This window comes from Micromonospora sp. MW-13, assembly GCF_003434305.1.
In the GTDB taxonomy this organism is placed as follows: domain Bacteria; phylum Actinomycetota; class Actinomycetes; order Mycobacteriales; family Micromonosporaceae; genus Micromonospora.
Map to the genome: position 1 here is coordinate 55,023 of NZ_QKKX01000035.1, position 55,457 is coordinate 110,479.

Here is a 55,457-nt window from a genome sequence, read left to right on the forward strand (position 1 = left end):
GGGGAGGGGGCCCGCGCGGACCCCCTCCCCCCGTGCTCCTCCCGTCAGCTACCCGGGCGGCCGAACTGCTGGGTCTCGTCGCCCGGCATACCGCCGGAGCGGTACGTGCCCTGCCCGCCGCGGGCGCCGGTCATCGATCCCTCGGGCTGGGGCATGGCCTGGGTGCGCTCGGCGCCCGACCGGTCGGCCATCCGCCGCTCGACGTCGCCCTTGCCGGCGGCCTGGGCCTGGCGGTGCTCCCGCAGCGCCCGGGACTCCTCGGCGGCCCGGTCGAGCCAGCCCTCCCAGCGGTTCTGCATCGGCCGCACCAGACCGCCGCCGACACCGATGATCAGGATGCCGGCCACCGTGGCGAGCACCGCGATCAGCACCGGCGTGGTGACGGTGGTGGCGATGCCCACCTGGTTCAGCGCGGCGATCACGCCCAGCGCCAGGATGAAGATCGCCGTCAGGTCGGCCAGCACCCGGCCGTACGACAGCCCGCCCAGGAAGCCGGTGACCAGGTCGCGCACCGCGTTGGCGATCGCGGCGGCCACCACCACGATGATGATCGCGATGAACGCCCGCGGCAGCCAGGCGACCACCCCCCGGATCAGGTCGCTGATCGCGTTCGGCCCCCACACCCCGAAGGCGAACTGCAGGGTGAACAGCAGGACCGCGTAGTACGCCAGTCTCGCCAGGATGTCGCTGGCGTCGTACTTGGTGCGTTCCAGTGCGCGCTTCACGCCGCCCCGTTCGACCGCGCGGTCGAACCCCACCCGTTCCAGTACCGTGTCCACGATCTTCAGCACTGCTCTGGCGATGAGCCACCCCACCACGAGGATCACGATGAACGCGATCGCCCTCGGGATGAAGAGCAACACCGACCTCCACAAATCAGTCAGGGCGGCCCCGATGTCTACCTGCCCGACCGCGAGGGTTTTCTGCATGGTGTCCCTCCTGTCGCATGGACTTCGGCGCGGGCATACCCGTCCCGCCGGGCAGCACGCCGCCAGACCGGCAGAGAATTTCCCGACATCTCCGTCCAGAACGGCCCTGACCTGCATTGATGACCACCAGGGCCGGGCGGCGGCGGGGCGCGCGCCGCCACCCGGGCACGCGATCCGGCCTCCGGCCGGGCGCTCCGGCTAGGCTGCGGACATGCCAGGCACGGTCGGGCGAGTGCCCACGCCAGCAACGCGCGCCGCGGCGGAGACGGGTGTCTCCGGAGCGGTGGGTGTCGTTCTCGGCCATCCCTGGGCCGACACGGCGCTCGGCCCGCCCCAGGGCTGGGATCCGGGGGTGCGCGGGGTGGTGGATCTGATCCTCGCCTCGCCGGTGCCGATGGCGCTCGCGTACGGCGACGACCTCCTGCTGCTCTACAACGACGGGTACGCGGCGCTGATCGGCGACCGCCACCCCGGCGCGGTCGGCCGGCCGGCGGCCGAGGTGTTCGCCGACGTGTGGGCCGAGCCGGGCGTCGGCGACGTGATCGACCGCGCCTACCGGCACGGCGAGTCGTTCCTGGAGAAGGAGGCGGTGCTCCCCTTCGACCGGCTCCGCCCCGGCGCCCGCGAGCGGGCCGTGTTCACCCGGGGCTGCTCCCCGGTGCGGGACAGCGCGGGGCGGATCGTCGGGGCGCTGACCGTCGCCGCCGAGACCAGCCAGGTCACCGAGCAGTTGCAGAGCCTCAGCGACGTGGCCGCCGCGCTGGCCGGCACCCTCACCCTGGACGACGTCGCCCGGGTCGCCCTGCGCTACCTGCTGACCGCGTTCGACGCCGACCGGGTCACCTTCGGCGTGGACGACGGCGCGGGGTGGCGCACGGTCCGGCGGGTGCGCGGTGAACTGCTGGACGAGGCCGACGAGCGGCTGCCCCCGCTGTGGCGGCGTTCACCCGCCGACTCCCCCGGGCCGCTGGTCGTCGCCGCCCGCAGCGGCGTGCCCCAGTTCGTCGGCGACGGCCAGCCGCTGCGGGACATCGCGGTGGACCGACACGACCAGAAGGTGCGGGCGCTGGCCGCCCAGCCGCTGCGGACGTCGGTCCTGCGCGGCGGCCTGACCGTCGGCTACCACGCGGCCCACCTGTGGCCGGCCGCCGAACGGGCCCTGCTGGCCGCCTCGGCCGAGCTGGTCGGCCAGGCCGCCGAGCGCGCCCGCCGGTTCGAGACCCAGCACGGCACCGCCCAGCTCCTGCAACGCAGCATGCTGCCCGAGCGCCTGCCGGACCTGCCCCGGCTGCGGATCGCCGCCCGGTACGACCCCGGCGTCGACGGCAACGCCGCCGGTGGGGACTTCTACGACGCGTTCCTGCTGCCCACCGGCGAGCTGGGCATCGTGCTCGGCGACGTGGCCGGGCACGACGTGCAGGCGGCGGCGCGGATGGGCCAGGTCCGGGCGGCGCTGCGCGCGCTGGCCCTGGCCGACTCCCGGCCGGACGCCGTGCTCGCCGGGCTGGACCGCCTGGTGGGCAGCCTCGGCACCGAGACCGGCACGCACGAGTTGTTCGTGACCGTGGTGTTCGGGGTGGTCGACGCGCAGCGGGAGCGGCTCACCCTGGCCAGCGCCGGGCACCCCGCGCCGCTGGTGCGCCGCGCCGCACCCGACGGCGAGCCGGTGGCCCGGTACCTGGACGTGCCGCCCGGGGCCCCGCTCGGGCTGGGCTGCGCTCCGCGCACCACCACGGTCCCGTTCGCCCCGGGGGACACCCTGCTGCTGTTCAGCGACGGGGTCGTGGAGCGGCGGTGGCAGAGCCTCACCGCCGGGCTGGACGACCTGGCCAGCGCCGTGGCCGGCGCGGCCAGCGGCGACCCACGGGCGCTGTGCGCGGTCGCCACCGCCGCCGTCGGCGGCGCCACCGAGGACGACGTCGCCGTGCTGGCGGTCGAACACGCGCTGATCCCGAGCCGCTCGGCGAGCATGGAGGTGCCGGCGGAGCCGACCGCGCCGAGCCGGGTGCGGCACTGGATGACCGCCCAGCTCACCGACTGGCAGGTGCCCGAGGCGGTGGTCGGTGCGGCGGTGCTGTGCACCAGCGAGCTGACCACCAACGCGCTGCTGCACGCCGGCACCGCCGCCCGGGTCGAGATCGACCTCAGCCCGGAGCGGCTGCTGGTGTCGGTGGCCGACTCCGGCACCCGGGGGACGGTGACCCGGGCCCGCACCGACACGTTGAGCAGCCGGGGCCGCGGGCTCGGCCTGATCGAGCAGCTCAGCGACGCCTGGGGCACCGACCCGACGGTGCGCGGCTCGACGGTCTGGTTCGAGATCCTCATCCCGTCCGGTTAGCCGGACGCCGACGACACGATCGACTCCAGGTCACGCACATCGCGCTGTCCGAAGCACGGGAGCCCCCGGGTCAGTGACCTGGAGTGGACCAGGTCGACGCCGCGCCGGGGCCGGCAGCTCCCTGGGCTGCGAGACTTGCCGACGCCCTCGGATCAGTGCCGTCTGGTGAACTCCCCGAGTGCCTGCCACGATCCCGGGTCGCACCGCCATCGGGCCTCGGTCACGTCCATGCCTGCGCCGCCTCCCTGATCAGGTCGAGTGACGGCCGCCCGGGAGCGCCTCGCCCCGGACGACCTCGCACGTGCGCTGGAGCGTAACAAGATCGTCGGTGTGGGGTCACCACCTGCGCACGGGGCTGACCGCCGCGAAGTCCGCGGGCAGGCGGCGGATCGGTTGCGGGCGGCACGCATACCGCGAACGTCGACGGGGCAAGGTCCGTCACCACCTGCCCGCGGCCGTGGGCGAGGTCGAGGGGTGGTGCGGTGGAACCGGTAGACGTCGCGTTCGCGGTGGTGGGGCTGGGCGCCCTGCTCGCCGGAATTCTCCCCCGGCTGCTGGAGCGCCGGCCGTTGTCGATGCCGATCGCGTTCCTCGGCCTGGGCATGCTGATCTTCGTCCTGCCCACCGGGCTGCCCAGCCCGGACCCGCTGGAGTATCCCGAGATCGCCACCCACCTCACCGAGATCGGCGTGATCGTCGCGCTGATGGGCGCGGGCCTCAAGATCGACCGGCCGTTGAGCTGGGCCAGGTGGTCGTCCACCTGGCGGCTGCTGGCGGTCGCGATGCCGATCTGCATCGCGGCCGTGGCGCTGCTCGGCTGGTGGTGGGCGGGCCTGGTGCCCGCCGCCGCGCTGCTGCTGGGCGCGGCGCTGGCCCCGACCGATCCGGTGCTCGCCGCCGACGTGCAGGTCGGCGAGCCGACCGACGTGGAGGACTCCGAGGACGAGGTGCGCTTCGCGCTGACCTCGGAGGCCGGTCTCAACGACGGCCTGGCCTTCCCCTTCGTGTACGCGGCCATCGCGATCGCCGGCACGAGCCTCGCCCCGGCGGACTGGTTCGCCGACTGGTTCACCGTCGACGTGCTGTACAAGCTGGCCGTCGGCGTCGGCGGCGGGCTGCTGGTCGGCTGGCTGCTCGGCAAGCTGTTCTTCCGCGCCCCGAGCACGCTGCGGCTCGCCCGGCACGCCGAGGGCTTCCTCGCGCTGGCCGCCACGTTCCTGACGTACGGGCTGGTCGAGGTGGTCGGCGGCTACGGCTTCCTGGCCGTCTTCGTGGCCGCCCGGGCGATCCGGTCGGCCGAGCGGACCCACGAGTTCCACTCGGTGCTGCACGCCTTCGCCGAGCAGATCGAGCGGCTGCTGACCGTCCTGCTGCTGCTGCTCTTCGGCGGCGCGGTGGTCGGCGGGCTGCTCGCCCCGCTGACCTGGCCGGCCGCGCTGGTCGGGCTGGCGCTGGTCTTCGTGGTCCGGCCGCTGGCCGGGTGGCTGTCGCTGCGCGGCGCGCCGGGCCGGCCGGCGGAGCACTGGGTGATCTCGCTGTTCGGCATCCGCGGCGTCGGCTCGCTCTACTACCTGGCGTACGCCACGACGAAGGCGGACTTCCCGCAGGCCGATCTGGTCTGGGCCACGGTCGGGCTGGTGGTGATCGTCTCGGTGGTGGTGCACGGGGTGGCCGCCACCCCGGTGATGCAGCTCCTCGACCGCGCGGGCGAACGCACCGAGGAGACACCCGAGCCCACCCCCACCCCGTCCCCAGCCTGACCCCACCTCCCCCCAGGGTGAGGGGGGTGGGTCAGGGGTGCAGGCGGGCGGCCAGGGCGCGGCCGAGGTCGTGGCCCGAACGCCAGGCGGTCTGCACCCGGGGCTTGCCGAAGGCGTCGCCGGCCAGCCCGATGCCGTCGGCGTCCAGGTGGTACGTCCCGCCCCCGCCGGGCACGGTCGGCGTGGCGTACGTCCAGCGGTGCACGTGCACGAACGCGGCGGGCTCGGGCAGGCCGAGCAGGTCGCGGACGGCCTGCTCGATGGCCGGGCGGGCCCCGGTCGGCTGGGCGAGGTGACCGGCGGCGAACGTGGGCGTGGTGTGCGCGACCAGCACCGGTGCGCCGTCGCCGCGCCGGTCGCCGTCGTCGCAGACGAGCGTGAGCAGGGGATGCTCGTTGACGAACGCGCCGGCGAAGTCGGGCCAGGACCGGGCCGGGAAGCGCAGCACCGCGCTCAGCGTCGGCGACCACCACTGCGCCTGCACGGCGGCGGTGGCCGCCGCGAGCGCCGGATCGAGCAGCAGGGCCGCCTGCGGGCCGGGCACGGCCAGCACCACGGCGGCGCAGGGCGACCCGTCCACGGCCGGCCCGGGCTCGACGCCGAGCACCAGCCGGTCGACCACCACCGGCAGGTCGGCGGCCAGGTGCTCGACCAGCGACCGCAGCCCCCGCGGGGCCGCCCAGCGCACCGGCCCGGGGACCTCACGCCGGCCCTGCGCGGAGTACGCGACGAAGGTGTCGGTCCACTCCCGGGCCAGCCCGTCGGCCGCCCAGCCGCGCACCACCTCGGCGAAGTCCGGGTCGCTGACGGTGAAGTACGCCGCGCCGATGTCCGCCGGGCGCCCGTCGAACCGCCTGCTGGCCATCCGGCCACCCGCCACCCGGGCACGCTCACGGATCTGCACCGGTACGCCCGCCCGGAGCAACTCGGTGGCGCACGCCACCCCGGCGATTCCCGCCCCGACCACCACGACCCGCGTCCGGTCCGCATCCATCCGGTGATGGTAGGAGGTTCCCGGCCGGGCCAAGCACCGACACACGCGACCGGGCGGGCGGCTGGCTGGCGGGCACGCCGTGCCCGCCCGGCCGCGAGAACTGCAAAGATCGTTGCCGTTCTGGCAAGCTGGTGGCATGGACGACGACCTCGACCACGCGCTCGCCGGGGTGGGCCCCCGGCTCCGCGCGCTGCGCCGGCAGCGCGAGACCACGCTGGCCGACCTGTCGGCGGCGACCGGGATCTCGGTCAGCACCCTGTCCCGGCTGGAGTCCGGCACCCGCCGGCCCGCCCTGGAGCAACTGCTCCCGCTGGCCCGGGCGCACGGCGTGACGCTCGACGACCTGGTGGGCGCCCCGCCCACCGGGGACCCGCGCGTTCACCTGCGCCCGGTCAGCCGGCACGGCATGACCATGCTGCCGCTGACCCGTCGGGCCGGCGGCATCCAGGCGTACAAGCTGGTGATCCCGGCCGGCAGCCACCGGCGGGAACCGGACCCGCAGACCCACGAGGGCTACGAGTGGCTCTACGTACTGAACGGCCAACTGCGGCTGGTCCTCGGCGAGCGGGACCTGGAGCTCTCCCCCGGCGAGGCGGCCGAGTTCGACACCCGGGTGCCGCACTGGTTCGGGGCCGCCGACAGCGAGCCGGTCGAGTTCCTCAGCCTGTTCGGCCGGCAGGGCGAGCGCGCCCACCTGCGCGCCCGGCCGAGGGCGCAGCACCCGCCCGAGCGGCCCGACGAGCCCTGACGCCCGGGACCGACGGGACAGCGAGGACGGCGGGGACGGCGACAGCAACGAGGAAACGGAGACAACGGCGGTCAACGCGGTGGCAGGCGGTGCAGCTCGACCCGGTCGAGCCGTCCCGCCGCCACCCGCGCCGTGAGGTAGGTGGCGTACGGCTGGCGGCGCCGGTCGGTCGGCGAGCCGGGGTTGAGCAGCCGCAGCCCGCCCGGGGCGACGGTGTCCCACGGAATGTGCGAGTGACCGAAGACGAGCAGGTCCGCGTCGCCGTACGCGGCGGCGCAGCGCTGCTCCCGGCCGGCGCGCGGGCCGGTCTCGTGCACCACGGCGACCCGCAGGCCGCCCAGCTCGACCCGGGCCACCTCGGGCAGCCGGGCGCGCAGTTCGGGCCCGTCGTTGTTGCCGGACACGCCGACGAGGCGGCGCGTCCGGGCCTCGACGGCGTCGAGCAGCGCGACGTCCACCCAGTCCCCGGCGTGCAGCACCACGTCGGCGGCGTCGATCGCCGCCCAGAGCGGCGCCGGCAGGTCGCGGGCCCGCTTCGGCACGTGGGTGTCGGCCGTGATCACCAGGCGCATGCCGCCATTCTCGCCCCCGGGAACCGACGGACAGCGTCACAGGTCTTCACACGCCGGCAATGGGCGCGTACCTTGACGGGGAACGCGTGGGAGCGCTTCCACGCATACTCGTCAATTCGTGGAGGACGCCCCATGCGAAGCAGACCAGCGCTCGCGGCCCTGGCCGCCGGCGCGACCACGCTCACCGCCGCCGCCACCGTCGCGGTCGGCCTCGTCGGCTCCGCGCCGGCCGTGGCCGCCGATTCCGCCTTCTACGTCGACCCGCAGACCAACGCCGCCCAGTGGGTGGCCGCCAATCCGGGCGACCCGCGCGCCGCCGTCATCCGGGACCGGGTCGCCGCCGTCCCGCAGGCCCGCTGGTACACCCGCACCAACACCTCCACCGTCCGGGCCGAGGTGGACCAGTTCGTCGGGGCCGCCGCCGCGGCGGGGAAGATCCCGATCCTGGTGGTCTACAACATCCCGAACCGGGACTGTAGCGGCGCCAGCGGCGGCGGCGCGCCGGACCACGCCAGCTACCGGCAGTGGGTCGACCAGGTGGCCGCCGGGCTGGCCGGCCGGCCCGCCTCGATCGTGCTGGAGCCGGACGTGCTCCCGCTGATGACGAACTGCCAGAGCGCCGCCCAGCAGGCCGAGACGAAGGCGTCCATGGCGTACGCCGGCAAGAAGCTCAAGGCCGACTCGGCGCAGGCGAAGGTCTACTTCGACGCCGGGCACTCGGCGTGGCTCTCCCCCGCCGACATCGCCGCCCGGCTGACCGGCGCGGACGTCGCCAACAGCGCCGACGGCATCTCCCTCAACGTTTCCAACTACCGCACCACCGCCGAGTCCGTCGGGTACGCCAGGCAGGTCATCGCCGCCACCGGCGTGTCCCGGCTGAAGGCCGTGATCGACACCAGCCGCAACGGCAACGGCCCTGCCGGCTCGGAGTGGTGCGACCCGCCGGGGCGGGCGATCGGCACCCCGAGCACCACCGCCACCGGGGACGGCGCGATCGACGCGTACCTCTGGGTGAAGCTGCCCGGCGAGGCCGACGGCTGCATCGCCGGGGCCGGCCAGTTCGTCCCGCAACGGGCGTACGACCTGGCGGTCGCCGCGGGGCCGGTCCCGACCACCGCTCCGCCGACCACCGCCCCGCCCACCACCGCGCCCCCGACCACGACCCCGCCGACCCACGGCTGCGCGGTCACCTTCACCCCGAACACCTGGACCGGCGGGTTCACCGCCGAGCTGCGGGTGACCAACCGGGGCGGCGCGCTCAGCTCGTGGACGGTGGCCTTCACCGCCGGCCCCGGGGTGCGGCTGACCAGCGGCTGGAACGGTGAGTGGAGCCAGAGCGGCGAGCGGATCACCGTGCGCAACTCGGCCTGGAACGGCGGCCTGCCGGCCGGTGGCACGCTGAGCGTCGGCTTCCAGGGCACCTACTCCGGCGGCACGCTGCCCGCCCCGACCGGCTTCACCCTCAACGGCGCACCCTGCTCCTGAGCCCGAGCCGTCGACGTGGTCCTGCCGCGCCGACGAGCCGGCCGCCGCGCGGTTGCGCGTGGCGGCCGGCGGGGCCGGGCCGGCCGACCGGGGACCCGCGCTCAGGCGCCCTGGCCCTGGTTCTGCATCAGCCCGCCGTCCATGAAGTACGTCGAACCGGTCACGTAGTCAGCGTCGTCGCTGGCCAGGAAGACGGCGAGCCGGCCGATCTCCTCGGGCATGGCGGCCCGCTTCCACGGGATGCTCTGCACCTGTTCCTCCAGGTACGCCGGATCGTCGATGGCCTTCTGGTTGAACGGGGTGAGCACCATCCCCGGGCCGATGTTGTTGACGTTGAGGTGCATCGGCGCCACCTCCAGGGCCAGGCTCTTGGCGAACTCCAGCAGCGCGCCCTTGCTGGCGTCGTAGTCGGAGCCGCCGGCCCGGGCCACCTCCTGGTGGACCGAGGTGATGTTGATGATCTTCCCGTGGCCGCCCTGGTCCCGACGGTGCCGGACGAACCGGCGGGACGCGAAGAACGCCCCGTAGACGTTGGTCCGGATGGCCCGGTCCCAGGTCTCGGTGTCCAGGTCCGCCACCGGGATCCCGGAGGCGTCCACCCCGGCGTCGTTCATCAGCACGTCGAGCGTGCCGAACTCCGCCAGGGCCTCGTCGAACATCGCCTCCACCTGCTGTTCGTCGGAGATGTCGCACTGCACCACCACCGCCCGCCGGCCGTTCTCGGCCACCTTGTCCCGGGTGTGGTTGGCCCCGGCGTGGTCGTGCAGGTAGTGCACCACGACGTCGGCCCCCTCACGGGCGAACTCGATCGCCGTGGCCTGACCGATGCCCGAGTCCGAGCCGGTGATCAGGGCGGTCCTTCCGTCGAGCCGTCCGGTCATCAGCGTGCTCCCTCCGTTCGACCCGCACCTGTCGGCACGGTGGGGCGCGGGCGGTCCGCGCCCTGGCGTCGCCGCTCGTCGGCCTCGGTCAACGAGCCGGCGGCGTTGATCAGGCCGATGTGCGAGAAGGCCTGCGGGAAGTTACCGAGCTGCTCCCCGGTGGCCTGGTCGATCTGCTCGGCGAACAGGCCCAGGTCGTTCACCCGGCCGGCGAGGGACGCGAACATCCGCTCGGCCCGGTCCAGCTCGCCGGCCAGGGCCAGACAGCTCGCCAGCCAGAACGAGCAGATGACGAAGCCGGCCGGGTCGCCGTCCCAGCGGCGCAGCAGACCGTCGCGCGACAACCGTGCCTCGACGACGTCCATCGTGGAGCGCATCCGGGCGTCGTCGGCCGGCAGGAACCCCACCAGCGGCATGATCAGCACCGAGGCGTCCAGCTCGTCCGAACCGAAGGCCCCGGTGTACGCGCCGAGCCGGTCGTTCCAGCCCCGGTCCAGCACCGCCGCGCGGACTTCGTCCCGGGCGGCGGCCCAGCGGGCCAGGTCGGCGGGATCACCGAGGCGGGGTCCGAACCGCACCGCCCGGTCCAGCGCGGTCCAGCACTGCACCTTCGACGAGACGTAGTGCCGCTCCGCGTCCCGGGCCTCCCACATGCCGGCGTCGGGGAGGTGCCAGTCGGCGACCGCCTGGTCGGCGAGGGCGCGCAGGAGCTGGTGCACCTCGGGGTCCATCGGATCGAGGTAGTGCCGCATCAGCCACGCCGCGTCGAGGACCTCCCCGAGCACGTCGGTCTGCCGCTGTCTCCAGGCGTCGTTGCCGACGAAGACCGGCTGGCTGTCGGCGTACCCGGCGAGGCGGTCGAGGGGGTGCTCGGTCAGGTCCCGCTCACCCTCCACGCCGTACATGATGGGCACCGGCTGGTTCCCGATCCGGCCCATCGCGCGGGCCACCCACGCGAACTGCCGGTTGGCCTCGTCGGGACAGGCCGCCAGCCAGAGGGCCTTCAGGGTGAGGCTGAAGTCGCGGACCCAGACGAAGCGGTAGTCGTAGTTGCGGTCGCCACCCAGTTGTTCGGGCAGCGAGGTGGTCGCCGCAGCCACGATCGCGCCGCTGGGCTGGTAGGTCATGCCCTGCACGACCAACGCGCTGCGGCGCACCTGGTCCGCGAACCGGCCGTGGTACGGGTGCAGGCCGGCCCAGGACCGCCAGCCCGCCGCCGTCTCGGCGACCGTCGGGGCGGCGTCCGGCGTCACGGGCGGGCCGGCGTCGTAGGTCGGGCCGTACCCCAGCGTGAAGCCGTACGACTCGCCGGGCCGGACGGTGAACGTCGCGGCGGCCTCGCCCTCGCCGCACTCCAGGGGCACGTCGCCACGCAGTCGCAGGCGGGCCGCGCCGACGGTCGCCTGCACCCCGTCGCCGGTGGGCACCAGATACGGGACGACCCGGCCGTACTCGAACCGGGGGCGGTAGCGCAGCCGCACCGGCACGGCACCGGAGACGCCCTCCACCAGCCGGGCCAGCACCCGGGGCGAACGCAGCCCGATGTCGTGCCCGCGCGCGCCGGGCTCCAGCGCCAGCGCGTCGGTCACCGCCACCGACCCGTCCCGGGTGGTGAAGACGGTCCGCAGCACCAGCGTGTCCGCCAGGTAGGAGCGTTCGGTGGTGAAGTCCCCTTCGGGCCGGATCGACCAGTGGCCCGCGTCGTCGTCGAGCAGCCGCCCGAAGACCGACGGGCCGTCGAACCGTGCCGGGCACCACCAGTTGACCGAGCCGGCCCGGTCGACCAGAACCGCGCTGCGGCCGTCGGCCAGGAAGCCGTGCTCGCTGATCCGTCCGGTGTCCACGGCCGTGCCTACCCGGCGGCGCCGACCAGCATTCGTCGGGGCACCGCCGGATGCGAGCGAACCGGTCCCGTGCGTCGCTCCTCCCGGCCGGGGCGGGGCGACCGGAGACCGCTCCGGCGCGTCGGGGCATCCGGATCGTGGCGGGCCTGCCGATCCGGGGGAGCCGGCGCGTTACCGGCCGGTGCCCGGGGGAACGCGGGAGGTCGACGAAGGAGGATGCTCATGATCAGACCCTCGACTCCGACCGCGGCCTGGCAACCCGGGATGCCGGGCGGAAACAACCTCCCGTCCGGTCCGGCGGGCCGCCCCGTTCCGCCCGGCGGCGACGGCCACGGCCCGCCGGCCGAGGCCCCGACCGTGACGATCGGGTCGTACCCGGACTATCCATCCGCCCAGCGAGTGGTGGACTACCTGGCCGACAACCGGTTCCCGGTGCAGCGCACCGCGATCGTGGGGACGAACCTCACCCTGGTCGAGACGGTGCTCGGCCGGATGACCACGGGCCGGGCGGCCCTGGTCGGCGCGGGCACGGGCGCCTGGTTCGGCCTGTTCATCGGGCTGCTCTTCGGGATCTTCACCGCTGGTAGCTGGGTGGCGGTGATCCTGGTCGGCCTGGTGATCGGGGCGATCTGGGGTGCGGTGTTCGGCGCGGTCGCGCACGCGATGACCGGCGGGCAGCGGGACTTCACGTCCGCCAGCTCCCTGCGCGCCAGCCAGTACGCGGTCACCGTCGACGCCGACCAGGCCGAGCAGGCCCAACAGCTACTGGCCCGGATGCACCTGACGCCCGCGGGCGCGACGGCCCGCTGACGCCGCGCGGACGCGCCACCGGTGTCGCCGCGCCCCGGCGGGTGGACGGCCCGACGACCGCAGCGCCGGACGGCCCCGGGGGATGTCCCCGGGGCCGTCCGCCGTGCCGGTCAGCCGTCTGTCGCGAGGCGGGCGTGCAGGTGTTCGTCATGCCGGCGGCCGTCGCCGTAGCGGTACGACTCGCGCAGCGTGCCCTCGGCGAGATACCCCGCCCGCAGGGCCACCCGGCAGGACACCACGTTCGGCACGGCGTGGCACAGCTCGATGCGGTGCAGGCCCAGCGCCGCGAAGGCCCACGTGGTGAGCCGCCGGACCGCGCCCGTGGCGACGCCCCGCCCCCGGGCAGCGGGCACGGTCCAGTACCCGATGCTGGCGTTGCCGCCGCCGATCCCGTGCAGCGACACCGCCCCGAGCAGCCCGCCGTCGCCGGGGTCGGTCACCGCGAGGGACAGCGCGTCGCCGCCGGACCAGTCCGCCCGGCGGCGCACCCAGTCGGCGGCGCGTGCCTCGTCCATCTCGCCCTGCGGGTTCCAGGTGGCCACGGCCGGATCGCGCAGGGCGGCCAGCACGTCGGGGGCGTCGGCCGCCTGCCAGGGGCGCAGCAGCAGGCCGGGGGCAGCGAGTACGACGTGGTCCACGGGGCAGTCTCGCACGCCGCCGGGCCCGCCCGCCCGGGTTTTTCCGGCCCCTTCCTTCAAATCGAAAGCAGAAAAGACCAATCCGGCCGCTTGCAGCGCGCAGCCAGGTCCGAAGCAACTTGTTAAATTTTGAAAGAGTGCTATGGTTGCGGCATGACGGAGAGCCTGGACAGCGAGCGGATGGCCTGCTGGCGCGCCTACATCGAGTCGAGCCAGCGGCTGTTCACCCAGCTTGAGGACGACCTGCGGGCCGACAGCGAGCTGAGTTTCGCCGACTACCACGTGCTCGTGCTGCTCTCCGAGGCGCCGGGGCAACGGCTGCGGATGGGTGAGCTGGCCGGCCGGCTGGTCTTCTCGCCCAGCCGGCTGACGTACCAGATCACCTCGATGTGCAAGCGCGGCCTGGTGGCCAAGCAGTCCTGCGCCGAGGACGGGCGGGGCAGCGAGGCGGTGCTCACCGCCGCCGGGCTGCTGGCGCTGCGCGAGGCCGCGCCGCACCACCTGCGCTCCGTGCGCAGCCACCTCATGGACGACCTCGACGACGCCGAGGTCGCCTGCCTGACCCGGGTCTTCGACCGCCTCGGCCGGCGCCTGCGCGCCGACCGCGACGCCTCGCCCACCCGCAACGAATAAGGAGTTCGAGATGCCCGCGATCACCGTCGACGACGTCCTCGTCCTGCCCCGCCTGCCCCGGCTCGACGAGACCACCAGCTACCGGCCGGTCCGCCGGCTGACCACCGCCCCCAGCGGGTACGAGGGCGAGGGCTTCCCGGTCCGCCGGGCCTTCGCCGGGGTGCCGACGCACGAGCTGGACCCGTTCATCCACCTCGACCAGATGGGCGAGGTGGACTACGCGCCGGGCGAGCCCAAGGGCACCCCGTGGCACCCGCACCGCGGCTTCGAGACGGTGACCTACATGATCGACGGGATCATGGACCACCAGGACTCGCAGGGCGGCGGCGGCACCATCACCGACGGCGACACCCAGTGGATGACGGCCGGCAGCGGCCTGCTGCACATCGAGGCGCCGCCCGAGCACCTGGTGGCCAGCGGCGGCCTGTTCCACGGCCTCCAACTCTGGGTGAACCTGCCGAGGGTGGCGAAGATGATGCCGCCGCGCTACCAGGACATCCGCGGCAAGGAGTCGGCGCTGCTCACCACGCCGGACGGCGGCGCGCTGATCCGGGTCATCGCCGGCGAGGTGGCCGGGCACCGCGGGCCGGGCTCGACCCACACCCCGATCAGCATCGCCCACGTCACGGTGCAGCCCGGCGCCGAGCTGAGCCTGCCCTGGCAGCCGGACTTCAACGCGCTGGTCTACGTGCTCGCCGGGCGCGGCACGGTCGGCACCGACCGCCGCCCGGTGCACACCGGCCAACTCGCCACCCACGGTCCGGGCGACGCGCTGCGGGTCACCGCGGACGCGAAGCAGGACTCGAACGCCCCCGCCCTGGAGCTCTACGTGATGGGCGGGCAGCCGATCCGGGAGCCCGTGGCGCACTACGGCCCGTTCGTGATGAACACCCGGGACGAGCTGATCCAGGCGGTCGAGGACTTCCAGGCCGGCCGGCTCGGGGTGATCCCGGCCGAGCGGGTGCCGCACACCGGCGGCCAGGGCGACCGGCCCTGACCGCTCTGACCGCCCGGACGGGACGGGGCGTCACCGGGCAGCCCCCGGTGGCGCCCGCCGGGCGGGATCAGGAGACCGCGAAGATCCCCGCCACCCCCAGCAGCACCATCACCAACACGGCCACCAGCGCACCGCGCTCGCTCTCCACCGGCTGTTCGCGGTACTCGGTCACGGCGTCGGTCGTCTCGACGGGCATCGGATGGCCTCCTCGGTGTTCGGTCAGGGTCGTCGGGCGTCGCGCGGGAACGTTGCCAGGTCACCGGGGGTGCCGGTCGGCGTGCGGGCCCGGCGCGAGGGCCCTACCGTGAGGACGTTGTCGACCTCGGGAGGCTGGAGCGTGCCGATGCGGGACTGGTTCCTCACCGCGCAGGAACGCGCCAACCCGGGCTCTGAGTTACCCGTCTGGACGACGGGAAACCTCGCCGAGCCGCTGATTCACGGCGCGGCGTACTTCGACCGGCTGGTCAGCGAGGTGGAGGCGCTCGGCGAGGGCGACCACCTGTTCTTCACCGACTGGCGCGGCGACCCCGACGAGCGGATGCGCCCGGACGGGCCGACCGTGGCCCAGCTCTTCAGCCGCGCCGCCCAGCGCGGCGTGGTGGTCAAGGGCCTGCTCTGGCGCTCACACCTCGACTCGCTGTCGTTCAGCGAGGCGGAGAACCGCAGCCTCAGCGAGGCGGTCTGCGCGGCCGGCGGCGAGGTGCTGCTCGACCAGCGGGTCCGCCGCGGCGGCTCGCACCACCAGAAGCTGGTGGTGCTGCGCCACCCCGCCGCCGGGGAGCGGGACGTCGCCTTCACCGGCGGGATCGACCTGTGCCACAGCCGCCGGGACGACGCCGAGCACCACGGCGACCCGCAGGCGGTCGGGATGTCCCCCCGGTACGGCGACACCCCGCCCTGGCACGACGTGCAGCTCGCCCTGCGCGGGCCGGTGGTCGGCGCGCTGGACTCCGTGTTCCGCGAGCGGTGGACCGACCCGATGCCGCTGGACTCGGAGAATCCGCTGGCGTACCTGCGGGACCGGCTGCGCGCCGCGGACCTGCGCCCGGACCCGCTGCCCGACCAGCCGGCCGACCCCCCGCCGTGCGGCCCGCACCGGATCCAGGTGCTGCGCACCTACCCGGCGGTGCGCCCGTGCTACTCCTTCGCCCCGGACGGCGAGCGCACGGTGGCCCGCGGCTACACCAAGGCCGTCCGCCGGGCCCGCCGGCTGATCTACCTGGAGGACCAGTACCTCTGGTCGACCGAGGTGGCCGACCTGTTCGCCCGGGCGCTGCGCGACAATCCCGACCTGCACCTGGTGGCCGTCGTCCCCCGGCACCCGGACGTGGACGGCCGGTTCGCCCTGCCGCCGAACCTGGTCGGCCGGGAGCAGGCGCTGGCGCTGTGCGGCAGGGCCGCCCCGGACCGGGTGCACGTCTTCGACGTGGAGAACCACGCGGGCGACCCGGTGTACGTGCACGCCAAGGTGTGCGTGGTCGACGACGTGTGGGCCAGTGTGGGCAGCGACAACTTCAACCGCCGCTCGTGGACCCACGACAGCGAGCTGTCCTGCGCGGTGCTCGACGACACCCGGGACGAGCGGGCCCCGCTGGACCCGGGCGGCCTGGGCGACGGGGCCCGGCTGTTCGCCCGGGAACTGCGGCTGCGGCTGTGGCGCGAGCACCTGGACCGGGACCCGGGCGGCGGCGCGGACCACGACCTGCTGGGCCCGGCGTCGGCGGTCGAGACGATCACCGCGGCGGCGCACGCGCTGCAACGCTGGCACGACTCGGGTCGGGTCGGGCCCCGGCCGCCGGGCCGGCTGCGCCCACACCGGCCGGAGCGGCTGCCCTGGTACACCCGGGCGTGGGCGCTGCCCGCGTACCGGCTGGTCTACGACCCGGACGGCAGGCCGCTGCGGGCCCGGCTGGCCGGCACCTGGTGACCGGCCCGGCCGACCGCCGCCGGGCTGCGGGCGAGCACGCTCTCCCCGCCCGGGTACGCGAACGACGCGCGCGGGGAGTAGAAGCCGGTGGCGATGACCAGCGGGTTGGCCGGACGTAGCGGGTAGACCGGGTGGTCCGGGTCGAGGAAGTCCACCGACTCGACCTCGAACGGTGCCACCGGCTCGGCCAGGTACGGGTAGACGCCGCTGACCAGGGCCCCGTCGCGACCGGTGAGGTAGCGGTGATGGCCGCTGCGGATGACGTGCCCGGTGTCGCCGACGCGTACCCGGGCGCGGATCAGGGGCGCCCCGTCGACCTCGGTCTGCGCCACCAGCGTGTCGCCCCGCTGCTCCAGCCAGGTGCGGCCGGCCGCGACCGGGGCGCCGCGGGCGGCGGCGTACCCGCGCACCCGGGGGCTGGAGCAGAGGTAGTGCGTCCACCAGCCGCCCGGCAGGGGCCGGTCCGGGACGTCGAGGCCGGCCAGCGACACGCCGAGATAGGTCAGCGAGTACGCGCCGAACCCGGAGCTCTGGGTCTCGTCGTCGACCACGTACTGGTTCATGAAGACCCGGCGGTCGTCCCCGGCGCGCAGGCCCGCCGGCAGCAGGGCGGCGGCTGCGGCCGGGTCCGCCGGCAGCCAGCTCAGATAGATCATCCGGCTGTGCACGACGAGGTGCGGATCGGCGGGGTCGAGCACGCTGCCTCCGGGCCAGGGGGAATTCCCCAGCGACGCTACGGCCGGTCCCGTGGGTGGGACAAGGACGCAAACCCGACAGTTGGGCCGGTCTGTCGGGTTTCACGTTGACGCCGCGCCGCGCGCATCGGCCGGTCGGGCACTCCGTCCCGACGGGCGGCCCGACCACCGCCCCCGACCAGACCCGGGGCACCGCCGGACGGCGGGTCGGGTCGACCGTCCGGCCCGGCCGGGACCGACCAACCGGCCAACGAACCGGTAATCGCGATCGAATCTTCCGGTATCTACGCACCTTTCGGGGGGTTCTGTTCCTGAAAGTACCTTAAGCACATCGTACTTTCGGCTAGATTTCCTGGAGCCGTTCCGGCTAAGGTGAGTCCCGAACGGACGAACCGAAGCTAAACCACAGCGTCACGTCTTTATCCGCGGACGAGGTGCAGGGAGGACCACCAATGACCGCGCCAACGATCAGCGAGCAGACGAAGGCAGAGCCGGCCGCCGTCACCAGGAAGCTGGACCCGCGAGCGCTCACCGACAGCGCGGCCGACCTCCTCAACGCGATGGCAGCGCTGCCCGCCAACCACCCGTCGCGCGCCGCACTGCGGGACAGGGCGATCGAAGCCTGGCTGCCGCTCGCCAACCACCTCGCCCACCGCTACAGCGGCCGGGGAGAGCCCACCGACGACCTGGCACAGACGGCCGCCGTCGGCCTGATCAAGGCCATCGACAAGTTCGACCCGTCCCGCGGCGTCGACTTCGCCGGCTACGCCATCCCCACCATCATCGGCGAGCTCAAGCGCCACTTCCGCGACCGCACCTGGGACATCCGGGTGCCGCGCCGCCTCCAGGAGCTGCGGCTGGCCATCTCCGACGCCAACAGCACGCTGCTGCAGACGCTGGGCCGCTCCCCGACGGTCGCCGACATCGCCGCCCACCTCAGGCTCACCGAGGAAGAGGTCCTGGAGGGCCTGGAGGGCGCCCGCGCGTACAACGCGGTGTCGCTGTCCACCCCGACCGGCGACGGCGACCGGGCCACGGAGCTGGGCGACATGCTCGGCGGCGAGGACAGCGAGTTCGAGCTGGCCGAGCTGCGGGTGGCCCTGGGCCCGGCGCTCGCCACGCTCGACGAGCGCGAGCAGAAGATCCTCACCCTGCGCTTCTACGGCAACCTGACCCAGTCGCAGATCGCCGAGCAGATCGGCGTCTCGCAGATGCACGTGTCCCGGCTGCTGGCCCGGGCGCTGACCAGGCTGCGGGGTCAGCTCGACGGCACGTACTAGGGGCGCCGCCGGTGGTCGGGGCGGCGGGCCCGACCACCGGTACGCCGGAAGGGGCCCGATCGGCGATCCGCCGGCCGGGCCCTTCCCCGCCGGGCCGCCTGCCGGTCCGGAGCCTCCCCCGCGCCGCGTCAGGCCCCGGCCGGCTCCCGCCACATCGGGTAGAACGGGGTGCCGTCGGGCAGCCGGAAGACCTCCCGCGCCCGGTAGCCGTGCCGGGCGTACAGGTCCCGGCCGATCTCGCTGCTCGCCTCCAGGTAGCCGGGCATTCCGTCGGCGTCCAGCCCGGCGTGGTGGTGCCGCAGCAGCGCGGAGCCGAGCCCCTGCCCCTGCCGGTCCGGCGCGACGGCGAGGAAGGCCAGGTGGTGGTGGTCGGGGTACGGGTGGTTGGCGGCGAACAGCCCGTCGAGGTGCCGGAACCGTCCGGTCCACTCCCCGCAGGCGGCGGCCAGCCGGGCGTCGTAGTCCGCCGGCGGCGGGACCTCCTCGCCGACCTGCGGGAACCACACGGCCACCGCCGCCCGGTCCGCGGTGGCGTGCACGTGGCCGTGCGCCATCGCGTGCCCGACCAGGATCTCGAAGTTGTCGGCCAGCACGGCCTCCCGCTTGGAGGCGTCCGGCACCAGCCAGTGGGTCGCCGGGAGCACCAGGAACGCCCGGGCGATCCGCTCGGCCACCAGCCGGGTCTCGGCCGCGCCGAGGCGCTCGACGCGCACGTCGTTCATCGCCGGGCCTCCGCCCGGGCCGGGGCCGGCTCGCCGGCGGGGCCCGGCGCGGCCAGCAGGGCCGCGCTCTCCGCGCCCAGCCCGATCCGGGCGTAGACGTCCGGCCGGCTGCCGCGCAGCACCAGCGCCCAGAGCACGCCGATCAGCGCCGCCACCGGGTACGCCGCCGGCACCGCCCAGCGCAGCGCGGAGTCGGGCGACACCCCGAGCAGGATGGCGAAGTTGTCCACCGCCACCGTGATGATGGCGACCAGCGCCACGGCGGCCAGCCCGGGGGCGACCGCCCGCCGCCACAGGCTCTCCTCGACCCGGGTGCGGGCGAAGTACGCCATCACCGCGATCGAGGTGGTGGCGATCAGCAGCAGCACCCCGAACCCGCCACCGGCGCCGGCGTAGTAGAAGAGCTGGAGCACCGGGTCCCACCCGTTGACCGTGTACAGCAGGATCACCAGCAGGCCCAGCAGGCTCTGCGCGAGCGAGCCGGTCCGGGGCGAACCGGTGCGCGGCGAGGTCTTCCCGAACGCCGCCGGCAGCACCCGCTCCCGGCCGAGCGCGAACGCGTACCGGGCGGTGGTGTTGTGGAACGAGATCATCGCGGCCAGCACGGAGGTCATGAAGAGCGCCTGGCCGACGGTGACGGCGGTTTCGCCGAGCTGCGCCGCGGCCAGGTTGAAGATCAGCTCGACGCTCTGCTCGCCGGCCTGGGTGGCGATCTGGTCCGGGCCGGTGGCCACGGTCAACGTCCAGGACGACAGGGCGTAGAGCCCGGCGATGATCGCCACCGAGAGGTAGGTGGCCAGCGGGACGGTGCGCTTCGGGTCCCGGCTCTCCTCGCTGAACACCACCGCGGACTCGAAGCCGACGAAGCCGGTCGCGGCGAGCACCAGCAGCGCGCCCGCGCCCGGGACGAGCAGGCTGTCCGCGGTCAGGGCGGTGAAGCTGACCGAGCCGCCGGCCGGGTTGCCGAGCTGCCCCAGGTCGAACACGAGGATCACCACGAGCTCGGCGACCAGCAGCACCGCGAGCACCCGGCCGTTGACGTCGACCCGGAGCAGGCCGAGCACGGCGACCAGCGCCCAGGCGGCCAGCGCCACCACCCACCAGGCCGGGTCGGCGCCGAAGAGCCGGTGCAGCACCGGGGAGGCCGCCGCCCCGATCGCGCCGTACAGCCCGATCTGGAGAGCGTTGTACGCCAGCAGGGCGACCCAGGCGGCGCCGACCCCGGCCGGCCGGCCCAGCCCCCGGGAGACGTACGCGTAGAACGCGCCGGCGTTCTCCACCCGGCGGGCCATCGCCACGTAGCCGACGGAGAACAGGGCGAGCACCGCCCCGACCACCAGGAAGGCCAGCGGCATGCCGGTGACGCCGGTGACGGCGTACCCGGTGGTGACCACGCCGGCCACCACGGTCAGCGGCGCCGCCGCGGACAGCACGAAGAAGATCACCGACGGCACGCCGAGCCGGCCGCGGGCCAGCGCGTCGGAGACGTTGCTCGGTCGTTGGATGGTCTCTGTGGGGGGCATGGCGGTGCTCCGGTTCCAGGGAGGGGTGGGGGCGTCGGCCGGTCAGGGCTTGCCGCGCAGCACCGCCGCGCCGACGGCGGCCTCGGCGTGCGCGACCAGCTCCTTCAGCGGCGGAGGCAACGCCGGGATGAGGACGCCGAGCCGGTGGTGGGCACGAGGGCCGGCGCTCCACAACACCTCGCGGGTGAGCCCGGCGGCGGAGACCAGGCCGAACAGCAGCGCGTCCGGCACTGCCGGCGGCTCCGGCCGGTCCAGCAGGGCGCGCAGCCGGGTGGCCGGCCAGGCCACCGCGTTCAGGTCGATCGGTACGTAGCCGACGGTGGTGCGCAGCAGCCGACGGCTCTCCTGCCGGCGCAGCACCCCGGCCCGGGCCAGCCGCTCCGCGACCGACGTCGCCGCGGTCTGCCCGAGGAAGCTCAGCCAGGTGCGGACCGACTGGTGCTGGGACTCGCCGACCAACTGGTCGAGCACGGTGTGCGCCAGGGCGTCGGCCGGCGGGCGGCGGTCCACCACCGTCACGTTGCCGGCGCTGACGGTGATCTGTCCGAACAGGACCAGCTCGCCGAGGAGCCCGGCCGCCAGCCCGATGCCCACCGCGCTGGAGTGCAGCTTCGCCCTGCCCCGGCTGTCGTTGTGGGCGACCAGATAGAACTCGTCGGCGGTGAGCAAACGAGCCTCCCGAACGGATTGTCCACAACTGATCGACACCGGGTGAAAGGATGCACGCCCTCTGTTTGCAACGCAACTCCCAGTTTCGACGGTTGCACTCCGTGCACATGCGACCTGCGGATCTTGTCGTGACAGACTCGGAGGGTGACCGCCAGCCCGACCGTCCGCCGCCGCCGCATCGCCCGGGAACTTCGCCAGTTGCGCGAACGTTCAGGGATGACCCTCGATGTCGCCGCCCGCCAGCTCGACATGTCCAAGAGCAACCTGTCCCGGATCGAGACCGCGCAGATCGGGATCAAGCCCCGGGACGTCCGCGCCGCGCTGGCGCTCTACCGGGTCACCGGGGACGACGCCGAGGCGTTGATCGAGATCGCCCGGGGCGCGCAGCAGCGCGGCTGGTGGCAGAACTACAGCGACGTACTCCCGGAGTGGTTCGAGTTCTACGTCGGGCTGGAGGCCGAGGCGGCGTCGCTGCGCACGTACGAGGCCGAGGCCGTGCCCGGGCTGCTCCAGACCGAGGCGTACGCCCGGGGGATCTACCGGCTCACCGCCGGGGAGGAACGCATCGAGCGCAAGGTCGCCGCCCGGCTACACCGGCAGAACGTGCTGCACCAGGAGAAGCCGGTCGAGTTGTCGGTGGTGCTCAACGAGGCGGTGCTGCTGCGGCCGGTCGGCGCACCGGCCGCGATGGCCGAGCAACTGGCCCACATCGGCCGGGTGGCCCGACTACCCAACGTCACGGTCCAGGTACTTCCGTTCTCGGCCGGCGGGCATCCCGCGATGACCACCCCGTACGTCATCCTGGGCTTTTCCGACGCCGCCGACGCGTCCGTGGTTTACCTGGATAACCTCACGATGGGACTGGCTCTGGAGGACGCCGACCATGTGCTCCGGTATAGCCTGTTGCACGAGGAGCTGCGCCGGATGGCGCTCAGCCCGGCGGATTCGTTGACCCGCCTGGAGGACGCTTCTCGTAACTTTGCGTGACCGCATCGCGGCACGCCGGCAAAAGACGAGAGGTACGGGGATGACCGCGCTCGACCTGTCCCGGGCCGCCTGGCGGACCAGCAGCCGAAGCAGTGGCAACGGCAACTGCGTCGAGGTGGCCACAGCCGGCGGGCGGGTCGCGGTGCGGGACTCCAAGGACCGGCCCGGTCCGGTGCTGGTCTTCGGGCCGGACGCCTGGGGCGCGTTCGTCGCCGGCCTCGACGCGGTACGCCCCGGCTGACGCCCGCGCCGCCGGTGCGACAGTAGGAGACGTGCTCGCCGACGTACCCCTCGACCTGCCGGTCCGGCCCGCCCTGCCGGCGCTTCTCGACGCGCTGCGCGCGGCCGGCGGCGCGGTCCTCGTGGCGCCCCCGGGCACCGGGAAGACCACCCTCGCCCCGCTGGCCGTGGCCGGGGCGGTCACCGGCCGGGTGGTGATCGCCCAGCCCCGCCGGGTGGCCGCCCGGGCGGCGGCGCACCGGATGGCCGCCCTGCTCGGCGAGCGGGTCGGCGACCGGATCGGGTACGCGGTGCGCGGCGAGCGGCGGGGCGGCCCCACGACCCGGGTCGAGGTGGTCACCACCGGCCTGCTGGTGCGCCGGCTGCACCACGACCCGGAGTTGCCCGGCGTCGGCGCGGTCCTGCTGGACGAGTGCCACGAGCGGCAGCTCGACGCCGACCTGGCGCTGGCGTTCACCGTCCAGGCCCGGGCGACGCTACGCCCCGACCTGTGGCTGGCCGCCATGTCGGCCACCCCGGACGCGGGCCGGTTCGCCGCGCTGCTCGGCGCCGACGGCGTGCCCGCGCCGGTGGTCCGGGCCGCCTCGGCCCTGCACCCGGTGACCCGGGTCTGGGCCCCGCCGCCCCGGCCGGTCACCCCCTCCGGGGCCGGCCGCGTCGACCCGGCGCTGCTGGACCACGTCGCGGCCACGGTCCGGCGGGCCCTCACCGAGCGGGACGGGGACCTGCTGGTCTTCCTGCCCGGGGTGGGCGAGATCGCGGCCGTGACCGGCCGGCTGGCCGACCTGCGGGACTCCGTCGCCCTGCTGCCGCTGCACGGGCGGCTGCGCGGGGCGGAGCAGGACGCCGCGCTGCGTCCCGCCGACCGGCGGCGGGTGGTGCTGGCCACCGCCGTGGCGGAGAGCAGCCTCACCGTGCCCGGGGTCCGGGTGGTGGTCGACGCCGGGCTCGCCCGGGTGCCCCGGGTGGACCTGGCCCGGGGGCTGGGCGCGCTGGTCACGGTGCCGGTGTCCCGGGCCGCGGCCACCCAGCGGGCCGGCCGGGCCGGCCGGGAGACACCCGGGCACGTGTACCGGTGCTGGTCGCAGGCCACCCACGCCCGGCTCGCCGCGCAGCCGGAACCGGAGATCGCCACCGCCGACCTGACCGGGTTCGCCCTGGAGCTGGCCGCCTGGGGCGAGCCGGACGGCAGCGGGCTGGCCCTGCCCGACCCGCCGCCGGCCGCCGCGATGACGGTCGCCCGGGAGACCCTGACCACCCTCGGCGCGCTGGACGCCGCTGGCCGGATCACCGCCCGGGGGCGGGCGATCGCCGGCGCGGGGGCCCATCCCCGGCTGGCCCGGGCCCTGCTGGACGGCGCGCCGGTGGTCGGCGCCGACCGGGCCGCCGAGGTGGTGGCGCTGCTCGCCGAGGACGCCGTCGCCGGGCCGGGCGACGACCTGACCGCCGGGTGGCGCCGGCTGCGCGCGGGCGTCGACCCCGCCGCCACGGCCCGCTGGCGCGCCGAGGTACGCCGGCTCCGCGCCGCCCTGCCCGCCGGGACGGACGGCCACCGGCCCACGGACGACGCGAGCCCGCCGGAGTCCTCCGGCCCGGCCCGGGCACCCGGGGGCGGCCCGGCCCGCCCGCCCCGCGACCCGGACGGCCGCGCGCCGGCCCGGGACCGCCGGCTGGGCCGGCTGCCCGACGACCTCGCCGCCGGGCTGCTGGTCGGGTTGGCGTACCCGGAACGGCTGGCCCGGGTCCGCCGGGCCGGCGGGTCGGCGTACCTGATGGCGGGCGGGACCGAGGCGGAGGTGGCGCCGGGCTCCGGGCTGGCCGGGGCCGCGTGGCTGGCCGTCGCGGTGGCCGACCGCTCCCCCGGCGCGCCGGCCGCCCGGGTCCGGCTGGCCACCCCGCTGGACGAGGCGACCGCGCGGGAGGCCGGCGGGCCGCTGCTGCGCCCGGAGCGGGAGGTGGCCTGGTCCGGCGGTGACGTGGTGGCCCGGGAGGTGGTCCGGCTCGGCGCGATCGAGTTGGTCGCCCGGGCGTTGGCCCGGCCGGAGCCGGCGCTGGTGGCCGCGGCGCTGCGCGACGGGCTGCGCCACGCGGGCCTGACGCTGCTGACCTGGACCCCGGCCGCGCGGGCGCTGCGCGAGCGGATGGCGTTCTGCCGGCACGCCCTCGGCCCCGACTGGCCGGACGTGGGCGACGAGGCGCTGCTCGCCGGGGCGGACGCCTGGCTCGGCCCGGAGCTGGCCGCCGCCCGCCGGCGGGCCGACCTGGCCCGGATCGACGTCGCCGCCGCGCTGCGCCGGCTGCTGCCCTGGCAGCAGGCCGCCCGGCTCGACGAGCTGGCCCCGGAGCGGCTCGCCGTGCCCAGCGGCTCCCGCGTCCGGGTGGACTACGCCGACCCGGCGGCCCCGGTCCTGGCGGTGAAGCTCCAGGAGACCTTCGGTTGGGCCGAGGCCCCCCGGATCGCCGACGGGCGGGTGCCGGTGCTGCTGCACCTGCTCTCCCCCGCCGGCCGCCCGGTGGCGGTCACCGCCGACCTGGCCTCGTTCTGGCGCACCGGCTACCCGCAGGTCCGCGCCGAGCTGCGCGGGCGCTACCCCCGGCACCCCTGGCCGCAGGACCCGACCACGGCAGAGCCGACCCGCCGGGCCGCCCCGCGCCGCCGCTGACCCGGGCCGACGGCCGGCCGGTGGGCACCGGTCCGCGTCGACCACCCTGGCCCGGGGCCTGGCCCTGGCCGGGCCGACGGGCCGGGGCCCGGGCCGACTCGGGCCGGGCGCGTCCGCAGGGGCCGGGTCAGTCCTCGGCGACCACGTCGGCGATGACGACGGTGACGTTGTCGGGGCCGCCGGCGCGCAGCGCCAGGTCGATCAGCCGCCGGGCGCACTCGTCCCGGTCCGGGTGGGCGCCGAGCACCTCGGCGAGGGTGTCCGGACGGACCACGTTGGACAGGCCGTCGCTGCACAGCAGCCACCGGTCGCCGGCCCAGGGCACCATCGTCGCGTACGACGGGGAGACCTCCTCGCCCTGCAACGCCTGGGTGACCACGGCCCGGCGCGGGTGGCTCGCGGCCTGGTCGGCGGTGATCACGCCCTGGTCGACGAGCATCTGCACGAAGGTGTCGTCCCGGGTGATCTGCTTGAGCACCCCCTCCCGGAAGAGGTACGCGCGGGAGTCGCCGACGTGGGCCAGGGCGAGACAGCTCCCGGTCCGGGCGAAGAGCAGGGCGGTCAGGGTGGTGCCCATGCCCTGCCGCTCCGGGTCCTCCCGCACCGCCTCGCGGATCCCCGCGGTCGCCAGCTCGATCCCGCTCTGCAGGGCGGCGACCAGGGCGTCCTCCGGTGTCGCCAGGTCCAGCGGCCCGACCGCGTCGATCGCGATCCGGCTGGCCAGGTCGCCGGCGGCCATCCCGCCCATGCCGTCGGCGACGGCGACGAGCCAGGTGCCGGAGTGCAGGGCGTCCTGGTTGCCGCTGCGGATCAGCCCGCGGTCACTCGCCCCCACGGAACGCAGCTTCAGGGTCATGGGACGCAGCCTGCCAGTTGGAGGCCGCAGTTGTCTCTAGGAGATCGCGACGACGTCGCGTGGCGCGGCGAATCTCACGCGGCGGACCGGGCCAGGGGGTGAACCGGGCCGGTTTTATTCAGCGTCCTCAATTGACACGACGGACACCCGCTGGAAATATCGGAGCGACGCTGGGAGCGCTCCCAGATCAGCCCGTCCCCCGGAAGGAAACCCCCGTGACGCCATCCCGACGCCGTCGACGCCGCCTCGCGGTGCTCGCCACGGCGACCGCCCTGGCCCTCACCGGCACCACTGCCGGCGCGGCCCACGCCGAGGTCCCGCCGGACGCCCCCGAGCAGCTGAAGAACGGCGACTTCAGCGCGGGCGTCGCCCCCTGGTTCTCGTACGGCACCGGGCCGCTCGGGGCCACCGACGGCCGGCTCTGCGCCACCGTCCCCGGCGGGCTGGCCAACCCCTGGGACGCCGGCATCGGCCAGGACGCCGTGCCGCTGACCTCCGGCGCCGAGTACGAGCTGGCCTTCGACCTCGCCGCCACCCCCGGGGTGACCGTCAAGGCGGTGCTCCAGCTCGGCGCCGCCCCGTACACGCAGTACGCCAGCCTGGACGCCGCCGCCACCAGCGGCAGCCAGCACTTCGCCAAGACCTTCACCGTCAGCGAGGACAACCCGGGCGCGCAGCTCGTCTTCCAGGTCGGCGGGGCCGCCGCCGAGCAGACCGTGTGCCTGGACAACGTCTCGCTGCGCGGCGGCGAGCCGCCCGAGCCGTACGAGCCGGACACCGGCCCCCGGGTCCGGGTGAACCAGGTCGGCTACCTGCCCGGCGGCCCCAAGAACGCCACCGTCGTCACCGAGGCCGCCGACCCGCTCGACTGGCAGCTCACGTCGGCCGCCGGGGCGGTGGTGGCCAGCGGGCGGAGCACCCCGCGCGGGGTCAACGAGGCGTCCGGCCAGAACGTGCAGACCGTCGACTTCTCCGCCTACCGCACCCCGGGCACCGGCTACACCCTGGTCGCCGACGGCGAGACCAGCCACCCGTTCGACATCTCCGGCACGCTCTACGACAGGCTGCGCGCCGACGCCCTCCAGTTCTTCTACCTCCAACGCAGCGGCATCGCCATCGACGACGACCTGGTCGGCGACGAGTACGCCCGCCCCGCCGGCCACCTCGGCGTCGCCCCCAACCAGGGCGACACCAGCGTGCCCTGCCAGCCGGGGGTCTGCGACTACTCCCTCAACGTGCGCGGCGGCTGGTACGACGCGGGCGACCACGGCAAGTACGTGGTCAACGGCGGCATCGCCACCTACCAGCTCCTGAACGCCTTCGAGCGGACCAAGACGGCGGCCACCGCCGACGGCGGCGCGGGCCTGGCCGACGGCTCGCTGCGGGTGCCCGAGCGCGGCAACGGCGTGCCGGACGTCCTCGACGAGGCGCGCTGGGAGCTGGAGTTCCTGCTGCGCATGCAGGTGCCGGCCGGCAAGCCGCTGGCCGGGATGGCCCACCACAAGATCCACGACAGGAATTGGACCGGCCTGCCGCTCGACCCGGCCGCCGACCCGCAGCCGCGCGAGCTGCACCCGCCGTCCACCGCCGCCACCCTCAACCTGGCCGCCGTCGCCGCCCAGTGCGCCCGGCTGTTCGCCCCGTACGACGCGGCGTTCGCCACCCGCTGCGGCACCGCCGCGAAGACCGCGTACGCGGCGGCCAAGGCCCACCCGGCGCGCTACGCCAGCCCGGCCGACGCCACCGGCGGCGGCGCGTACGACGACACCGACGTCAGCGACGAGTTCTACTGGGCCGCCGCCGAGCTGTACCTGACCACCGGCCAGCCGGCGTACCTGACCGACCTGACCGCCTCGAGGCACCACACCGGCGCGGTCTTCGGCGACCAGGGCTTCGGCTGGCAGGGCGTCGCCGCGCTGGGCCGACTCGACCTGGCCACCGTGCCCAGCGGCCTGCCGACCGCCGACCGCGACCGGGTGCGCGCCTCGGTGACCGCCGCCGCCGACCGCTATCTGGAGATCCTGCGCGGCCAGGCGTACGGGCTGCCGATGCCCGGCGATCCGGGCAGCTACTTCTGGGGTGCCAACGGCAACATCGCCAACAACGCGGCCGTGCTGGGCACCGCCTTCGACCTGACCCGGGACGAGAGGTACCGGGACGGGGCGGTGCAGGCGGCGGACTACCTGTTCGGCCGCAACGCGCTCAACATCTCGTACGTGACCGGCTGGGGCGAGCACGCCGCGCAGAACCAGCACAGCCGGATGTACGGCCACCAGTTCGACCCGACGCTGCCGAACCCGCCGGCCGGCTCGCTGGCCGGTGGCGCGAACGCCGCCCTCCAGGACCCGTTCTCGGCGAACCTGCTGGCCGGCTGCGAGCCGCAGTTCTGCTACGTCGACGACATCAACTCGTACTCGACGAACGAGGTGGCGATCAACTGGAACTCGGCGCTGGCCTGGCTGGCCTCGTTCCTCGCCGACCAGGACGACGCGGCGGCCGTCGCGGCACCGACCTGCGCCGTGTCGTACACCAACTACGGCACCTGGCAGGGCGGGACCGGGTTCACCGCCCAGGTGACCATCCGCAACACGGGCACCGCCGCGGTGAACGGCTGGACCGCCCGGTTCGCCTTCACCGGCGACCAGCGGGTGCGGGAGGCGTGGATGGCGAGGGTGACCCAGTCCGGGGCCACGGTGACCGCGAAGAACGAGTCGTACAACGCCCGGATCGACCCGGGCGCCACCGCGACCTTCGGCTTCAACGCGACCACCGCCGGCAACGCCAACCCCGCCCCCGACCTGATCACGGTCAACGGCGCCCCCTGCGCCCTGTCCTGACCCACCCCGGTCCCGGGCAGCACGGGATGGGGCGTCCGCTCCCGTTGCGGGAGGAGCGGACGCCCCGGTGTCGGATGCCGCGCTGGTGCGCCAGGATCAGGCGGGCAGGCCGCCGACCTGGGTGTCGATCCAGGAGCGGATCGACGGCAGGTCCTCGTAGATGGACGGGCCGGTGGCGCAGGTGGAGTTGTTGTTGCCGGCCCGGCTGGTCGCGCCGATCAGGTTCCACACCCCGTTGACCTTGCGCACCTGGGGCCCGCCGGAGTCGCCGTAGCAGGCGCCGGCGACGCCGCCGGTGTTGTCGGTGCAGATCTCGTACGGGCCGTTGATGCCGCTGCACCGGCTGTCGGCCACGATCGAGGTGTCCAGCTCCCGGGCGACCGTGGGGGCGGAGCCGCAGCCGGGCGTCGGGCAGGTCTGGCCCCAGCCGATGATCCGGGTCGCGGTGCCGACCGCGCCCGACGTGGTCGGGATCGGAGCCGGCGCGTAGCTGACCGAGCCGGCGAGCTGGAACAGCTTGACGTCGATCGACGGGTGGTTGACCGCCCGGCTCACCCCGACGACCGTGCCGCCGCTGGTGCGGTTGATGCTGCCCACCCGCACCGAGGACGGCGTCGGGCAGTGCTTCGCCGTGACCGCCCAGTTGGCCTTGATCAGCGAACCGGTGCAGCCGGAGACGTACACCATGAAGGGGTAGTTCTCCGAGGCGGTGACGCCGCCGACGACGTTCGGCGTGATGTCGCCGGCGTCGTCACCGTTCCAGACGTACGTCCGGCCGGTGGTCGGCGCGGCGAGGCTGCCGGCGAACAGCGAGTTGACCCGGGACGCCTCGGCGGCGCTGGGGTTCGCGTTGGCGCAGGAGACCGGCGCGCTGCTGCCGGACATCAGGTCGGTGCAGAGCCCGGTGCGCTTGTCCGGCAGGCCGAGGATGTGGCCGATCTCGTGGGTGGCGATCCGGGTCCGGTTGTAGCCCTGGTTCACCGCCTCCCAGCCCATCCACACCCGGCCACTGCCGAGCGAGGTCGGCTGCGCCCGGGGCCAGCCGGCGTCGACGTAGATGGTGATGTTGCCCGGGGTGGCGGGCAGCAGCCGGACGGTGCTGACATTGCTGTTCCAGATCTGGGCGGCCTGGTCGAAGTTGGTGCGGAACTCGCCGGCCCGGCTCGCGTCGTAGTAGACGGTCCGGACGGCGGACGCGCTGGTGCCGGTGGCGGCCAGCACCCCGGCGGCGGCCAGGACCGCCGCGGCCACGGCTCCCGCCGTACGCAGCAGATGTCGTCGGAACACACGCACTCCTCTGGATCACGGCGGCAAGGCCGCCTCCCATTGATGTGGGTCGATCCTAGATCGAGTACGGTCAGTCCGCCGCATAGCGCTTGCGTCATACGAGCCACGTCGGCGGCCACGATCGTCAGACCTCGGGCGGAGGCGACGCGCCGGGCGCAGGAGCCGTGGACAGCAGCCGATCACCGGGCGCGGCGGGTCAGCCGATCTCCTCGTCGACGAAGCACCAGCGCCACGCCTCCCCCGGCTGGACCGAGCGCATCACCGGATGCCCGGTGGCCTCGAAGTGCCTCGACGCGTGCTGGTACGGCGAGGAGTCGCAGCAGCCGACGTGCCCGCAGTCCAGGCAGGCCCGCAGGTGCACCCAGTCGTCGTTGCCGACGGCGACGCAGTCGGGGCACTCCGCCGTGGTCAGCGGCTCGACGGCACCCGCCTCGGTGAGGTGCTGGCAGCTCATCAGTCGGTCTCCTGTCGCAGTAACGACTCCTCCAGGTCCAGGTCACGGTAGGCCCGCACCAGCACCTCCTCGGGAATCCGGCCGGCGTCGCGGGCGGCCCGGAACACCTCCCGCTCCGCGTCGATCATCTCCTGCCGCAGCCGACCGTACGCCTGGGACGGGGTTTCCCGCTCGGTGCCTCCCAGCCGTTCCCAGGCCAGGTTGGTGCGCTCCGTCAGCCCCCGGCGCAGCCGGTCCACGACCGCCGTCGGGGCGGTGTCGGCCAGCGCGTCGAGTCGATCCCGGGCGGCCCGGCTGGCCTGCTGCTGGACGCTGGCGGCGGAGAGCGCGTCCTGCACCGGGTCGTCCGGCGGCAGCCTGAGCCGGCGGGCCACCGCCGGCAGGGTGGCGCCCTGGGCGACCAGCGTCACCACGATCACCGCGAAGGCCAGCCAGATGAACAGTTGCCGGGGGTAGGGGCGGTCCTGCGCGAGGGTGAGCGGCAGGGCCAGCGCGGCGGCCAGGGTCACCACGCCGCGCATCCCGGCCCAGCCGATGACGATCGGGAACCTCGCCGACGGCCTCGTCTCACGCTGCCGGATCCGGGGCACCAGCCGGGCCAGGTAGGTGGCCGGGAAGATCCAGACGAACCGGGTCACGACGACGGTCGCCAGCACCGCCACGGTGATCGCGGCCAGGAAGCCGAGCGGCTCGTTGAGGTCCCGCACCACCTCGCGGAGCTGGAGGCCGACCAGCAGGAAGACCAGCCCCTCCAGCAGGAACCGGGCCAGCCGCCAGAACGCGCCGATCTGAAGACGGGAGGCCGCCGACATCAGCATCGGCATCCGGTGACCGATCCCGAGCCCGGTCACCACCACCGCGACCACGCCGGAGGCGTGGACCGCCTCGGCGGCGAAGACCACCGCGAACGGCACGATCAGCGACAGCGCGTTGTCCAGCACGGCGTCGCTGATCCGCTTGTGCAGGAACCCGAAGACCAGCACGCCGGCCAGCCCGACCAGGATGCCGCCGCCGGTGGCGACCAGCACCTCCCGGGCCACGTCGCCGACCCCGACCGAGGTGCCGATCGTCGCCATCGTGGCCACCCGCAGCAGCACCAGCGCGGTGGCGTCGTTGATCAGGCTCTCGCCCTCGAGGATGGTCACCACCCGCCGGGGCAGCCCGATCCGCCGGGCGACCGCGGTGGCGGCCACCGCGTCCGGCGGGGCCACCACCGCGCCGAGGGCCAGGCAGACCGCGAACGGCACCGCCGGCAGCAGCAGGTGTACGACGAGTCCGACGGCGAACGCCGTGAAGATCACCAGCCCGACGGCGAGCAGCAGGATCGGCCGCAGGTTGAGCCGGAACGCCGGCACCGACGTCTCCAGGGCCGCCACGTACAGCAGCGGCGGCAGGATGCCCACCAGCACCAGATCCGGGTCGAGCCGGACCTGGGGGAAGCCGGGAACGAAGGAGAGCGCGAGGCCGACGACCACCAGCAGGATCGGCGCGAGCAGGCCGAGCCGGCGGGCCAGCGCCGCGCCGAGCGTCGCGATCGCGAGGAAGACGACGACCTCGAACAGGGACTCCATGGCTACGAGCCTAGGGCGCGACCCCGCCCGGACGGATCACGCCGCCCGCAGCTTCGGCAGCACCTCGGCGCCGAAGGCGTCGATGAAGGCCCGCTGCTCCTGCCCGACGTGGTGCAGGGCGATCTGGTCGAAGCCCAGCTCCAGGTACTCCTCCAGCCAGCCGACGTGCCGGCCCAGGTCGGCCGAGACGTTGACCGTGGAGGTGACCCTCGCCAGCGGCACCTCGGCGGAGACCGCGTCGAAGTGCTCGGCCGTCTCCAGGTCCCAGCAGACCGGCGGGGCGAACACGTTGCTGCGCCACTGTTCGTACGCGAGGGCCTCTGCCTCGGCCTGGTCGGGCGACCAGCTCAGGTGCACCTGGAGGTGCAGCGGCCCCCGGCCGCCCGCGTCCCGGTAGGCGTCGATCATCTGTCGCAGGTGGTCGATGGGCGCGTTGACGGTGATCAGGCCGTCGGCCCACTCGGCACACCAGCGGGCGGTGGCCACGCTGACCGCCGCGCCGATCAGCGCCGGCGGCTGCTCGGGCCGGGTCCACAGCCGCGCCCGGTCGACCGTCACCAGGCCGTCGTGGCTGACCTCCTCGCCGGCCAGCAGTGCCCGGATGACGTCGACGCACTCGCGCAGCCGGACGCTGCGGACGTCCTTGCGCGGCCAGCCGTCCCCGGTGATGTGCTCGTTGCTCGCCTCGCCCGTGCCCAGGGCCGCCCAGAACCGGCCCGGGTACATCGCCCCGAGGGTGCCGATCGCCTGCGCGATGATCGCCGGGTGGTACCGCTGCCCGGGCGCGTTGACCACGCCGAAGGGCAGGCTGGTGGCCTGGAGGGCGGCGCCGAGCCAGGACCAGGCGAACCCGGACTGGCCCTGCCGGGCGCTCCACGGGGAGAAGTGGTCCGAGGACATGGCGGCGCCGAAGCCGGCCCGCTCGGCGTGGATCACCGCCTCCAGCAGCTTGGCCGGGTGGATCTGCTCGTGGGACGCGTGGAAGCCGAACGCCGTCATGGGCGCACCTCCTACCCATGACGGCGTCCGGCCAATCGCTACTCGGCGTGCGCCCCGGCGCCGGCCGAGGCCTCGCCCCGGCCCACCCAGACGGTCTTGGTGTTGCAGAACTCGCGCATGCCCAGCGCGGACAGCTCCCGGCCGTACCCGGAGTTCCGCACCCCGCCGAACGGCAGCTCCGGGAACGAGGTGGTCATCCCGTTGACGAAGACGCTGCCGGCGTCCAGGTCGGTGGCGAAGCGCTCCTGCTCGTCCGGGTCGGTGGTCCAGGCGTTGGAGCCGAGGCCGAAGGCGGTGCCGTTGGCCACCTCGATCGCCTCGGCGTACGAGGAGATCCGGTACAGCCCGGCAACCGGCCCGAACACCTCCTCGGGCCACATCCGCATCTGCGGGGTCAGGTCGGTGACCACGGTCGGCGGGTAGAACCAGCCGTCCCCGGCCGGCTTCTCGCCGCCGCACAGCACGGTGGCGCCGTGGTCGACCGCGTCCTGCACCTGGGCGTGGATCTCGTCCCGGCCGCCGGAACTGGCCAGCGGCCCCACGTCGGTGCCGGCGTCCATCGGGTCGCCGACCCGCAGCGCGGCCATGTTCGCGGCGAACCTCTCGGCGAACGCGTCGAAGACGTCGGTGTGCACGATGAACCGCTTCGCGGCGATGCAGGACTGGCCGTTGTTCTGGCAGCGGGCGGTGGTGGCGACCTCGGCGGCCCGATCCAGGTCGGCCGAGGGCATCACCACGAACGGGTCACTGCCGCCCAGTTCCAGCACGGTCTTCTTCAGCTCCCGGCCGGCGATCTGGGCGATCGAGCGGCCGGCGCGCTCGCTGCCGGTGAGGGTGGCGGCGCGTACCCTCGGGTCGCTGAGGATCTGGTCCACGGCGTCCGAGCCGACCAGCAGGGTGCTGAACGCGCCGTTCGGGAAACCGGCCCGGCGGAACATGTCCTCCAGGTACAGGGCGGTCTGCGGCACGTTCGAGGCGTGCTTGAGCAGGCCGGTGTTGCCGGCCATCAGGGCCGGGGCGGCGAACCGCATGACCTGCCAGAGCGGGAAGTTCCACGGCATCACCGCCAGCACCGGCCCGATCGGCTGGTACCGGACGAAGGCGCGGGTGGCGTTGACGGCGCGGGCGTCGGCCGGCTCGTCGGCGAGCATCCGCTCGGCGTGCGCGGCGTAGAACCGGCAGGCCGCCGCGCACTTGGTCACCTCGGCCTGCGCGGCGGCGTACGTCTTGCCCATCTCGGTGGTCATCAGCCGGGCGGTGTCGTCGCGCTCGGCGTCGAGCAGGTCGGCGGCGACGCTCAGCCACCGTCCCCGCTGGGCGACGGTGGTCCGGCGCAGCTCCCGGAAGGCCAGGTCGGCCCGCTCGATCGCGGCGTCGACCTGCTCGACCGACATCGGGTCGTACGACTTGAGCACCTCGCCGGTGGCGGGGTTGGTGGTGGCGATGGGCATCTCGTACTCCTGTCACTCGAACAGCGAGTGCCGCGCGCCCGGCTGCTCCCGGCGGCGCGCGGCACGGCGGCGCTGGATGACGAAAAGGTCGACCACGGCGACGGCGGCGAAGACCGCGCAGACCACGCCCAACCACACCACGCCGGCCCAGAACGCCAGCACGGCGAAGACCGCCATGGTCACCAGCCCGAAGCCGGCGAGCACGAGGCGCAGGTTGAGCGCGCTGTACGCGTGGCCCACCGTCCCGCGGGCACGTCGGGGCTGCGATCTCGTCATCCCTGCGGGCTACCCCCGATCGGCCCGGTTAACCGACCCGGCCGCGCCAAGATCATCATGAGGTGCGGGATGTTGTGGTGTCGGAGCGCCGAAAAGCCGCAACATCCCGCACAGCGCGGGGCACCAACCCGGCGCGGGGGCCGGCCACCCGGCCCGGCTGGTCCCACCCTTCGGGCAGCCCGGTGGGCCGTGACACACCTGTCGTGGGGTGCGTTACACCGGCCCGCCGAAACGGTGCCGTGGCCGGGCCGGCCCGGGAGGATGGGGGCATGACCACGACCCACGCGGCGCCCGTGACCGCCACGACCCACGGGCCGGTGACCGCCGCGGCCGACGGGGCGCCGGTGACCGCCGCGATCCACGGGGCGCCGGTGACCGTCGCCATCGCCCGGCGCGCCGATCCCGCGCGCAGCCACGAGATGGTCGCGTGGATGCGGGCGGGCACCGGGCTGGCCGAGAGCTTCCCGGGTTTTCTCGGCGCCGGCTGGGTGCGCAACGCCCCGGGCTCGCCGGAGTGGCACATGCTCTACCGCTTCGCCGACGCCGAGACGCTGCGCCGCTGGGAGGAGTCGCCGCAACGGCACTGGTGGCTGACCTCGGCCCAGGGCATCGTCGAGCACACCCGCACCGAACGGCGGACCGGGATCGAGGGCTGGTTCGACCCGCCGGTCGAGCACGCCGTGGAGGTGGCCACGCCGGTGGGCGCCGAGCCGGTCGCGCCGGCGGCGCCGCCCCGGTGGAAGCAGGCGGTGACGATCTGGCTCGCGTTCTTTCCGCTGAGCCTGACCGCGACCCTGCTCACCGGCCGGTTCGCACCGGACGTCCCGGTGGCCGTCCGCACCCTGGCCATGACGCTGTGCCTGACCCCGCTGATGACCTACCTGGTGCTGCCCCGGATCACCCGGGCCCTGCACTGGTGGCTGCACGGCCAGCCCGCCCCGTGGCGCACGCCCCACTGAGCCCCTTTACCACGGACAGCACCACGACGGGACAGACTGCCGGAAATCCGACAGCAGGCCACCCCCCGACCCGGTGGCCCGCATAGGGTTACCGCGCTGTCGCACTCTGCCGCCGGACTGGGGAAGCATGCCTCGACGCTGGGTCGCCGCCGTCGCCTGCCTGGCGGCCCTGGTCGCGCTCGCCTGCGAGGACGGGGGCAACGCCCAGCCCCGACCCTCGGGCGGGTCGCCCGCGCCCGGCACGCCGGCCGCCATGGCCGCGCTGGGCGACTCGATCAGCGCCGGCTTCGGCTCCTGCCTGATGCTCAGCTCGTGCGAGCGGAACTCCTGGTCGACGGGGGACGGGCTGCGGGTGGACAGCCACTACCAGCGGCTGGTCGACCGGAACCCGAAGCTGCGCGGGAAGGCGTACAACCACGCCAAGCCGGGCGCGCGGGCCGCGGCGCTGGCCGGGCAGGCCGAGGCGGCGGTACGCGACCGCGCCGACTACGTCACGGTGCTGATCGGCGCGAACGACGTGTGCCGCGACGACGTCGACGCGATGACCCCGGTGGCCACCTTCCGCAGCGAGCTGGACCGGGGCCTGCGGGTGCTGCGCAAGGGCCGCCCGAAGGCGCGGGTGCTGGTGGTCAGCATCCCCGACCTGTACCGGCTGTGGGAGGTCGGGCACACCGACTCCCGGGCGCTGCGGGCCTGGCGGCACGGCATCTGCCCGGCGCTGTTGGCCGACGCCACCTCGACCGCGCCGGCCGACGTGGCCCGCCGGGCCCGGGTGCGGGACCGGATCGACGCGTACAACGCGCAGTTGAAGGCCGCCTGCCGGGCGTACGGCTCGCGGTGCCGGTACGACGGCGGGGCGGTGCACCGGGTGCGCTTCACCCTCGACCTGGTGAACGCGCTGGACTGGTTCCACCCCAACGTCGCCGGGCAGGGCCGGCTGGCCGACGCGACCTGGCGGGCCGCCGGCTTCGACTGACCCCGGCGGGCCGCAGGCTCCGATCGACCCCGGCGGGCCGCCGCCTCCGACCGGCCCCGACCCCGGCGCTCAGCCGGCGGGGTCGGCCGGGCCCGTACTGCGGTAGAGCTGCCGGGACCGCTCGGCGAGGTCCTTGGTGGCCGACGAGTTGGCCCAGGTGCCGAGGATGATCGCCGCGCCCGGGATCACCTTGGCGAAGACCCGCTTCGCCGCCCGCACCCCGGCCATCTGGGCCAGCCGCACGCCCAGCCGGATCATCACCTTGCCGAGCGCGGTCTGTCCCCCGGAGCCGAACAGCGCCCCGGCCCGCTCCCGCCCGGCGGCCACGCCCAGCGCCAGCCGGGCGGTCCCGGCCACCTTGTGCACCCGCTGGAGCACCAGCAGGTCGGTGGCCCGGTCGGGGTGGGTCGGATCGACCCCGTGGGCCGCCGCGATGTGCAGCACCATCCGGGCCTGCGTCCAGGCCAGCACCCCGACGTCGAGCACCGCCCCGGGCAACCCTGCCACGCCCGAGACCGCGCCGGAGAGCCGGGCCCGGGTGACGAACTTGCGGACCGCCTGCTCGACCAGTTCCTCCGCCGGCACGCCCGGCCGCTCCGCCCGCGCCCGGGCCGCCCACTGGGCCGCCTCGGGTCCGAGCCGGCGCACCGCCTCCAGGGCGAGGTGCTCCGGCGCGTACTGCGGGTCCTCCCGCATCCGGTCCCAGAGCCGGGCCGGCGGCGCCTCCGGGGCGTCCTGGGCGGCGGCCGGGGCCACCGCCGGCGGACGCGGCGCGGCCGGCTCGGGGACGGGGAGGCTGGGCTGGCCGTCGACGGGGGCGGAGTCGGTCACGGAGGCTCCCGGGGATCGGTGACGTGCGGGTACGACGGCGCCGGCGCTCAGCGCCGGGTGGACAGGCGGGAGGCCAACTGCTTCAGCTTGCGCTGGGTCTCCGGCTTCGCCAACTCGCGGCGACCCCGGTCGACGATCTGCTGTCCCTTCGGGGACCGGAGGAACCGGCTGATCCGCTGCACCAGTGCTGACATGTCGTCCTCCTGTCGGTTACCTCCATCATGTGTACCCCGTCGGGGCAACCGCCACGCGTCCACTGTGGTCCTTCCGGGGCGCGCCCCGGCCCGCCCGCGGCCGGGGGTCACTTCCCGGCGGCCAGGTGGGCGTCGACCACCTCGGCCGCCCGCCACTCGTGCTGGGCGTACAGGTCCGGGTACGCCGAGATCTGCACGGCCTGGGCCGCCACGGTCAGCGGCAGGTCCCGCCAACCCGGGACCTGCTGGAGCGCGGTGAGGAACTGCCGGGTGGCGAACGCCGGGTCCATGAGCTGGCCCACCTCGCCCCAGCCGCTGCTGGCCCGCTGCTGGAACAGTCCGACCGAGTCGTGGTCCCAGCCGATCCCCTGGTGCGGGTACTCCTGCGACTCGGGCAGCACGCCGCTGGCCACGTTGTAGAGGTTGCTCTCCTGCATCGCTGTCGCCACGGCGATGACCAGCCCCCTGCGGGGCACCCCCATCGCCCGGCCGGTCCGCACGATCACCTTCGCGTTGGCCATCTGCGCCTTGGTCAGCCCGGCGACCGGGGCGGGGTCGGCCGGTCGTACGGGCCGCTTGCGGGGGGCGGGCGCGCGGGTGGTGTCCGGATCGGCGGTGCTGGCGGACGGGGCCGGGGCGGAGGGGCTGACGGACGCGGACGGGGTCGACATCCGGTCCAGCGACCGGGAGGCCGCGTCGGCGGCGGCCCGCCGCTCCAGGTCGGCACCGGCGATGGCCGCCGCGCGGTCGGCGGTGTCCGCCGTCCCCTGGCGGGCCTGGGCGAGGGCGGCCAGGCCGAGGCAGCAGGTCACGCCGGCGGCCAGGGCCACCGCGGCCCGCCCGGGCCGACGCGCCAGGCCGCCCGGGGCGGCGGGACCGGACGCGGAGCGGCCGGGGGCGAGCAGGTTACGCCACCGCCCGGAGCGGGTAGTCACAGCAGCAGCGGAGGGAATCCGGTGGGGCTCGGGGCGTGCGCCGCCGGTAGTGGGGGTGGCCGGCCGTTCGGACGAGGGGGTAACGTCCGAACGGCCAGCCATCGTGTCCGGGCCTTGCTGGTCGTCGAGGGTGCCGTCGTCACGCATCCGATGAGACTAGGCGGATCAAATCCGGATAACCCAGGGCCATTGGGTGGCCATCGCCACACTTCCGCCCCGCCCCGCCGGGCACCCCGACACCCGCCGGGCCGCACCGGCACGAGCCGGGCGGACCGGACGAACCTCCGGGCCCGGCGGAGGCGCGCCGAGCCGGGCAGCTAACGCCCACGGAGGCCGGGGAGGTCGGCCCCTCCCCCGTTCGGCCAATACCTGATCCACGATCCGGCCACCGGCGGGCCGGACGACGCCGCGGGCCGGGGTGTTCACCCAATTGTGATCATGAACCGTCCGGCGGACCGTCCGAGGCAGGAATGCACGAGGATGGCGGGTACGTTCCCCGAACCGGGAGCCGTGCGCGACGCGGCGCCCCGTTGGCACATTCCAGGGAGGTCCGCACCGGTGCTCGACCCACACGAGCTCTACGAGCTCTCCGACGAGCTGCCCGACCTCGGGCAGCCGGTCCTCATCCAGGCCCTCACCGGCTTCGTCGACGCCGGAAGCGCCACCCGGCTGGCCAGGGAGCAGTTGCTCACCTCCCTCGACGCGCGCCCGATCGCCCGCTTCGACGTCGACCAGCTCTACGACTACCGGTCCCGTCGCCCACCGATGACCTTCGTCGAGGACCACTGGGAGGAGTACGAGGCACCCCGGCTGGAGGTGCACCTGCTGCGCGACGACGACGAGACACCCTTCCTGCTGCTCACCGGCCCCGAGCCGGACCTCCAGTGGGAGCGGTTCGTGGCCGCCGTCGGCGGGCTGTCGGCCCGGCTCGACGTCCGGCTCACCGTCGGGCTCAACTCGATCCCGATGGCGGTGCCGCACACCCGGCCGACCGGGGTGACCGCGCACGCCACGCGGCGCGAGCTGATCTCCGGGTACGAGCCGTGGCTGCAACGCGTCCAGGTCCCCGGCGGCGTCGGGCACCTGCTGGAGTTCCGCCTCGGCGAACAGGGCCGCGACGCGCTCGGCTTCGCCGCGCACGTGCCGCACTACGTCGCCCAGGCCGAGTACCCGGCCGCCGCCGAGGTGCTGCTCGCCTCGGTGTCCCGCAGCACCGGGCTGCTGCTGCCCCGCGACGGGCTGCGCTCGGCCGCCGAGGTGGTCCGGGTCGAGATCGACCGGCAGGTCGCGCAGACCGAGGACGCCGCCGCCCTGGTGGCGGCGCTGGAGGAGCAGTACGACGCGTTCGCCCGGGGGCGGGGCGAGAAGAACCTGCTGGCCGCCGAGGCCGGCCCGCTGCCGACCGCCGACGAACTGGGCGCCGAGCTGGAACGCTTCCTGGCCGAGCAGGGCCGACCGGGCGACACCCCGGGGAGCTGACCCGGCGGCCGGGGCGGGGATGCGGCAGGCTGGGGGCATGCGCCTGGCGACCTGGAACGTGAACTCGGTGAAGGCCCGCCTGCCCCGGCTGCTGGACTGGCTGGCCACCACCGGCCCCGACGTGGTCTGCCTCCAGGAGACCAAGTGCCCCGACGGGGCGTTCCCGGTGGCCGAGGTCGGCGAGCTGGGCTACACGGTGGCCAGCCACAGCGACGGCCGGTGGAACGGGGTGGCGATCCTGTCCCGCGTCGGCCTGGCCGACGTGACGGTCGGCTTCCCCGGCGAGCCGGGCTTCCCCGAGCCGGAGGCCCGGGCCATCTCGGCCACCTGCGACGGGCTGCGGGTCTGGTCCGTGTACGTGCCCAACGGCCGGACCGTCGACGACCCGCACTACGCGTACAAGCTGGCCTGGTTCGCGGCGCTGCGCGACGCGCTGGAGCCGGAGCTGACCGGCGGGCCGGCGGTGGCGGTCTGCGGCGACTTCAACGTCGCCCCGACCGACGCCGACGTCTGGGACCCTGCCCTGTTCGCCACCTCCACCCACGTCACCCCGGCCGAGCGGGCCGCCCTGGCGGCGCTGCGCGACCTGGGGCTGCACGACGTGGTGCCCACCCCGATGAAGGGACCGCACCCCTACACCTACTGGGACTACCGGGCCGGGATGTTCCACCAGAACAAGGGCATGCGGATCGACCTGGTGTACGCGTCCGCGCCGTTCGCCCGGGCGGTCCGCGCCGCGTACGTCGACCGGGAGGCCCGCAAGGGCAAGGGGCCCTCGGACCACGCCCCGATCGTGGTGGACGCCGACCTGGTTCCGGCCGTCGAGACGTTCTGACCCACCCGCCCGGCCGCGCCGGCCGGTCCCCGGGACTGCCGGCTGGTTAGGGTGGAGCCATGGCAGTCGTGAAGATCAACGCGATCGACGTACCCGAGGGCGCGGGCGAGGAACTGGAGCGGCGGTTCGCGGCCCGGGCCGGCGCGGTGCAGGGCTCCCCCGGTTTCCTCGGCTTCGAGTTGCTGCGCCCGGTCGGCGGCGAGAAGCGCTACTTCGTCTACACGAGGTGGGAGACCGAGGAGGCTTACCAGGCGTGGGCCGCCGGGCCGTCCCGGGCCGCGCACGCCGGCGGCGAGGGCGGCGAGCAGCGGCGTCCGGTCTCCTCCGGCGCCACGCTGCTGGAGTTCGAGGTGGTGCAGCAGGTTCCCGGCCAGTCCTGACCCGTCACGGTCGGCGGATGCCGACCAGCGAGGCGAAGGCGAGCAGCACGCTGACGGCCGAGCAGCACGCTGACGACGTGGCCGATCCCAGCGGCCGACAACCAGAACAGGCCCCGGCACTAGCCAGGGGCCTGTTCGTGCCGCCGCAGTCAGCCGATCGCCTTCGCCAGCGCCACGAAACCACGCCACGCCAGTCGTTATCCCGGTCGGGCGACCTGCTTGGTTCCCGCCGCGCAACCAAGCGCCATGATCGTCTGCTGAAAACGGACACGACACGCCGCGCCAGTTCTCCCTAAACGACAGACGATCATGAGACGACGCGCGCGGGGCGGCGCAGGGCAGGGAAGGAGGAGATGAGTGCGAGGGGTAGTGGTTGCTCTGGAACGGAAGCGGGGCGCGTCTACGTGAGAGTGCAGTGACTGTGCCCCGGATCAGCCGCAGTCAGCCGAGCGGGCCGATCGCCTTCGCCAGCGCCACGAAACCACGCCACGCGCCCGGAGCGAACGTCAACATGCCGCCGTCGCGGTCCTTCGTGTCCCGCACCAGGACGACACCGGGGAGATTGTCGGCGACCTCGACGCACGATCCGCCGTTGTTACCGCTCTTCGTGCTCTTACGCCACTGCGCGCCGGTCAGGTCCATGATGCTCTGCCGCTTTCGTGATGAGGTCTAGTGACTGTGCCCGGGAGAGGGCTTCGCCCCGAATTCGCTCCCACCGTAGAACGAGCGTAGCAACGTCTGCGGTCTCGGTAACGATCTCCGCCCGCGCCTGGCTGTCGACGTGGCCGACCTGTTCGCCATCGGGTAGCTCGGCGAGAATCAGCGGCCCGCCAAGCCCCGGGTACATGCCAACCGACGCGGGAACCACGAAGACCTGCACGGAGGGCAGCCGCGCGCACGCCGCGAGGTGTTCACACTGCTCGCGCATCAAGTCCCGATCGCCATCTACAGGCCGCCAGAGGACCGCTTCGTCAATGACTGCGATCAGCAGCGGTGGCCGGTCTCGATGCAGGACGGCTTGCCGACCCACCCGTGCCTCGACCAACTGTTCGACCTCGCGGGCCGACAGAGACTCGCCGGCCAATGTCGCCCGTGCGTATGCCTCGGTCTGGAGCAGCCCCGGCACCCATGCCAGCTCGAACCACCGCAGCGCGACTGCCGCCCTCTCCCAGTCGACCCACTGGCGGAGCCATACCGGATCACGCCGCTTCGAAATGTTCGGCCAGAGATCGGCGACTTCACGGCCAAGGAGAGCGGCAACCTTCGCCCGGTGACGGGACTGCGGGATATGCCCTGGGTTTGCCCACCGGGCCGCTGTCTTCGGATCAACGCCTATTTGGGCTGCGAGGATCTCGGCCGTGAGCCCGGCAGCCGTCATCGCCTCGATTACGGCATGGTTCATCCAGTGTCCTCTCCGGATATTCCCAGGTGCCGTCATTCCATATTGCTACGCGGTGTGTTTGTCTCGCAACCCTCGGGAAGCTGCTTTCAGGACGGCGTGGCCGGTGGAGGGGTGACCCGGCGGTTCGCGTTCGTCGAGGGGGCCGCCCCGGTCCTTCTCTGCGCGTGACGAGCGGGCGGTCCCCCTCTCCAATCTCGACGGATAGGGGAGGCCATGTCACACCGAGGAGGGCGGCACCGGTCCCGGCGGGGCCGGCACTGCGCCTGTCAGGTCTGCCGGGCGTACCGGGCTGCGAAGCCGAGGCCCGATTCCGCGCCGGCCGACCCGAAGCCCACGCCGAGGCCGGCCCCGCCGCCCCGGGACCCGGTCCCCTACGACCCGCCGCTGGTCGGCCCGCTGATCCCGCCGTACCGAGGACCGCGTAACGACGTGTCGACGCGGGTCGCCCCGGGCCTGGCCGGCGAGCCACGTACGCCGGGGCAGCTCATGCGGGGGAACGGGGGCCGGCGGTGAGACAGCGGAATCCACACCCGCCCCGCACAGGGCGTACCACGCGCGCCGGCCCTGGCGGACCACTTCCCCCTCGGGCCGGCGTGGACCTGCCAGCGCTGCGGGCGGCCGTACCCCTGCCCGACCTGGACCGGGATCCCGCTGGACGGCCGGCTCCGGACCGCGCTGCTGCCGGGGTTCCTGCGGAGGGCGCAGCAGGCCGTCCGCGACCTTCGCGGTCGACCGGGCGGCCCGACGCCCCCGGAGATCGTCCGGCGTTTCCTGTGGTTCGTGCCGCTGACCGACGACGAGGCGCGGGCCATACCTGGCCACGCTGAAGGAGGAGGCGACGACACAGCTCGCGCAGTTGACGCCCGGCACGCCGCCGACCGACCTGACCGACCGCTTCCTGTCCTGGGCCCGCGCCCTTGGCTGACCGGGGGCTGGCGGCGGCAGGGTGCCCGGACCAGTAGTGCCGGTCGCGTGACTGCTGTTGTTGATCACGCCGAGACGAACAGGCCAGGGTGCGGCCCCTTCACCACGTTTCCGTCAGGGACGGCGGGTGTCGACCAGCGAGGCGAAGGCGACCACGTTGTCGGCGTAGCCGGTCCGCCCGCCGACCCACTGGCCGCCGCAGGTGATCAGCCGTAGTCCCGGCGGCCCGTCGTCGCCGTACACCCGCGCGGCGGGCAGGGCGTCCTTGTCGAAGTGCTCGACCGAGTCCACCGCGAAGACTGCCACGTCCCCGTCGGCGCGGGTCACCTCGATCCGGTCACCGGTCTTCAGTCTGCCCAGGTCGTAGAAGACCGCCGGGCCGCTCTTCGTGTCCACGTGCCCGACGATCACCGCCCGACCCGGCTCGCCCGGGGTCGGGCCGCGGTCGTACCAGCCGGTCTCGTCCGCTCTCGCCAGCGGCGGGACCTCGATCGACCCGTCGGGCGCCTGCCCGACGGGCGCCACGGGCGCGGAGACCCTGATCGCCGGCACGGCCAGGGAGACCGGGCGGCTGGCCGCCAGCCCGGGGGCGTCGGCGGCGGAGGCGGCGGGCCGGCCGGTCCCGGTGACCCAGTCGAACGGCCCGGACGCGCGGCCCAGCCCCGCGCCGGTGGTGAAGACGCCGACCAGCACCAGGACCACGGCGATCGGCATCGACCAGGGCCGGCGCTGCGCCGGCCGCCCGGCACCGGCCGGCGCGGCGGTCGACCGGGGTACGCGCACGGACGCCACGGCCGGACTCACCGCCCGGCGGTGCCGCGGCGGACGCGGGGCCGGCGTCTGGTGACCACGCCGATCGTCACCCCGGCCACGGCCAGCGCCACGCCCCCGGGCAGCAGCAGCCCGCCGGTGGCCGCCCCGGCGGTGCCGCCGAAGCCGGTGTTCGGGCCCCGGCTCGGGTGCTGCGCCGCCGGGTGCGTCGGGTGCCGGACCGGCTCGTGCGTCGGCCTGTGGGTGGGCGAGGGCGGGTGCGAGGGTGTGCGCTTGACCACCTGGAGCATCGTGCTCGCGGTCTCCCCGCCCCGGCACTCCAGCTTGACCGGGTAGTTGCCCGGCCAGGTGCGCTCCCGGACCATCGGGGACGCCGTCAGCAGGCCGCTGTCCGGACGGGCGGCGACCCGGCCGAAGGCGTCGGAGACCACGATGGCCGGCACCGAGTTGTCGTGGCAGCTCGCCCTGATGCCGACCAGGTAGCCGGGCTGCACCGTGCCGGGGCTGACCTCGACGAAGACGAGCCAGCCGGGCTGGCCGCGGTCGGGTTGGCCGCCGCCCGGCGGGCCAGCCGACGGCTCGGACGCCGGGGCGACCACAGGGACTCCAGCAGCCCGCTCGGACGCCGGGGCGGCGACGGGCGCGTCGGCGGCCCGTGCGGCCCCCGCGAGTGGGCCGGCGACTGCGGCGACCGCGACCGCCAGCGCGGCGCCGAGGCGGGTGGCTGACTCCATGGCACCTCCCGACGCGGTAGCGCGACGCCGGGCGGCGACCGCCCGGCCTGCCGTACGGGACGGGTCCCCCGCCCCGGTCGTACATCACATCCGGTCCGGCGCGGTCGTCGCGTACGCTCGGGTCGCTGTGACCTCCACCGACCCGAACCCCGCCGCGACCGTGCCGCCGCACGCGTCCCGGATCCGTACCTTCCACCCCCGGCGCGGCCGGATGAGCGACCGGCAGGTCGACGCCCTGGACCGGCTCTGGCCGGCGTACGGCCTGACGATCACCGACGGCCTCGCCCCGGTGGACCTGGCGGCGTTGTTCGGCCGCCGGGCCCCCGTGGTGCTGGAGGTCGGTTCCGGCATGGGGGACGCCACGGCCGAGATGGCCACCGGCGACCCGGACCGAGATTATCTGGCCGTCGAGGTGCACACGCCCGGAATCGCCAACCTGCTGGGCCTGGTGGAACGCCGTGGCCTGGGCAACGTGCGGGTGGCGCAGGGCGACGCGCTGGACCTGGTCCGGGCGCTGCCGGAGGGCTCGCTGGACGCGGTGCACGTGTTCTTCCCCGACCCGTGGCCGAAGTCGCGGCACCACAAGCGGCGGATCATCCAGCCGGCGCACGTGGCGCTGTTGCGCTCCCGGCTGGTCCCCGGCGGGACGTTGCACTGCGCCACCGACTGGGCCGAGTACGCCGAGTCGATGCGCGAGACGCTGACGGCCGACCCGGGGCTGGCCGACGTGCACGGCGGGTACGCGCCGCGCCCCGCCCACCGGCCCGTCACCAAGTTCGAACGCCGCGCGCTGATCGCCGGCCGCCCCGTCTTCGACCTGATCCATTGGCGGGAGTGAGCGGCGGCGCCCCCTGTCGTCGGACGAGGGCCACCTCCTGACGGCCGCCGCCTGACGGATGGGCAATGGCCCGGTTGGCGCGGGAGGGCCTGCGGCAGGCACGATGGAAGGGCTATGACGCTCACCGCCGCGCTGCCGACAAGCGCCGACCCCGACACCCTCTTCGACGCGTTCGCCGACTGGGCGAAGCAGCGCGGCCTCGACCTCTACCCCCACCAGGAGGAGGCGGTCATCGAGATCGTCTCCAGCGCGAACGTGATCATGAATACGCCGACCGGCTCGGGCAAGAGCCTGGTGGCGATCGCCGCGCACTTCGCCGCCCTGGCCGACAGCCGGACCACCTTCTACACCGCCCCGATCAAGGCCCTGGTGTCGGAGAAGTTCTTCGCCCTCTGCGAGGTCTTCGGCGCCGACAACGTCGGCATGCTGACCGGCGACGCCAGCGTCAACGCCGACGCCCCGATCATCTGCTGCACGGCCGAGATCCTGGCCAACCTCGCGCTGCGCGAGGGCGAGCGGGCCGACGTCGGCCAGGTGGTCATGGACGAGTTCCACTTCTACGCCGAGCCGGACCGGGGCTGGGCCTGGCAGGTGCCGATCATCGAGCTGCCCCAGGCGCAGTTCGTGCTGATGTCGGCCACCCTCGGCGACACCACCCGCTTCGTCGACGATCTCACCCGGCGCACCGGCCGGCCGACCGCCGTCGTGCGCTCGGCCGAGCGGCCGGTCCCGCTCCTCTTCTCGTACGCGATGACGCCGCTGCACGAGACCCTGGAGGAGCTGCTGGAGACCAAGCAGGCCCCGGTGTACGTCGTGCACTTCACCCAGGCCGCCGCCCTGGAGCGCGCCCAGGCGCTGATGAGCGTCAACGTCGCCACCCGGGCCGAGAAGGACCTGATCGCCGAGGCGATCGGCCGGTTCCGGTTCACCTCCGGCTTCGGCAAGACGCTGTCGAGGCTGGTCCGGCACGGCATCGGCGTGCACCACGCGGGCATGCTGCCGAAGTACCGCCGGCTCGTGGAGACCCTGGCCCAGGCCGGCCTGCTCAAGGTCATCTGTGGCACCGACACCCTCGGCGTCGGCATCAACGTGCCGATCCGCACCGTGCTGTTCACCGGCCTGAGCAAGTACGACGGCGTGCGTACCCGGCTGCTCAAGAACCGCGAGTTCCACCAGATCGCCGGCAGGGCGGGCCGGGCCGGGTTCGACACCCTCGGCCGGGTCGTCGTGCAGGCCCCCGAGCACGTCATCGACAACGAGAAGGCCCTGGCCAAGGCGGGCGACGACCCGAAGAAGCGACGCAAGGTGGTCCGCAAGAAGCCGCCGGAGGGTTCGATCGGCTGGGGCCGGCCCACCTTCGACCGCCTGGTGGAGGCCGAGCCGGAGCCGCTGACCTCCAGCTTCCAGGTCAGCCACTCGATGCTGCTCAACGTCATCGGCCGCCCCGGCGACGCGTTCGCCGCGATGCGGCACCTGCTCACCGACAACCACGAGGACCGCGCCGCCCAGCGCCGGCACATCCGCCGGGCGATCGCCATCTACCGGGCGCTGCGCGCCGGCGGAGTGGTGGAGGAGCTGCCCGAGCCGGACGAGACCGGGCGCAGGGTCCGGCTCACCGTCGACCTCCAGCTCGACTTCGCGCTCAACCAGCCGCTGTCCCCGCTGGCGCTGGCCGCCATCGAGCTGCTGGACGCCGCCTCCCCGTCGTACGCGCTCGACGTGCTGTCGGTGATCGAGTCGATCCTCGACGACCCGCGCCAGGTGCTCTCCGCGCAGCAGTTCAAGGCCCGTGGCGAGGCGGTCGCCGCGATGAAGGCCGAGGGCATCGAGTACGAGGCCCGCCTCGAACTGCTCGACGAGGTGACCCACCCGAAGCCCCTCGCGGAGCTGCTGGAGGCCGCGTACGAGATGTACCGGCAGGGACACCCGTGGGTGGCCGACCACCAGCTCTCCCCCAAGGCCGTCGTGCGGGACATGTACGAGCGGGCGATGACCTTCACCGAGTACGTGCAGTTCTACTCCCTCACCCGGTCCGAGGGCCTGGTGCTGCGCTACCTCGCCGACGCGTACAAGACGCTGCGGCAGACCGTGCCCGAGGACGCCAAGACCGAGGAACTGGTCGACCTCATCGAGTGGCTCGGCGAGTTGGTCCGCCAGGTCGACTCCAGCCTGATCGACGAGTGGGAGCGGCTGCGCAACCCGTCCGACGTCGCGGAGGCCGCCGAGGCGTACGCCGCCCTGGCCGACCGGCCGCCGGCGGTCACCCGCAACGCCCGGGCGTTCCGGGTGCTGGTGCGCAACGCGCTGTTCCGCCGGGTCGAGCTGGCCGCCCTGCGCCGCTGGGACCTGCTCGGGGAACTGGACGCCGGGGACGGTTGGGGCGCGGACGCGTGGGCCGACGCGCTGGAGCCGTACTTCGAGGCGTACGACTCGATCGGGGTCGGGCCGGACGCCCGCGGCCCGGCGCTGCTGATGATCGACCAGGGCCGGGAGCGGTGGACGGGCCGGCAGATCCTCGACGACCCGGACGGCGACCACGACTGGGGCATCAGCGCCGAGATCGACCTGGCCGCCTCCGACGAGGTGGGCGCCGCCGCCGTCCGGATCACGGACGTCGGCCAGCTCTAGCCGATCGCCGCAGGAGGGGCAGTCCGGTTGTCCGGACTGCCCCTCCTTTTCGCTGGGCGATGTCAGAGGTGTCGATTAGAATGTATGTACTAAACCAAGTCCTGACCTGGGAGGACTTCCGTGACCGCGCCCATCCCCAGCACCCTCCCGCCCTACGCCACCCTCCTCGGCTTCACCCGGTACGTCGACCGCACCGGGCCCACCAAGGCCAGCTTCGTCGGTGGCCTGCGCAAGCAGCGGGCCAGCCGGCACGGCTTCAACCCGCACGGGCAGTTCGTCAAGGCCCTCAAGGCCGATGTCGCGTTCCACACCGGCGGCACCCACCTGGCGCAGGTCGCCGACGTGGTCAAGCCGCGTTGGCGCCCGCTCTACCAGGCGCTCGTGCCGGGCGCGACGGCCTGGCTGCGCTCCCTCGGCGAGCCGACCGGCGTCGACCTGGCCCAGACCCGCGACGCCCTGGCCATGCTCGGCGACCTCCCCGTCAAGATCAACCCACAGTTCGGCATCCGGTACGCCGACGACGGCCGGGCCGAGGCCGTCCGCCTGCACTTCGACGAGGCCCCGCCCAGCGAGGAGGCGGCGCTGGCCACCCTGCACCTGATGGCCCGACACATGGACGCCGTCCTGCCGCACGCCGAGCCGGTGCTGGTCGACGTCCGCCGGGGCGAGGCGTACCGGATGCCGGACAGCGTCAAGCCCCAGCAGGTCGAGCAGTGGCTCGCCGGCGAGGCCGCCGCCTTCCGCGCAATCTGGTCCACCGCCGCCTAACTCGGAAGTAGACCTACTTCCTTCCGATTAGGGCCGCTTCGCGAAGCGGAGTGGCAGCGACTAACCCTCTCCCCCCACCCCCTCCCCCCACGCCCCACGCCCCCGCCGGGTGGCGTGGCGCAAGTTCACGGAATGAGTGGCTATTCCTCGTGGAATAGCCACTCATTCCGTGTAAATGCGAGGGAGGAGGGCGGAGGGGAGGGGTTGTCCACAGGGGGTTTCGGAAGGTGGGTGGGTGCGTCAGGGTGGGAGGGTGGCTCGCATTCCTCGTCGGCCGGCCGAACTGGTCGGGCAGGTATTCTACGCCCGGGACGCGGTTCGTCGCGGCCTGCTGAGCAAAAACGACCTACGTAGCAGCGCGTGGCGGCAGGTTCTCCACAATGTCTATGCCGACGCCCGTATCGAGATAACGCACCTGACCCGGTGCAGGGCCGCGGCGTCGTGGCTCTTCCCACCCGGATGCGTCGTCGCGGGTAGATCGGCCGTCGCCGTACTCGGCGGGCCGACACCGGGGCCACACGAGCCGGTCGAGGTGCTGGTCCATCCGACCTCCCGTTTCGGTCCCCTCGCCGGCCTGCTCATCCATGTTGCCGGGTGGCGCGAGGGCGAGTCGCGGCTGATCGACGGAATGCGTGTCACCACGGGCATCCGCACCTGCTGGGACCTCGCCTGCTGGCTGGACACCGTCGAGGCAGTGGCGCTGATCGACGCGTTGCTGCACAACCGAGCCGTCCAGGCCGCCGACCTCACGACGTACCTGGCCCGGCGTCGGGGTCAGCGGGGTGCCCGGAAGTTCGCCGAGGCACTGAGCCTGGTCGACGCAGGCGCGGAGTCCCTGCCCGAGTCGCGGCTGCGAGTGCGACTCGTCCGCGCCGGGCTGCCCCGGCCGGTGACCCAACACGTGGTCACCCGGAACGGTCGATTCGTGGCGAGGGTCGACCTCGCCTGGCCGGACCTCAAGGTGGCCGTCGAGTACGACGGCCGCTGGCACCACGACCCGGATCAGTTCCACCGCGACCGGCAACGTCTGAACCAACTACTCGGTGACGGCTGGGTGGTCCTGCACGTGACGAGCAAACGGATGAGAGAGGATTTCGACGGTGTGCTGACGGAGATCCGTTCCGCCCTCCACTCCCGCCGCTCCGCCCGTTGACCTTCTGCATTTACAGAGAAAGAGTGGCTGTTCCAGGCGGAACAGCCACTCTTTCCGTGAATTTGCGCGCCGCCGCAGGTGGGAGGGGGTGGGGGTGGGCGGGTTAGGAGAGGTACTTGTCCAGGTCGTCGATGATCCTGTTGGCGGCGCCGACGCCGATGCCGGTCATCCAGACCTCGTCGGAGACCGGGTACGCCTTGCCGGCCTTGACCGCGGACAGGCCCTTCCAGAGGGTGCCGCCGGTGACGGTGCTCTGCTCGGCGGCGGCCTTCTCGCCGTACGCGGTCACGAAGATGACGTCGGCGTCGACCTCGTTGACCCGCTCGGGGCTGACCGCGTCGAAGCGCTTGTCCGCCTTGCCGGCGAGTTGCTGCCGCTCGGGGCGGCCCAGCCCGGTGTCACCGACCACTATGCCGGAGAAGGAGTCCGGGCCGTAGACCCGGATCGCACCTGGCATGAAGCGCACGATGGAGATCTTCCGCTGGGCGGCGTCGCCGAGCTTCGCGCCGAAGTCCGCAGCCCGCTTCTCGTACGTGGTGAGCAGGTCACGGGCCTGCTGCTCCTTGCCGAGGGCCTTGCCGTCGAGGAGGAGGTTCTCCTTCCAGGTGATGCCCACCTGCTCGGTGAACACCGTGGGGGCGATGGCGGTCAACTCGTCGTAGAACTTCTCCTGGCGGAACTTGCTGCCCAGGATCAGGTCGGGCTTGAGGGCGTTGATCGCCTCCAGATCGGGCTCGGTGAGCACCCCGACAGCCTTGATCCCGGCGAGCTTCTCCTCGCCGAAGTAGGTCGGCCAGCCCTTCGCCTCACCGGCGGTGGCCGCGCCGACCGGTGTGACACCCAACGAGAGTGTGGTGTCGATCTTGTCCGTATCGAGGACGACGACCCGCTTGGGGTCGGCCGGCACCTTGGTGGTGCCCATGGCGTGGGTGATCTCCCGGGTCTCCCCGGCGGCGGTGTCGGCGACGGGGTCGCTCTCTCCGCAGGCGGTGAGTCCGACGCCGAGGGCGACGGCCGCGGTGAGCACGGCGGCGAGACGACGCATCGATGTTTCCTTTCGAGGAGTTCAGCCGGCCAGCGGGCCGGCGGAGGAGGTGACGGAGGAGGCGGCCCGGGCGGGGGCGGCCAGGGAGACGCTGGTGAGGGCCGGCACGACCAGGGGCGCGCCGGTCACCGGGCAGGGCACGACGACGCAGTCGAGCCCGAAGACGTCGCGGACCAGCTCCGCGGTGAGGATCTCCCGGGGCGGGCCGGCGGCCACCACCCGGCCGGCGCGCATGGCGATCAGGTGGTCGGCGTACCGGGCGGCCTGGTTGAGGTCGTGCAGCACGGCGACCACGGTCCGGCCCCGTTCGACGCGCAGCCGGTGCAGCAGGTCCAGCACCTCCACCTGGTGGGCCAGGTCGAGGAAGGTGGTCGGCTCGTCCAGCAGCAGCGCCTCGGTGTCCTGGGCCAGGGTCATCGCGATCCAGACCCGCTGCCGTTGCCCGCCGGAGAGGGTGTCCACCGGCCGGTCGGCGAGGCCGGACACGTCGGCGAGCGCCATGGCCTCGTCGACGGCGGCGCTGTCCCGCTCCGACCACTGCCGCCACCACCGCTGGTACGGCTGGCGGCCCCGGCCGACCAGGTCGGCGACCGTCACCCCTTCCGGCACCAGCGGGCTCTGCGGCAGGACACCGAGGCGCTGGGCGACCTCCCGGGTCGGCAGGTCCCGGATCGCGGTGCCGTCGAGCAGCACCGCGCCCTGGCGGGGAGTGAGCAGCCGGGCCATGGTGCGCAGCAGCGTCGACTTGCCGCAGGCGTTCGGTCCGACGACGACTGTGAAGGCATCGGCGGGCAGCGCGAGGTCGAGGCCGTCCAGGACGGTCCGCTCGTCGTAGCCGACGACCAGGTCGCGGGTGGAGAGCATCGCGGCTCCTCGGGTGGGGACGACGGGCGGGGAGGCGGCAACGTCGGGGGATCCGGCGGGCGGGGAGGCGGGGGTGCCGGCGGGGCCGGTGGTCCGGGGTACGGGGGCGGTGGCGGGCCGGGTGGACGGCGCCGGTGGGCCGGCGGGGTCGGGGGCGGGGCCGGGCGTGGGCATCAGGACGCCCTCCGGCGTCCGCGCAGCAGCAGGAACATCAGGTACGGTCCGCCGATCGCGGCGGTCAGCACGCCCGCCGGTAGCTGGGTGGGGGCGAACAACCGCCGGCCGGCGAGGTCGGCGAGGACCAGCAGCAGCGCGCCGAGCAGGGCGGAGCAGAGCAGCGGGGGACGCTCGGCGCGGACCAGCCGGCGGGCCAGTTGGGGGGCGACCAGGGAGACGAAGTCGACGGCGCCGACCTGCGCGGTGACCATTGCGGCGGCGAGCACGCCGGTGCCGGCCAGCCCGATCCGGCGGGCCACCGGGCGGACGCCGATCCCGCGTGCGGTGTCGTCGTCCAGGGCGGTGCTGTTCAGCGCCCAGCCGGCCCAGAGCAGCACGGGCAGCAGCACCAGCAGGGTGACCGCGATCCACGTCGCCTCGGTCCATCCCTTGCCGGCGAGGGTCCCGATCAGCCAGATCTGGGCGCGCAGCCCGTCGATCGGGTCGGCGGTCATCATGACCACCTCGATCAGCGCCCGCAGCGCGAAGGCCACCGCGACCCCGGCGAGGACGAACCGCTGGGCGGCCAGCCCGTGCCGGGCGCCGAGGGCGAGCACCAGCGCCGCCGCGGCCAGTCCGCCGAGCAGCGCCGCCGGGGCGACCAGGACGGCGGCGGCCCCGCCGGTCAGGGCGATGGTGGCGGCCAGCCCGGCGCCCTGGGTGATGCCGATGACGTCCGGGCTGGCCAGCGGGTTGCGGGCCACGCTCTGGATCAGAGTGCCGGCGACGCCGAACGCCGCGCCGGCCACCGCCGCGAGCACGAGCCGGGGCAGCCGCAGGTCCAGCACCACCAGGTCGTACGGGGTGCCGGCGCCGGAGAGGGCGCGCAGCACGTCGGGCGTGGCGACGTACGGGGTGCCGAGGGAGAGGCTGAGCACCCCGGCGGCGGCGAGCAGCGCGGTCAGCGCGGCGGCGACCAGCACCGGTCGGCGGCGTACCGGCACCCGTAGCGGGCCGAGGCGCAGCAGGGACCGGCCGGGCGGGGCGGACCGGGGGCGGCCCCTGGTGGCGAGGGCGCTCACGCGGTCACCACCCGGGCGCGGCGGACGAGGAAGGCCAGCAGCGGGGCGCCGATCAGCGCGGTGACCACCCCGGCGGGCACCTCGCCGGGCGGGGCGACGAGCCGGCCGACGACGTCGGCGCCGAGCAGCAGGGCGGGCCCGAGCAGGGCGGCGACGGCAAGGGTCCACCGGTGGTCCGCGCCGACCAGGGCCCGGGCCAGGTGCGGCACGGCGAGTCCGACGAACGCGATCGGCCCGGCCGCCGCCACGGCCGCCCCGGTGAGCAGCACCCCGGCCGCGCCGCCGCCGAGGCGGACCAGGCCGATGCGGTGGCCCAGCCCCCGGGCCACGTCGTCGCCGAGGGCGAGCGCGTCCAGGCCCCGGGCGACCAGGGCGGCGAGCACACCCCCGGCGAGGACGAGCGGCAGCACCTGGCCGGTGACGCCGACGTCTCGGCCGGTCAGCCCGCCGACCACCCAGAACCGGTACTCCTCGAAGGTGCGGGCGTCGATGCTGAGCAGCGCGTACACGGCGGCGCCGAGGCTGGCGTCGAGGGCGGCGCCGGTCAGCGCGAGGGTGACCGGCGAGGCGCCCTCGCGGGTCCGGTTGGCGACCGCGAACACGGCCAGGCCGGCCAGGAGCGCCCCGGCGACGCCGAACCAGACGTACCCGGCGAGGCTGCCGACACCGAAGACGGCGATGGCCAGCACCACGCCGAACGACGCGCCGGCGCTGATGCCGAGGATGCGCGGCTCGGCGAGCGGGTTGCGGGTCAGCGCCTGGAACAGCACCCCGGCGACGGCGAGGGCGAGACCGACCACGACGCCCAGGGTGGTGCGCGGCATCCGTAGCTCGCGGACGATGGTGGTGGCGTCGCCGCCGTCGGGGGCGACCAGCGCGTGCCACACGTCACCCGGCGGGAGCGGTCGGCTGCCGAGGGCGAAGCTGGCGAGCACGGCGAGCGCCAGCACCACCGCCGCCGCCACGGTGACTGCGACGCGGCGGCCGGGGCCGCGGGCGGGCCGGTTGGCGGGCTGGATCGGCCGCGCGGCGACGGTGGACACGAAGCTCCCTCGACTTAGGTACGCCTTACCTTAGCCGAGCTGCTCAGACCCGTCTAACCAGCGGGTATCGATCCGGGATCGCGTGCGCCGTGCAGCATTCCCGCGCCCAGGGCGGCGGCCCCGAGGGCCGCCACGCCGGCCGGGCCGAGCCCGGAGGAGCCCGCCGGTCGAACCGGGCCTTGATCCGGGTCCGGGATGCCGCGCGGGCGCAGCTCCCGCGATGAGCAGACCTCCCCTGGAGAGCACTGCCCTGCGCCTCCCCGCGTCGTCGTTGCGCGACCGAGGGCCAGCTAGAACAAGTTTCCGTTGGAGTGGCAAAAGGTGCAGTCTTCTCGTAAACCCTCGTTCGGGCGATGGCGGCACCATTCACCCCCCTACGCTGGTCGCATGGAAT

Annotated in this window: 52 protein-coding genes and 1 pseudogene (1 of these 53 only partly in view); 24 read left to right on the forward strand and 29 right to left on the reverse strand. The window is 74.3% G+C overall.

From position 1 onward, the window contains the following. Positions 1-44: 44 nt before the first annotated feature. Positions 45-929, reverse strand: coding sequence for a hypothetical protein (locus C5N14_RS18630; protein WP_117669386.1), 885 nt, complete (start codon positions 927-929; stop codon positions 45-47). Positions 930-1,140: 211 nt separating this feature from the next. Between C5N14_RS18630 and C5N14_RS18635 the strand changes: the two genes are divergently transcribed. Both C5N14_RS18635 and C5N14_RS18640 read left to right on the forward strand, forming a co-directional pair. Beyond that, positions 1,141-3,267, forward strand: a complete 2,127-nt coding sequence (locus C5N14_RS18635) for a SpoIIE family protein phosphatase (RefSeq protein ID WP_117669387.1) — start codon at positions 1,141-1,143, stop codon at positions 3,265-3,267. A 482-nt stretch (positions 3,268-3,749) separates the two neighbouring features. Beyond that, positions 3,750-5,027 (forward strand): sodium:proton antiporter, encoded by a 1,278-nt coding sequence (locus C5N14_RS18640; protein ID WP_117669388.1) that lies wholly within the window; start codon positions 3,750-3,752, stop codon positions 5,025-5,027. Between the two features lie 31 nt (positions 5,028-5,058). On the opposite strand, the gene C5N14_RS18645 is transcribed toward C5N14_RS18640, so the two are convergent. Further along, positions 5,059-6,021: an NAD(P)/FAD-dependent oxidoreductase gene (locus C5N14_RS18645; protein ID WP_117669389.1), complete on the reverse strand. Its 963-nt coding sequence runs from the start codon at positions 6,019-6,021 to the stop codon at positions 5,059-5,061. A gap of 136 nt (positions 6,022-6,157) precedes the next feature. Between C5N14_RS18645 and C5N14_RS18650 the strand changes: the two genes are divergently transcribed. Beyond that, positions 6,158-6,769 carry a helix-turn-helix domain-containing protein gene (locus C5N14_RS18650; RefSeq protein WP_117669390.1) on the forward strand — a complete coding sequence of 204 codons (612 nt, stop codon included), beginning with the start codon at positions 6,158-6,160 and terminating at the stop codon, positions 6,767-6,769. Between the two features lie 71 nt (positions 6,770-6,840). On the opposite strand, the gene C5N14_RS18655 is transcribed toward C5N14_RS18650, so the two are convergent. Then, positions 6,841-7,341, reverse strand: a complete 501-nt coding sequence (locus tag C5N14_RS18655) for a metallophosphoesterase (protein ID WP_117669391.1) — start codon at positions 7,339-7,341, stop codon at positions 6,841-6,843. A 132-nt stretch (positions 7,342-7,473) separates the two neighbouring features. Here C5N14_RS18655 and C5N14_RS18660 point away from each other — a divergent pair, with 132 nt between their 5' ends. After that, positions 7,474-8,826, forward strand: coding sequence for a glycoside hydrolase family 6 protein (locus C5N14_RS18660; protein WP_117669392.1), 1,353 nt, complete (start codon positions 7,474-7,476; stop codon positions 8,824-8,826). A gap of 101 nt (positions 8,827-8,927) precedes the next feature. Here C5N14_RS18660 and C5N14_RS18665 read toward each other — a convergent pair whose 3' ends face one another. Both C5N14_RS18665 and C5N14_RS18670 read right to left on the reverse strand, forming a co-directional pair. After that, on the reverse strand, positions 8,928-9,707 hold the full coding sequence (locus tag C5N14_RS18665) for a glucose 1-dehydrogenase (RefSeq protein WP_117669393.1): 780 nt from the start codon (positions 9,705-9,707) through the stop codon (positions 8,928-8,930). After that, entirely contained in the window at positions 9,707-11,551 is a 1,845-nt protein-coding gene (locus C5N14_RS18670) for a glycoside hydrolase family 15 protein (protein ID WP_117669394.1), read from the reverse strand. Before C5N14_RS18670 ends, C5N14_RS18665 begins: the two co-directional genes overlap by 1 nt. Before the next feature lie 222 nt (positions 11,552-11,773). On the opposite strand from C5N14_RS18670, the gene C5N14_RS18675 reads away from it, so the two are divergent. After that, positions 11,774-12,361: a general stress protein gene (locus C5N14_RS18675; RefSeq protein ID WP_117669395.1), complete on the forward strand. Its 588-nt coding sequence runs from the start codon at positions 11,774-11,776 to the stop codon at positions 12,359-12,361. Between the two features lie 110 nt (positions 12,362-12,471). Here C5N14_RS18675 and C5N14_RS18680 read toward each other — a convergent pair whose 3' ends face one another. Next, a complete protein-coding gene (locus tag C5N14_RS18680; protein WP_117669396.1) occupies positions 12,472-12,999 on the reverse strand; it encodes a GNAT family N-acetyltransferase in 528 nt (175 codons plus the stop codon). Positions 13,000-13,152: 153 nt separating this feature from the next. On the opposite strand from C5N14_RS18680, the gene C5N14_RS18685 reads away from it, so the two are divergent. Beyond that, positions 13,153-13,632, forward strand: coding sequence for a MarR family winged helix-turn-helix transcriptional regulator (locus C5N14_RS18685; RefSeq protein ID WP_117669397.1), 480 nt, complete (start codon positions 13,153-13,155; stop codon positions 13,630-13,632). Between the two features lie 10 nt (positions 13,633-13,642). Further along, positions 13,643-14,629: a pirin family protein gene (locus C5N14_RS18690; RefSeq protein ID WP_117669398.1), complete on the forward strand. Its 987-nt coding sequence runs from the start codon at positions 13,643-13,645 to the stop codon at positions 14,627-14,629. Between the two features lie 67 nt (positions 14,630-14,696). Here C5N14_RS18690 and C5N14_RS33800 read toward each other — a convergent pair whose 3' ends face one another. Further along, entirely contained in the window at positions 14,697-14,825 is a 129-nt protein-coding gene (locus C5N14_RS33800) for a hypothetical protein (RefSeq protein ID WP_256371534.1), read from the reverse strand. 141 nt (positions 14,826-14,966) lie between these two features. On the opposite strand from C5N14_RS33800, the gene C5N14_RS18695 reads away from it, so the two are divergent. Then, complete coding sequence (locus C5N14_RS18695; protein ID WP_117669399.1) at positions 14,967-16,556, forward strand: phospholipase D family protein; 1,590 nt, start codon at positions 14,967-14,969, stop codon at positions 16,554-16,556. Here the strand turns inward: C5N14_RS18695 and C5N14_RS18700 are convergent. Then, positions 16,505-17,254, reverse strand: coding sequence for a hypothetical protein (locus tag C5N14_RS18700; protein ID WP_117669400.1), 750 nt, complete (start codon positions 17,252-17,254; stop codon positions 16,505-16,507). The genes C5N14_RS18695 and C5N14_RS18700 overlap by 52 nt on opposite strands. A 449-nt stretch (positions 17,255-17,703) precedes the next feature. Between C5N14_RS18700 and C5N14_RS18705 the strand changes: the two genes are divergently transcribed. After that, positions 17,704-18,531, forward strand: a complete 828-nt coding sequence (locus tag C5N14_RS18705; RefSeq protein WP_117669401.1) for a SigB/SigF/SigG family RNA polymerase sigma factor — start codon at positions 17,704-17,706, stop codon at positions 18,529-18,531. Positions 18,532-18,659: 128 nt separating this feature from the next. Here the strand turns inward: C5N14_RS18705 and C5N14_RS18710 are convergent, their stop codons facing one another. The 3 genes from C5N14_RS18710 to C5N14_RS18720 are packed head-to-tail and all read right to left on the reverse strand — an operon-like array spanning position 18,660 to position 21,445. Next, on the reverse strand, positions 18,660-19,253 hold the full coding sequence (locus tag C5N14_RS18710; RefSeq protein ID WP_117669402.1) for an N-acetyltransferase: 594 nt from the start codon (positions 19,251-19,253) through the stop codon (positions 18,660-18,662). Beyond that, positions 19,250-20,776 carry an APC family permease gene (locus tag C5N14_RS18715; protein WP_117669403.1) on the reverse strand — a complete coding sequence of 509 codons (1,527 nt, stop codon included), beginning with the start codon at positions 20,774-20,776 and terminating at the stop codon, positions 19,250-19,252. The genes C5N14_RS18710 and C5N14_RS18715 overlap by 4 nt, the downstream gene beginning before the upstream one ends. Before the next feature lie 42 nt (positions 20,777-20,818). Further along, on the reverse strand, positions 20,819-21,445 hold the full coding sequence (locus tag C5N14_RS18720; protein ID WP_117669404.1) for a GPP34 family phosphoprotein: 627 nt from the start codon (positions 21,443-21,445) through the stop codon (positions 20,819-20,821). Between the two features lie 144 nt (positions 21,446-21,589). Here C5N14_RS18720 and C5N14_RS18725 point away from each other — a divergent pair, with 144 nt between their 5' ends. Genes C5N14_RS18725 through C5N14_RS18735 form a run of 3 tightly spaced genes read left to right on the forward strand, consistent with a single transcriptional unit; the run spans position 21,590 to position 25,335 of the window. Then, positions 21,590-22,432, forward strand: coding sequence for a helix-turn-helix transcriptional regulator (locus tag C5N14_RS18725; RefSeq protein ID WP_117669405.1), 843 nt, complete (start codon positions 21,590-21,592; stop codon positions 22,430-22,432). Between the two features lie 40 nt (positions 22,433-22,472). Further along, on the forward strand, positions 22,473-22,673 hold the full coding sequence (locus C5N14_RS18730; protein WP_117669406.1) for a DUF397 domain-containing protein: 201 nt from the start codon (positions 22,473-22,475) through the stop codon (positions 22,671-22,673). A gap of 31 nt (positions 22,674-22,704) precedes the next feature. Beyond that, positions 22,705-25,335: an ATP-dependent RNA helicase gene (locus C5N14_RS18735; RefSeq protein WP_117669407.1), complete on the forward strand. Its 2,631-nt coding sequence runs from the start codon at positions 22,705-22,707 to the stop codon at positions 25,333-25,335. 127 nt (positions 25,336-25,462) lie between these two features. Here the strand turns inward: C5N14_RS18735 and C5N14_RS18740 are convergent, their stop codons facing one another. Continuing rightward, positions 25,463-26,191, reverse strand: a complete 729-nt coding sequence (locus C5N14_RS18740) for a PP2C family serine/threonine-protein phosphatase (RefSeq protein WP_117669408.1) — start codon at positions 26,189-26,191, stop codon at positions 25,463-25,465. A 215-nt stretch (positions 26,192-26,406) separates the two neighbouring features. On the opposite strand from C5N14_RS18740, the gene C5N14_RS18745 reads away from it, so the two are divergent. Next, positions 26,407-29,028, forward strand: coding sequence for a glycoside hydrolase family 9 protein (locus tag C5N14_RS18745; protein WP_117669409.1), 2,622 nt, complete (start codon positions 26,407-26,409; stop codon positions 29,026-29,028). A 96-nt stretch (positions 29,029-29,124) separates the two neighbouring features. Here the strand turns inward: C5N14_RS18745 and C5N14_RS34220 are convergent, their stop codons facing one another. From C5N14_RS34220 to C5N14_RS18775, 6 genes are all read right to left on the reverse strand, one after another. Then, entirely contained in the window at positions 29,125-30,321 is a 1,197-nt protein-coding gene (locus C5N14_RS34220; RefSeq protein WP_371685867.1) for a snapalysin family zinc-dependent metalloprotease, read from the reverse strand. Positions 30,322-30,511: 190 nt separating this feature from the next. Continuing rightward, positions 30,512-30,769: a UBP-type zinc finger domain-containing protein gene (locus tag C5N14_RS18755; protein ID WP_117669411.1), complete on the reverse strand. Its 258-nt coding sequence runs from the start codon at positions 30,767-30,769 to the stop codon at positions 30,512-30,514. After that, complete coding sequence (locus C5N14_RS18760; protein ID WP_117669412.1) at positions 30,769-32,340, reverse strand: Na+/H+ antiporter; 1,572 nt, start codon at positions 32,338-32,340, stop codon at positions 30,769-30,771. Before C5N14_RS18760 ends, C5N14_RS18755 begins: the two co-directional genes overlap by 1 nt. 36 nt (positions 32,341-32,376) lie before the next feature. After that, positions 32,377-33,339 (reverse strand): TIGR03885 family FMN-dependent LLM class oxidoreductase, encoded by a 963-nt coding sequence (locus C5N14_RS18765; RefSeq protein ID WP_117669413.1) that lies wholly within the window; start codon positions 33,337-33,339, stop codon positions 32,377-32,379. A gap of 38 nt (positions 33,340-33,377) precedes the next feature. Continuing rightward, positions 33,378-34,790, reverse strand: coding sequence for an NADP-dependent succinic semialdehyde dehydrogenase (locus tag C5N14_RS18770; protein ID WP_117669414.1), 1,413 nt, complete (start codon positions 34,788-34,790; stop codon positions 33,378-33,380). A 12-nt stretch (positions 34,791-34,802) separates the two neighbouring features. After that, complete coding sequence (locus tag C5N14_RS18775) at positions 34,803-35,066, reverse strand: DUF6343 family protein (protein WP_117669415.1); 264 nt, start codon at positions 35,064-35,066, stop codon at positions 34,803-34,805. A 269-nt stretch (positions 35,067-35,335) separates the two neighbouring features. Here C5N14_RS18775 and C5N14_RS18780 point away from each other — a divergent pair, with 269 nt between their 5' ends. Both C5N14_RS18780 and C5N14_RS18785 read left to right on the forward strand, forming a co-directional pair. Continuing rightward, a complete protein-coding gene (locus C5N14_RS18780) occupies positions 35,336-36,025 on the forward strand; it encodes an antibiotic biosynthesis monooxygenase (protein WP_117669416.1) in 690 nt (229 codons plus the stop codon). Positions 36,026-36,152: 127 nt separating this feature from the next. After that, on the forward strand, positions 36,153-37,001 hold the full coding sequence (locus C5N14_RS18785; RefSeq protein WP_117669417.1) for a GDSL-type esterase/lipase family protein: 849 nt from the start codon (positions 36,153-36,155) through the stop codon (positions 36,999-37,001). Between the two features lie 69 nt (positions 37,002-37,070). On the opposite strand, the gene C5N14_RS18790 is transcribed toward C5N14_RS18785, so the two are convergent. From C5N14_RS18790 to C5N14_RS18795, 3 genes are all read right to left on the reverse strand, one after another. Continuing rightward, on the reverse strand, positions 37,071-37,832 hold the full coding sequence (locus tag C5N14_RS18790; RefSeq protein WP_117669418.1) for an EcsC family protein: 762 nt from the start codon (positions 37,830-37,832) through the stop codon (positions 37,071-37,073). Between the two features lie 47 nt (positions 37,833-37,879). Continuing rightward, the gene (locus C5N14_RS32250; RefSeq protein ID WP_165878150.1) at positions 37,880-38,026 is read right to left on the reverse strand and encodes a hypothetical protein; all 147 of its coding nucleotides are present in this window, start codon (positions 38,024-38,026) and stop codon (positions 37,880-37,882) included. Between the two features lie 107 nt (positions 38,027-38,133). Further along, positions 38,134-38,961 carry a peptidase M23 gene (locus tag C5N14_RS18795; protein WP_371685868.1) on the reverse strand — a complete coding sequence of 276 codons (828 nt, stop codon included), beginning with the start codon at positions 38,959-38,961 and terminating at the stop codon, positions 38,134-38,136. A 558-nt stretch (positions 38,962-39,519) separates the two neighbouring features. Between C5N14_RS18795 and C5N14_RS18800 the strand changes: the two genes are divergently transcribed. The 4 genes from C5N14_RS18800 to C5N14_RS31785 are packed head-to-tail and all read left to right on the forward strand — an operon-like array spanning position 39,520 to position 41,951. Beyond that, entirely contained in the window at positions 39,520-40,440 is a 921-nt protein-coding gene (locus C5N14_RS18800) for a proteasome assembly chaperone family protein (protein ID WP_117669420.1), read from the forward strand. Positions 40,441-40,477: 37 nt separating this feature from the next. Continuing rightward, entirely contained in the window at positions 40,478-41,275 is a 798-nt protein-coding gene (locus C5N14_RS18805) for an exodeoxyribonuclease III (protein WP_117669421.1), read from the forward strand. A 59-nt stretch (positions 41,276-41,334) separates the two neighbouring features. Next, positions 41,335-41,655 (forward strand): antibiotic biosynthesis monooxygenase, encoded by a 321-nt coding sequence (locus C5N14_RS18810; RefSeq protein WP_117669422.1) that lies wholly within the window; start codon positions 41,335-41,337, stop codon positions 41,653-41,655. 17 nt (positions 41,656-41,672) lie between these two features. After that, on the forward strand, positions 41,673-41,951 hold the full coding sequence (locus C5N14_RS31785; protein ID WP_128763605.1) for a hypothetical protein: 279 nt from the start codon (positions 41,673-41,675) through the stop codon (positions 41,949-41,951). 145 nt (positions 41,952-42,096) lie between these two features. On the opposite strand, the gene C5N14_RS18815 is transcribed toward C5N14_RS31785, so the two are convergent. From C5N14_RS18815 to C5N14_RS18840, 4 genes and pseudogenes are all read right to left on the reverse strand, one after another. Beyond that, positions 42,097-42,297 carry a DUF397 domain-containing protein gene (locus C5N14_RS18815; RefSeq protein WP_117669423.1) on the reverse strand — a complete coding sequence of 67 codons (201 nt, stop codon included), beginning with the start codon at positions 42,295-42,297 and terminating at the stop codon, positions 42,097-42,099. Beyond that, a pseudogene (locus tag C5N14_RS18820) lies at positions 42,288-43,057 on the reverse strand (Scr1 family TA system antitoxin-like transcriptional regulator). Before C5N14_RS18820 ends, C5N14_RS18815 begins: the two are co-directional and overlap by 10 nt. A 1,038-nt stretch (positions 43,058-44,095) precedes the next feature. After that, positions 44,096-44,695 carry a class F sortase gene (locus tag C5N14_RS18835; RefSeq protein WP_117669553.1) on the reverse strand — a complete coding sequence of 200 codons (600 nt, stop codon included), beginning with the start codon at positions 44,693-44,695 and terminating at the stop codon, positions 44,096-44,098. Between the two features lie 86 nt (positions 44,696-44,781). After that, positions 44,782-45,486 (reverse strand): hypothetical protein, encoded by a 705-nt coding sequence (locus C5N14_RS18840; protein WP_117669425.1) that lies wholly within the window; start codon positions 45,484-45,486, stop codon positions 44,782-44,784. Between the two features lie 127 nt (positions 45,487-45,613). Here C5N14_RS18840 and trmB point away from each other — a divergent pair, with 127 nt between their 5' ends. The 4 genes from trmB to C5N14_RS32255 all read left to right on the forward strand — a co-directional run bounded on the left by trmB (position 45,614) and on the right by C5N14_RS32255 (position 50,873). Then, the gene (gene trmB, locus C5N14_RS18845; RefSeq protein WP_207892784.1) at positions 45,614-46,324 is read left to right on the forward strand and encodes a tRNA (guanosine(46)-N7)-methyltransferase TrmB; all 711 of its coding nucleotides are present in this window, start codon (positions 45,614-45,616) and stop codon (positions 46,322-46,324) included. Positions 46,325-46,438: 114 nt separating this feature from the next. Beyond that, positions 46,439-48,952, forward strand: a complete 2,514-nt coding sequence (locus C5N14_RS18850) for an RNA helicase (protein WP_117669427.1) — start codon at positions 46,439-46,441, stop codon at positions 48,950-48,952. A gap of 120 nt (positions 48,953-49,072) precedes the next feature. Further along, positions 49,073-49,720 (forward strand): hypothetical protein, encoded by a 648-nt coding sequence (locus tag C5N14_RS18855; protein ID WP_117669428.1) that lies wholly within the window; start codon positions 49,073-49,075, stop codon positions 49,718-49,720. Between the two features lie 628 nt (positions 49,721-50,348). Continuing rightward, a complete protein-coding gene (locus C5N14_RS32255) occupies positions 50,349-50,873 on the forward strand; it encodes an endonuclease domain-containing protein (protein WP_165878151.1) in 525 nt (174 codons plus the stop codon). A 103-nt stretch (positions 50,874-50,976) separates the two neighbouring features. Here the strand turns inward: C5N14_RS32255 and C5N14_RS18865 are convergent, their stop codons facing one another. From C5N14_RS18865 to C5N14_RS18880, 4 genes are all read right to left on the reverse strand, one after another. Beyond that, a complete protein-coding gene (locus C5N14_RS18865; protein WP_117669430.1) occupies positions 50,977-51,918 on the reverse strand; it encodes an ABC transporter substrate-binding protein in 942 nt (313 codons plus the stop codon). 21 nt (positions 51,919-51,939) lie between these two features. Then, positions 51,940-52,782: an ABC transporter ATP-binding protein gene (locus C5N14_RS18870; protein ID WP_117669431.1), complete on the reverse strand. Its 843-nt coding sequence runs from the start codon at positions 52,780-52,782 to the stop codon at positions 51,940-51,942. 173 nt (positions 52,783-52,955) lie between these two features. Next, positions 52,956-54,020, reverse strand: a complete 1,065-nt coding sequence (locus C5N14_RS18875; protein WP_243639758.1) for an iron chelate uptake ABC transporter family permease subunit — start codon at positions 54,018-54,020, stop codon at positions 52,956-52,958. Continuing rightward, positions 54,017-55,063, reverse strand: a complete 1,047-nt coding sequence (locus C5N14_RS18880; RefSeq protein ID WP_117669432.1) for an iron ABC transporter permease — start codon at positions 55,061-55,063, stop codon at positions 54,017-54,019. Before C5N14_RS18880 ends, C5N14_RS18875 begins: the two co-directional genes overlap by 4 nt. 387 nt (positions 55,064-55,450) lie before the next feature. Between C5N14_RS18880 and C5N14_RS18885 the strand changes: the two genes are divergently transcribed. Further along, a protein-coding gene (locus C5N14_RS18885; RefSeq protein ID WP_117669433.1) for a YciI family protein crosses the window boundary here: on the forward strand, positions 55,451-55,457 show its beginning. 353 nt of this gene lie beyond the right edge of the window; only the first 7 of its 360 coding nucleotides appear in the window; it begins with the start codon at positions 55,451-55,453; its stop codon lies off the right edge, out of view.

Excerpts from the sequence above, each read along its gene's own strand:
- C5N14_RS18630 (WP_117669386.1), bottom strand. The coding sequence starts at position 929 with ATGCAGAAAACCCTCGCGGTCGGGCAGGTAGACATCGGGGCCGCCCTG.
- C5N14_RS18635 (WP_117669387.1), top strand. The coding sequence starts at position 1,141 with ATGCCAGGCACGGTCGGGCGAGTGCCCACGCCAGCAACGCGCGCCGCG.
- C5N14_RS18645 (WP_117669389.1), bottom strand. The coding sequence starts at position 6,021 with ATGGATGCGGACCGGACGCGGGTCGTGGTGGTCGGGGCGGGAATCGCC.
- C5N14_RS18650 (WP_117669390.1), top strand. The coding sequence starts at position 6,158 with ATGGACGACGACCTCGACCACGCGCTCGCCGGGGTGGGCCCCCGGCTC.
- C5N14_RS18655 (WP_117669391.1), bottom strand. The coding sequence starts at position 7,341 with ATGCGCCTGGTGATCACGGCCGACACCCACGTGCCGAAGCGGGCCCGC.
- C5N14_RS18660 (WP_117669392.1), top strand. The coding sequence starts at position 7,474 with ATGCGAAGCAGACCAGCGCTCGCGGCCCTGGCCGCCGGCGCGACCACG.
- C5N14_RS18665 (WP_117669393.1), bottom strand. The coding sequence starts at position 9,707 with ATGACCGGACGGCTCGACGGAAGGACCGCCCTGATCACCGGCTCGGAC.
- C5N14_RS18675 (WP_117669395.1), top strand. The coding sequence starts at position 11,774 with ATGATCAGACCCTCGACTCCGACCGCGGCCTGGCAACCCGGGATGCCG.
- C5N14_RS18685 (WP_117669397.1), top strand. The coding sequence starts at position 13,153 with ATGACGGAGAGCCTGGACAGCGAGCGGATGGCCTGCTGGCGCGCCTAC.
- C5N14_RS18690 (WP_117669398.1), top strand. The coding sequence starts at position 13,643 with ATGCCCGCGATCACCGTCGACGACGTCCTCGTCCTGCCCCGCCTGCCC.
- C5N14_RS33800 (WP_256371534.1), bottom strand. The coding sequence starts at position 14,825 with ATGCCCGTCGAGACGACCGACGCCGTGACCGAGTACCGCGAACAGCCG.
- C5N14_RS18705 (WP_117669401.1), top strand. The coding sequence starts at position 17,704 with ATGACCGCGCCAACGATCAGCGAGCAGACGAAGGCAGAGCCGGCCGCC.
- C5N14_RS18710 (WP_117669402.1), bottom strand. The coding sequence starts at position 19,253 with ATGAACGACGTGCGCGTCGAGCGCCTCGGCGCGGCCGAGACCCGGCTG.
- C5N14_RS18715 (WP_117669403.1), bottom strand. The coding sequence starts at position 20,776 with ATGCCCCCCACAGAGACCATCCAACGACCGAGCAACGTCTCCGACGCG.
- C5N14_RS18730 (WP_117669406.1), top strand. The coding sequence starts at position 22,473 with ATGACCGCGCTCGACCTGTCCCGGGCCGCCTGGCGGACCAGCAGCCGA.
- C5N14_RS18740 (WP_117669408.1), bottom strand. The coding sequence starts at position 26,191 with ATGACCCTGAAGCTGCGTTCCGTGGGGGCGAGTGACCGCGGGCTGATC.
- C5N14_RS18755 (WP_117669411.1), bottom strand. The coding sequence starts at position 30,769 with ATGAGCTGCCAGCACCTCACCGAGGCGGGTGCCGTCGAGCCGCTGACC.
- C5N14_RS18760 (WP_117669412.1), bottom strand. The coding sequence starts at position 32,340 with ATGGAGTCCCTGTTCGAGGTCGTCGTCTTCCTCGCGATCGCGACGCTC.
- C5N14_RS18765 (WP_117669413.1), bottom strand. The coding sequence starts at position 33,339 with ATGACGGCGTTCGGCTTCCACGCGTCCCACGAGCAGATCCACCCGGCC.
- C5N14_RS18770 (WP_117669414.1), bottom strand. The coding sequence starts at position 34,790 with ATGCCCATCGCCACCACCAACCCCGCCACCGGCGAGGTGCTCAAGTCG.
- C5N14_RS18775 (WP_117669415.1), bottom strand. The coding sequence starts at position 35,066 with ATGACGAGATCGCAGCCCCGACGTGCCCGCGGGACGGTGGGCCACGCG.
- C5N14_RS18780 (WP_117669416.1), top strand. The coding sequence starts at position 35,336 with ATGACCACGACCCACGCGGCGCCCGTGACCGCCACGACCCACGGGCCG.
- C5N14_RS18785 (WP_117669417.1), top strand. The coding sequence starts at position 36,153 with ATGCCTCGACGCTGGGTCGCCGCCGTCGCCTGCCTGGCGGCCCTGGTC.
- C5N14_RS32250 (WP_165878150.1), bottom strand. The coding sequence starts at position 38,026 with ATGTCAGCACTGGTGCAGCGGATCAGCCGGTTCCTCCGGTCCCCGAAG.
- C5N14_RS18805 (WP_117669421.1), top strand. The coding sequence starts at position 40,478 with ATGCGCCTGGCGACCTGGAACGTGAACTCGGTGAAGGCCCGCCTGCCC.
- C5N14_RS18810 (WP_117669422.1), top strand. The coding sequence starts at position 41,335 with ATGGCAGTCGTGAAGATCAACGCGATCGACGTACCCGAGGGCGCGGGC.
- C5N14_RS31785 (WP_128763605.1), top strand. The coding sequence starts at position 41,673 with ATGCCGACCAGCGAGGCGAAGGCGAGCAGCACGCTGACGGCCGAGCAG.
- C5N14_RS18815 (WP_117669423.1), bottom strand. The coding sequence starts at position 42,297 with ATGGACCTGACCGGCGCGCAGTGGCGTAAGAGCACGAAGAGCGGTAAC.
- C5N14_RS18835 (WP_117669553.1), bottom strand. The coding sequence starts at position 44,695 with ATGCCGATCGCCGTGGTCCTGGTGCTGGTCGGCGTCTTCACCACCGGC.
- C5N14_RS18840 (WP_117669425.1), bottom strand. The coding sequence starts at position 45,486 with ATGGAGTCAGCCACCCGCCTCGGCGCCGCGCTGGCGGTCGCGGTCGCC.
- C5N14_RS18850 (WP_117669427.1), top strand. The coding sequence starts at position 46,439 with ATGACGCTCACCGCCGCGCTGCCGACAAGCGCCGACCCCGACACCCTC.
- C5N14_RS32255 (WP_165878151.1), top strand. The coding sequence starts at position 50,349 with ATGCGTGTCACCACGGGCATCCGCACCTGCTGGGACCTCGCCTGCTGG.
- C5N14_RS18865 (WP_117669430.1), bottom strand. The coding sequence starts at position 51,918 with ATGCGTCGTCTCGCCGCCGTGCTCACCGCGGCCGTCGCCCTCGGCGTC.
- C5N14_RS18870 (WP_117669431.1), bottom strand. The coding sequence starts at position 52,782 with ATGCTCTCCACCCGCGACCTGGTCGTCGGCTACGACGAGCGGACCGTC.